Annotated in this window: 46 protein-coding genes; 18 read left to right on the forward strand and 28 right to left on the reverse strand. The window is 72.2% G+C overall.

Features of this window, described 5'->3' with window-relative positions:
- Positions 1–190: 190 nt before the first annotated feature.
- Entirely contained in the window at positions 191–1,249 is a 1,059-nt protein-coding gene (locus ACFWM2_RS28025; protein ID WP_383285639.1) for a DUF4349 domain-containing protein, read from the reverse strand.
- Between the two features lie 158 nt (positions 1,250–1,407).
- Here ACFWM2_RS28025 and hemG point away from each other — a divergent pair, with 158 nt between their 5' ends.
- A complete protein-coding gene (gene hemG, locus ACFWM2_RS28030) occupies positions 1,408–3,063 on the forward strand; it encodes a protoporphyrinogen oxidase (RefSeq protein ID WP_383285642.1) in 1,656 nt (551 codons plus the stop codon).
- Between the two features lie 4 nt (positions 3,064–3,067).
- A complete protein-coding gene (gene hemQ / locus ACFWM2_RS28035; RefSeq protein WP_383285645.1) occupies positions 3,068–3,787 on the forward strand; it encodes a hydrogen peroxide-dependent heme synthase in 720 nt (239 codons plus the stop codon).
- Here hemQ and ACFWM2_RS28040 read toward each other — a convergent pair whose 3' ends face one another.
- From ACFWM2_RS28040 to zapE, 16 genes are all read right to left on the reverse strand, one after another.
- A complete protein-coding gene (locus ACFWM2_RS28040; protein WP_383285648.1) occupies positions 3,788–5,434 on the reverse strand; it encodes an alpha/beta hydrolase in 1,647 nt (548 codons plus the stop codon).
- 174 nt (positions 5,435–5,608) lie between these two features.
- Entirely contained in the window at positions 5,609–6,373 is a 765-nt protein-coding gene (locus ACFWM2_RS28045; RefSeq protein ID WP_383285651.1) for a TIGR04222 domain-containing membrane protein, read from the reverse strand.
- 121 nt (positions 6,374–6,494) lie between these two features.
- The gene (locus tag ACFWM2_RS28050; protein ID WP_383285654.1) at positions 6,495–7,271 is read right to left on the reverse strand and encodes a DUF4142 domain-containing protein; all 777 of its coding nucleotides are present in this window, start codon (positions 7,269–7,271) and stop codon (positions 6,495–6,497) included.
- Between the two features lie 339 nt (positions 7,272–7,610).
- On the reverse strand, positions 7,611–8,945 hold the full coding sequence (locus ACFWM2_RS28055) for a DUF692 domain-containing protein (RefSeq protein WP_383285657.1): 1,335 nt from the start codon (positions 8,943–8,945) through the stop codon (positions 7,611–7,613).
- A gap of 256 nt (positions 8,946–9,201) precedes the next feature.
- Positions 9,202–9,993, reverse strand: coding sequence for a DUF4142 domain-containing protein (locus ACFWM2_RS28060; protein WP_383285660.1), 792 nt, complete (start codon positions 9,991–9,993; stop codon positions 9,202–9,204).
- Positions 9,994–10,299: 306 nt separating this feature from the next.
- Positions 10,300–11,028: a peptidyl-tRNA hydrolase gene (locus ACFWM2_RS28065; RefSeq protein ID WP_383285664.1), complete on the reverse strand. Its 729-nt coding sequence runs from the start codon at positions 11,026–11,028 to the stop codon at positions 10,300–10,302.
- Between the two features lie 69 nt (positions 11,029–11,097).
- Positions 11,098–11,283, reverse strand: coding sequence for a hypothetical protein (locus ACFWM2_RS28070; protein ID WP_383285667.1), 186 nt, complete (start codon positions 11,281–11,283; stop codon positions 11,098–11,100).
- A gap of 84 nt (positions 11,284–11,367) precedes the next feature.
- Positions 11,368–12,228: a polysaccharide deacetylase family protein gene (locus tag ACFWM2_RS28075; RefSeq protein ID WP_383285670.1), complete on the reverse strand. Its 861-nt coding sequence runs from the start codon at positions 12,226–12,228 to the stop codon at positions 11,368–11,370.
- Between the two features lie 91 nt (positions 12,229–12,319).
- Positions 12,320–13,147, reverse strand: coding sequence for a PPK2 family polyphosphate kinase (locus ACFWM2_RS28080; RefSeq protein ID WP_383285990.1), 828 nt, complete (start codon positions 13,145–13,147; stop codon positions 12,320–12,322).
- Positions 13,148–13,279: 132 nt separating this feature from the next.
- Positions 13,280–14,554, reverse strand: a complete 1,275-nt coding sequence (gene thrS / locus ACFWM2_RS28085) for a threonine--tRNA ligase (protein WP_383285673.1) — start codon at positions 14,552–14,554, stop codon at positions 13,280–13,282.
- A gap of 194 nt (positions 14,555–14,748) precedes the next feature.
- Positions 14,749–16,116 (reverse strand): PhoX family protein, encoded by a 1,368-nt coding sequence (locus tag ACFWM2_RS28090; protein ID WP_383285676.1) that lies wholly within the window; start codon positions 16,114–16,116, stop codon positions 14,749–14,751.
- Between the two features lie 104 nt (positions 16,117–16,220).
- Positions 16,221–17,258 carry an SPFH domain-containing protein gene (locus ACFWM2_RS28095; RefSeq protein WP_383285679.1) on the reverse strand — a complete coding sequence of 346 codons (1,038 nt, stop codon included), beginning with the start codon at positions 17,256–17,258 and terminating at the stop codon, positions 16,221–16,223.
- Positions 17,259–17,430: 172 nt separating this feature from the next.
- The gene (locus tag ACFWM2_RS28100) at positions 17,431–18,903 is read right to left on the reverse strand and encodes a SulP family inorganic anion transporter (RefSeq protein ID WP_383285682.1); all 1,473 of its coding nucleotides are present in this window, start codon (positions 18,901–18,903) and stop codon (positions 17,431–17,433) included.
- 8 nt (positions 18,904–18,911) lie between these two features.
- Positions 18,912–19,490 carry a carbonic anhydrase gene (locus tag ACFWM2_RS28105; protein WP_383285685.1) on the reverse strand — a complete coding sequence of 193 codons (579 nt, stop codon included), beginning with the start codon at positions 19,488–19,490 and terminating at the stop codon, positions 18,912–18,914.
- A gap of 70 nt (positions 19,491–19,560) precedes the next feature.
- Positions 19,561–19,899, reverse strand: coding sequence for a hypothetical protein (locus ACFWM2_RS28110; protein ID WP_383285688.1), 339 nt, complete (start codon positions 19,897–19,899; stop codon positions 19,561–19,563).
- A 189-nt stretch (positions 19,900–20,088) separates the two neighbouring features.
- On the reverse strand, positions 20,089–21,231 hold the full coding sequence (gene zapE, locus ACFWM2_RS28115; RefSeq protein WP_383285691.1) for a cell division protein ZapE: 1,143 nt from the start codon (positions 21,229–21,231) through the stop codon (positions 20,089–20,091).
- Here zapE and ACFWM2_RS28120 point away from each other — a divergent pair.
- The 4 genes from ACFWM2_RS28120 (at position 21,230) to msrB (ending at position 24,628) form a co-directional block, all read left to right on the forward strand.
- Entirely contained in the window at positions 21,230–22,024 is a 795-nt protein-coding gene (locus ACFWM2_RS28120) for a pyrimidine reductase family protein (protein WP_383285695.1), read from the forward strand. The two genes, zapE and ACFWM2_RS28120, sit on opposite strands and share 2 nt — an antisense overlap.
- Positions 22,025–22,283: 259 nt before the next feature.
- On the forward strand, positions 22,284–22,757 hold the full coding sequence (locus ACFWM2_RS28125; protein WP_383285698.1) for an indole-3-glycerol phosphate synthase: 474 nt from the start codon (positions 22,284–22,286) through the stop codon (positions 22,755–22,757).
- A gap of 46 nt (positions 22,758–22,803) precedes the next feature.
- Entirely contained in the window at positions 22,804–24,192 is a 1,389-nt protein-coding gene (gene murC / locus ACFWM2_RS28130; protein WP_383285701.1) for a UDP-N-acetylmuramate--L-alanine ligase, read from the forward strand.
- 28 nt (positions 24,193–24,220) lie between these two features.
- Positions 24,221–24,628, forward strand: a complete 408-nt coding sequence (gene msrB, locus ACFWM2_RS28135; protein ID WP_383285704.1) for a peptide-methionine (R)-S-oxide reductase MsrB — start codon at positions 24,221–24,223, stop codon at positions 24,626–24,628.
- 96 nt (positions 24,629–24,724) lie between these two features.
- Here msrB and ACFWM2_RS28140 read toward each other — a convergent pair whose 3' ends face one another.
- Complete coding sequence (locus ACFWM2_RS28140; protein ID WP_383285708.1) at positions 24,725–28,060, reverse strand: S8 family serine peptidase; 3,336 nt, start codon at positions 28,058–28,060, stop codon at positions 24,725–24,727.
- A 515-nt stretch (positions 28,061–28,575) separates the two neighbouring features.
- Positions 28,576–29,238 carry a TetR/AcrR family transcriptional regulator gene (locus ACFWM2_RS28145; protein ID WP_383285711.1) on the reverse strand — a complete coding sequence of 221 codons (663 nt, stop codon included), beginning with the start codon at positions 29,236–29,238 and terminating at the stop codon, positions 28,576–28,578.
- A 228-nt stretch (positions 29,239–29,466) separates the two neighbouring features.
- On the opposite strand from ACFWM2_RS28145, the gene ACFWM2_RS28150 reads away from it, so the two are divergent.
- From ACFWM2_RS28150 to ACFWM2_RS28170, 5 genes are all read left to right on the forward strand, one after another.
- Positions 29,467–30,414: a fumarylacetoacetate hydrolase family protein gene (locus ACFWM2_RS28150; protein WP_383285716.1), complete on the forward strand. Its 948-nt coding sequence runs from the start codon at positions 29,467–29,469 to the stop codon at positions 30,412–30,414.
- Positions 30,415–30,488: 74 nt separating this feature from the next.
- A complete protein-coding gene (locus ACFWM2_RS28155) occupies positions 30,489–32,420 on the forward strand; it encodes an acyl-CoA synthetase (protein ID WP_383285719.1) in 1,932 nt (643 codons plus the stop codon).
- A gap of 497 nt (positions 32,421–32,917) precedes the next feature.
- Positions 32,918–33,847, forward strand: a complete 930-nt coding sequence (locus ACFWM2_RS28160; RefSeq protein WP_383285722.1) for an amidohydrolase family protein — start codon at positions 32,918–32,920, stop codon at positions 33,845–33,847.
- 39 nt (positions 33,848–33,886) lie between these two features.
- Complete coding sequence (locus ACFWM2_RS28165) at positions 33,887–35,656, forward strand: FAD-dependent monooxygenase (protein ID WP_383285724.1); 1,770 nt, start codon at positions 33,887–33,889, stop codon at positions 35,654–35,656.
- Positions 35,657–35,733: 77 nt separating this feature from the next.
- On the forward strand, positions 35,734–36,882 hold the full coding sequence (locus ACFWM2_RS28170; RefSeq protein ID WP_383285727.1) for a 2,3-dihydroxybiphenyl 1,2-dioxygenase: 1,149 nt from the start codon (positions 35,734–35,736) through the stop codon (positions 36,880–36,882).
- An 87-nt stretch (positions 36,883–36,969) separates the two neighbouring features.
- On the opposite strand, the gene ACFWM2_RS28175 is transcribed toward ACFWM2_RS28170, so the two are convergent.
- The 7 genes from ACFWM2_RS28175 to ACFWM2_RS28205 all read right to left on the reverse strand — a co-directional run bounded on the left by ACFWM2_RS28175 (position 36,970) and on the right by ACFWM2_RS28205 (position 46,118).
- Complete coding sequence (locus tag ACFWM2_RS28175) at positions 36,970–37,566, reverse strand: ATP/GTP-binding protein (RefSeq protein ID WP_383285730.1); 597 nt, start codon at positions 37,564–37,566, stop codon at positions 36,970–36,972.
- Positions 37,547–37,927 (reverse strand): DUF742 domain-containing protein, encoded by a 381-nt coding sequence (locus ACFWM2_RS28180; RefSeq protein WP_383285733.1) that lies wholly within the window; start codon positions 37,925–37,927, stop codon positions 37,547–37,549. Before ACFWM2_RS28180 ends, ACFWM2_RS28175 begins: the two co-directional genes overlap by 20 nt.
- Positions 37,920–38,351 carry a roadblock/LC7 domain-containing protein gene (locus ACFWM2_RS28185; RefSeq protein WP_383285736.1) on the reverse strand — a complete coding sequence of 144 codons (432 nt, stop codon included), beginning with the start codon at positions 38,349–38,351 and terminating at the stop codon, positions 37,920–37,922. The genes ACFWM2_RS28180 and ACFWM2_RS28185 overlap by 8 nt, the downstream gene beginning before the upstream one ends.
- 19 nt (positions 38,352–38,370) lie before the next feature.
- The gene (locus ACFWM2_RS28190; protein WP_383285739.1) at positions 38,371–41,151 is read right to left on the reverse strand and encodes a nitrate- and nitrite sensing domain-containing protein; all 2,781 of its coding nucleotides are present in this window, start codon (positions 41,149–41,151) and stop codon (positions 38,371–38,373) included.
- 192 nt (positions 41,152–41,343) lie between these two features.
- Entirely contained in the window at positions 41,344–42,531 is a 1,188-nt protein-coding gene (locus tag ACFWM2_RS28195) for an NAD(P)/FAD-dependent oxidoreductase (protein WP_383285742.1), read from the reverse strand.
- A 75-nt stretch (positions 42,532–42,606) separates the two neighbouring features.
- Positions 42,607–44,154: an amino acid adenylation domain-containing protein gene (locus ACFWM2_RS28200; protein ID WP_383285745.1), complete on the reverse strand. Its 1,548-nt coding sequence runs from the start codon at positions 44,152–44,154 to the stop codon at positions 42,607–42,609.
- A complete protein-coding gene (locus ACFWM2_RS28205) occupies positions 44,151–46,118 on the reverse strand; it encodes a beta-ketoacyl synthase N-terminal-like domain-containing protein (RefSeq protein WP_383285748.1) in 1,968 nt (655 codons plus the stop codon). Before ACFWM2_RS28205 ends, ACFWM2_RS28200 begins: the two co-directional genes overlap by 4 nt.
- Positions 46,119–46,904: 786 nt before the next feature.
- Between ACFWM2_RS28205 and ACFWM2_RS28210 the strand changes: the two genes are divergently transcribed.
- From ACFWM2_RS28210 to ACFWM2_RS28225, 4 genes are all read left to right on the forward strand, one after another.
- The gene (locus tag ACFWM2_RS28210) at positions 46,905–47,942 is read left to right on the forward strand and encodes a GAF domain-containing protein (protein ID WP_383285751.1); all 1,038 of its coding nucleotides are present in this window, start codon (positions 46,905–46,907) and stop codon (positions 47,940–47,942) included.
- 255 nt (positions 47,943–48,197) lie between these two features.
- Positions 48,198–48,998 (forward strand): VOC family protein, encoded by an 801-nt coding sequence (locus ACFWM2_RS28215; RefSeq protein ID WP_383285754.1) that lies wholly within the window; start codon positions 48,198–48,200, stop codon positions 48,996–48,998.
- 120 nt (positions 48,999–49,118) lie between these two features.
- Positions 49,119–50,906: an ATP-binding protein gene (locus ACFWM2_RS28220; protein WP_383285757.1), complete on the forward strand. Its 1,788-nt coding sequence runs from the start codon at positions 49,119–49,121 to the stop codon at positions 50,904–50,906.
- Positions 50,907–50,935: 29 nt separating this feature from the next.
- The gene (locus ACFWM2_RS28225; RefSeq protein ID WP_383285760.1) at positions 50,936–51,262 is read left to right on the forward strand and encodes a DUF742 domain-containing protein; all 327 of its coding nucleotides are present in this window, start codon (positions 50,936–50,938) and stop codon (positions 51,260–51,262) included.
- Between the two features lie 135 nt (positions 51,263–51,397).
- Here the strand turns inward: ACFWM2_RS28225 and ACFWM2_RS28230 are convergent, their stop codons facing one another.
- A complete protein-coding gene (locus tag ACFWM2_RS28230; RefSeq protein ID WP_383285763.1) occupies positions 51,398–52,348 on the reverse strand; it encodes a lytic polysaccharide monooxygenase in 951 nt (316 codons plus the stop codon).
- A 518-nt stretch (positions 52,349–52,866) separates the two neighbouring features.
- Between ACFWM2_RS28230 and ACFWM2_RS28235 the strand changes: the two genes are divergently transcribed.
- From ACFWM2_RS28235 to ACFWM2_RS28245, 3 genes are all read left to right on the forward strand, one after another.
- The gene (locus ACFWM2_RS28235) at positions 52,867–54,693 is read left to right on the forward strand and encodes a S8 family serine peptidase (protein WP_383285766.1); all 1,827 of its coding nucleotides are present in this window, start codon (positions 52,867–52,869) and stop codon (positions 54,691–54,693) included.
- Positions 54,694–54,849: 156 nt separating this feature from the next.
- Entirely contained in the window at positions 54,850–56,016 is a 1,167-nt protein-coding gene (locus ACFWM2_RS28240) for a damage-control phosphatase ARMT1 family protein (protein ID WP_383285769.1), read from the forward strand.
- Between the two features lie 117 nt (positions 56,017–56,133).
- On the forward strand, positions 56,134–56,856 hold the full coding sequence (locus ACFWM2_RS28245; RefSeq protein ID WP_383285772.1) for a class I SAM-dependent methyltransferase: 723 nt from the start codon (positions 56,134–56,136) through the stop codon (positions 56,854–56,856).
- Here ACFWM2_RS28245 and ACFWM2_RS28250 read toward each other — a convergent pair.
- On the reverse strand, positions 56,799–57,464 hold a 666-nt coding region (locus ACFWM2_RS28250), incomplete at its 5' end, for a tetratricopeptide repeat protein (RefSeq protein ID WP_383285775.1). The two genes, ACFWM2_RS28245 and ACFWM2_RS28250, sit on opposite strands and share 58 nt — an antisense overlap.

A 57,464-nucleotide genomic window follows, 5' to 3' on the forward strand; every position in this document is an offset into this window, starting at 1 on the left:
AAGGGACCCGAGGGGGAGAGGAGGAGGAGGAGGGGCTCTGCGAGAAAGGGAGGGTATAAATTTCTCCGGGCCCCCGGGTCGGGGGGGCCTGCGACGCGGCGGACATGCCCGCCGCGTCGCCGCCGATCACGACCAGTCGCTCTTTCGTACGGCTCATGCTCATGCGAACACGCTACGGGGACGCGGCATTTCAGTCCTGCTCGCCCCGCGCCTCCTGCTCGCCCCGCACCTCCTGTTCGCCCCGCGCCTCCCGCTTCCGGGCAGGTGGGGCGACCGGCAGCGCGCCGGCCCCCGGGTCCGTTCCCGTGGTCCGCGGGCCCGTCCCGGCGGCCGTCGCGGGTGCCGGACGGCGTGCCGCCGTACGGGGGCGGACGAAACGCAGCCACAGCACGGCGAGCAGCGCCGCGCCCGCCGCGAACGGGAGCACCGCGCCGAGCGCCATCGCGATCCAGCGCAGCATCGTGACGAACGCGTGCCAGCCACCGGAGAGCGCGTCCACGAATCCCGGGTCCTCGTCCTTCGCCGCCTTCTTCACCGCGGTCTCGGACAGGGACAGGGTGATCGTCGCCAGGCTGGTGCGGTCCTTCAGGGAGGCCTGCTGGGTGAGCAGGGACTCCAGGTCGGCCTGACGGCTGCTCAGCTCGCCCTCCAGGGTGACCACATCGGCGAGCTTGGTGGCCTGGTCCATCAGCTCGCGGATCCGGGCCACGCTGGCGCGCTGCGTCTTGATACGGCTGTCCACGTCGACGACCTGATCGGTGACGTCCTGCGCCTTGGCCGTACGTTCGAGGAGCTTGCCCGAGCCCTCCAGTTCGGTGAGCACCTCCTCGTACCGGTCGGTGGGCACGCGAAGGATCATCCGGGTGCGCTCGCGGCCCTGGCCGTCCCGGGTGGTCGTCTCGTCGCCGACGAAGCCGCCCGCGTTCTCGGCCGTGGTGCGGGCGTCGTCCAGCGCGTCGGGAACGTCCTTGACCCGCACGGTCAGCGAGGCGGTACGGATGATGTGGCTCGCGGTGACCTTGGGCGGGGCGGTCGCCTTTGCGCCGCCGCTCCGGCTGCTGTCCGCGGCGCCCGCTCCGTCCTCCTGGGACCCAGGGGCGGCCCCCTTGGCGTCGGCGTCGCTCCGGCTCACCGAGTCGGCGCTGCTCCCACCCGAGTCGTCGGCGCTGCACCCCGTCAGCGCGAGAGCCGCGGCGAGCAGCACCCCTGCCAGGGCCTGAACGGGTCGTACCGAACGTCGAGTCTGCATCTGGGCATCCCCCCGGGTGTTGTGATGACTGACGCTCCTTCGACGCCCGGCCGCCCCGAGACGTTGGCCGGGTCCGGTCCCGATGCGGTCACGGTCAGGACTCGTGGAGGACACCGGGCCCCCGGGGGACTGTCGGTGGGGTCTGCGAAAGTGGAGCCATGCGCGCACAGGAGACTCGTACGGGTACGGGGCAGGTCGTCGTCATCGGCGGCGGGATCGCCGGGCTGGCCGCCGCCCACCGGCTGCTGGACGCGGGTGTGCACGTGACCGTCCTGGAGGCCTCGGACCGTGTGGGCGGCAAGCTGCTGCCCGGCGAGATCGCGGGTGCCCGGGTCGACCTGGGCGCCGAGTCGATGCTCGCGCGGCGGCCCGAAGCGGTTGCCCTCGCCCGCGAGGCGGGCCTCGGCGACCACCTCCGGCCACCGGCCACGTCCACGGCGTCGATCTGGACCCGCGGCGCCCTGCGCCCCATGCCCAAGGGGCACGTCATGGGTGTCCCGGGCACCGCCTCCGCCCTCTCCGGGCTGCTCTCCGAGGAGGGTCTGCGGCGCATCGAGCGGGACGCCGATCTGCCGCGCACGGAGGTCGGTGACGACGTGGCGGTGGGGGAGTTCGTCGCCGCGCGACTCGGCCGTGAGGTCGTGGACCGCCTGGTCGAACCGCTGCTGGGCGGTGTCTACGCGGGCGACGCGTATCGCCTCTCGATGCGCTCGGCGGTCCCGCAGCTCTTCCAGGCCGCCTGCACGCACGACTCGCTGACGGAGGCGGTCCGCGAGATCCAGGCCCGGGCCGCCGCCGCCCAGCAGTCGGGGCCGGTGTTCATGGGCATCGAGGGCGGTGTGGGCCAACTGCCGCTCGCGGTCGCCGAGTCGGTGCGCGCGCGGGGCGCCGAGATCGTCACCGGCGCGCCGGTGACGGAGCTGCGCAGAGTCGCGGCTCCCACGGGCGGGGGCGGTCCGCAGAGCACCGGCCAAGGGCCGCACAGCACCGGTCGCGAAACGCGGAACGGGCAGAGCGCCGGCCACGAGGCGGACGGCCCGCGGGCAGCCGTGCGCGGCGGCTCCCGCGAGCTCGGCTCAGGTCGCCCCGGGTCCGCGCTCACGCCCGCCGGTGCGGACGGGACGGAGGCGCACGCGCGCTGGCGGGTCGTCGCCGGCGGCCGCGTCCTGCACGCCGATGCCGTCGTGCTCGCGCTGCCCGCCCCGGCCGCCGCCACGCTGCTGCGCGCCGAGGCGCCCGCCGCCGCGGCCGAGCTGGCCGCCGTCGAGTACGCGTCGATGGCACTGATCACCCTCGCCTACCGCCGCGGTGACCTCTCCCTCCCCGAAGGGAGCGGTTTCCTGGTGCCGCCCGTCGACGGGCGCACGATCAAGGCGTCCACCTTCGCCTCCCAGAAGTGGGGCTGGCTCGCCGAGGAGAACCCGGACCTGCTGGTCCTGCGGACCTCGGTCGGCCGCTATCAGGAGACCGAAGTGCTCGGGCGGGACGACGAGGGCCTGGTGGACGTCTCCCGGCACGACCTGCGGGAGGCCACCGGCCTGGACGCGGCGCCCGTCGCGACCCGCGTCACGCGCTGGTCCGACGGCCTCCCGCAGTACCCCGTCGGGCACCACGCGCGCGTGGCCCGCGTCCGCGACCACCTCGGCAAGCTCCCGGGCCTCGCGGTCTGCGGAGCGGCGTACGACGGCGTCGGGATCCCGGCCTGTATCGCGAGCGCGTACGCGGCCGTGGACCAGCTGCGCGGCGAACGCGGCGGACTGGACGAGCTGACCGCCAACCCGGTGCAGAGTCTGCACGGCGGCGCGGGAGAATAGCCCCATGAGTGACGACGCCCCCGCCAAGATCCCGAACAAGGGCAAGCTGGCCAAGGACCTCAACGAGGTCATCCGCTACACGCTGTGGTCCGTCTTCAAGCTGCGCGACGTCCTCCCCGAGGACCGCGCGGGCTACGCCGACGAGGTCCAGGAGCTCTTCGACCAGCTCGCCGCCAAGGACGTGACCATCCGCGGCACGTACGACGTCTCGGGGCTGCGCGCCGACGCGGACCTGATGATCTGGTGGCACGCCGAGACCAGCGACCAGCTCCAGGAGGCGTACAACCTCTTCCGGCGCACCAAGCTGGGCCGCGCCCTGGAGCCGGTGTGGTCGAACATGGCGCTGCACCGCCCCGCCGAGTTCAACCGCTCGCACATCCCGGCGTTCCTCGCCGACGAGACGCCCCGCAACTACGTGAGCGTCTACCCCTTCGTGCGCTCGTACGACTGGTATCTGCTGGCCGACGAGGACCGCCGGCGCATGCTCGCCGACCACGGCAAGATGGCTCGCGGCTACCCGGACGTGCGGGCCAACACCGTCGCCTCGTTCTCGCTCGGCGACTACGAGTGGATCCTCGCCTTCGAGGCCGACGAGCTGTACCGCATCGTCGACCTCATGCGTCACCTGCGTGCCTCCGAGGCCCGGATGCACGTCCGCGAAGAGGTCCCGTTCTACACCGGCCGCCGCAAGGAACTCACCGAGCTGGTCGCCGGCCTCGCCTGATCAGCGCACCGCCGGATGCCGGGAGGCCTTCTTCTTACGGTCTCCCGGCGCCAGTGGCTTCGGCTCCGCGTGCGGCGCGCACACCGCGCCCTGCTCGGGCAGCCGGCCGTCCAGGAGATACGCGTCCAGGTGGCCGTTGACGCACCGGTTGGCGCCGCCCCCGATGCCGTGCGTGCCCGCGTCCCGCTCGGTCACCAGCACCGAGTCGGACAGCCGCCGGTGCAGCTCCAGAGCACCGTCGTACGGCGTGGCCGCGTCCCGCTCGGCCGCCAGGATCAGCGTGGGCGGCAGCTCACCGGGAGCGGTCCGCACATCGAGCGGCCGCTGCCGCGGCCCGGGCCAGTAGGCGCACGGGAGATTCGTCCACACGTTGTCCCAGGTCTCGAAGGGGGCCACGCGCGCGAGGGCCGTGTTGTCGCGGTCCCAGACGCTCCAGTCCGTCGGCCACGAGGCGTCGTTGCACTCGACGGCCGTGTAGACCGCGTTGCCGTTCTCCGAGTCGGCCGCCGCCTCCGGGTGCGGCCCCGCCTGCTGGATCAGCGGCTTCGGGTCGCCCTTCAGATACGCGGACAGGGCCTGGGCACGCGAGGGCCAGTAGTCGTCGTAGTACCCGGTCTGCAAGAACGCCCCTTGCAGCTGCGCGGGACCCACCTTGCCGCCCGCGGGTTCGGCGGCGAGCTGCGCCCGCGCCTTCTCGTAGCTGCGCAGGACGTCGGCGGAAGTCCTGCCGAGGCCGTACACCTTGTCGTGCCGGGCGACCCACGCGCGGAAGTCCGTCCAGCGCCGCTCGAAGGCGACGGACTGGTCGAGGTTGTTCTGGTACCAGATCCCGTCCGGCTCGGGGTTCACCGCCGAGTCGAAGACCATGCGCCCCACGTGCGAGGGGAACAGCGTCGCGTAGAGCGCCCCGAAGTAGGTCCCGTACGAGGCCCCCATGAAGGTCAGCTTCCGCTCACCGAGCGCGGCGCGCAGCACATCGAGGTCGCGGGCGTTGTTCAACGACGTGTAGTGCCGCAGCGCGCTGCCCCCGTGCCGGACACAGCCGCGCACATAGGCCTTGGCCTCGGCGATGCGTTCCTTCTTGTACGACTCCGAGGGCGACGCCGGCGACTGCGAGGGGCCCTTCAGGAGGCGCTTGGGGTCCTGACAGGAGAGCGGGGCCGAGCGGCCGACGCCGCGCGGGGCGTAGCCGACGAGGTCGTAGGCCGCGCCGATGCGCTTCCACTCGGGGAGCAGGGACGCCAGCGGGAAGTACATGCCGGAGGCGCCGGGGCCGCCGGGGTTGTAGACGAGGGAGCCCTTGCGGGGCACCCTCCGCTTGGAGTTGTGCGGGTCCTTGCCGGACGCCTTCACCCGGCTGACGGTCAGCTTGATCTGCTTGCCGCCGGGGTGCGCGTAGTCGAGCGGCACCGTGACCGTGCCGCATCGCAGACTGCCCGGCACGTCCTCTTCCTTGGTACAGGCACCGAACCGGATGCCGGCGGCCGCGGCGCGCCGGGCGGCCTCGGCGGTACCGCGTGTCTCGGCCGAGTCGGTGAAGAGCGGCCTGGCGGGGGCGGCGCCCGCGGGCTGTCCGCCCGCAGGCGCGGCGACGAGGGCGCTCAGGAGCACGGACCCGGCGGTTGAACAGAGGGCGATTGCTCTCATCGCGTATCCCTTCGGTGCGCGGCATCGACAAAAGGGATGTTTCGTTCGGCGGTTGGCGAAGTAAAGCACCGGGCCGCCGGTGTCGGCCCCAATGCCCCGATGCGCCCCCTTCGGCCCCCGCGAGCGGCCTCGCCCGGGAGGGCGGTGCGGTTGGCGGTGCGGACACCGCTGCGGTCAGCGGTGCCGCTCGCGGTGGGCGAAGGCGGCGCGCAGATCCGGTTCGCCGACCGCGCGGACACCGCGTACGGCGACGGAGGTGAGGTACGCCCGGTCGTCGCCGGTGGCATGCCGGGGCAGGGTGCCGAGCAGGCGCTGCCCGGCCGGGGACGCCCAGCGCGTGTACGGGTGCACCTCGACCCGCGCGATCGCGAGGCAGCTCAGCGTGAGGACCAGGGGGAGCAGGAACCAGGCGGCGACCGGGCCCTGGCCCTCGGTGGCCTGACCGGGGAGCAGCAGCGCGACCGCGCCCAGGGCGGCGACGGCGGCCGCGGCGGCCTGAACCTGACGGACGGCGCCGGCCACGGAGGTGCGGGCGCCGTCGGGCACGGCGAGCCCCGCCGCGACGAGACGCTCGGCGAGATGGCGTACGGAGTCGGCCGCCGCGGTGGTCCGGCGGACCGGCGCTATCGGCGACTGTCCCGCCGGGCCTATCGCGCCCAGCACCGAGCGCTCCATGTCGTCCCGCCCGTCCGGGTCCACCACGGTCGCCCAGCCGGTGTGCGCGAGCAGCAACCGGTGCTGGCGGGCCATCGAGACCAGCGTCAGCTCGGCGACCCGGGCCGGCCCGCCGGACAGGAACGCGGCCTCGTACAGCGTCAGATCGTGCCCGCGGGCCGTACGCGCGTCGACGCTCGCGGCGTGCACGGCGGCCAGGCACAGCCGGGTGCACGCCGTACCGGCGGCGACCCAGGCCAACAGCAGAAGAAGGACCCAGAACATGGCGGATTTCTATGCGACCGGAGCGGGGAAGCGCCATGCCTTATTCACGATGTGGACGCCGCGTGGGGGGTATCGGACGTTCCGTTTGTGCCGCGCGTCGACCGGACCTGCCGGACAGGCCCTAGTTCTGCCCGTTTTCGTCCTCGGGCCTGGGGCTGGAGGCCGCCGGTGGCAGCGGATAGCCGTCGGAGGGAGTCACGGGGACGGGCGAGCTCGGGGAGGCCGTGGGGCCCGGCGGAGCGGGGGAGTTGGTGATCGGCGGTGCGCTCGCGGTGGCCGCGTCCCGGGCGAGGGCGTCGAAGTCGACGTATCCCGTGGCCTCCAGGACCTTGATGTGATCGAGCACGGTGGTGTTCGCGTCCTCGGCGAGGTCGCGCACCAGGGAGTTGCGGGTGGTGGCGCGGACCTGGGCGACGAGGGAGAAGACCTTGCCGTGGGCCATGCGGACGATGGTCGCGAACTCGCGGTCGTAGTCCTCGCCGTGCGCCGCGTTCAGAGTGGCCAGCCACTGGCGCTGCTGATCGCTCGGCTGGTTGGGCAGTTCGAGCCCGAGCCGTGCGGCGACGTTGCGGACGCGGGCGTCGAGGAACGTGTGGCCCTCGACGAGATGCTCGCCGGCGGTCTGTACGGCCTTCGTGGTGCCGCGTTCCTCGGCCTGCTGGCCCGCGGGCAGCTCCCAGAGCCCGGCCAGCCGGACCTTCGTGACGAACTCCCGGTCCAGCCCGGACAGCGGACCGAAGCTCGTCGACACGGTCTGCGTGTTCAGTGCGTCGAGACCGGTGCCGGCGCGGTCCGCGTACGACCAGATCGGAAAGAGCAGCGCGATGAGTGTCGCCGTAAGACCGGCGACGATGAGTCCTGTTCCACTGATCAGTCCGGTGCGGTTGATGGATCGCATGGTGTCTCCTGTTGCGGCACCGCACGCCAGTGCGCTTCGGGTGCGGATTCGCATGCTACTGCGGCCGCAACGCCAACTGCCGTACGAGGAGACGGGGTTCAGGGGTCGGGAACGGGTGGCGATTCGGGCGGTTTTGTCGGGTGATGTACCGCCCGAAACCAGCACGATTCGTCCCCCTGATACGCGTACCGGGGCGATGGTGTTAGCCCGGGCACACTCGGCGGCGGCGACGGCCGCCGAGCGCCGTCCTGTGGCGCCTCGGCCGGGGCGCCGGCGGCCGCTCCCGCCGGTCGTCCCGTCCGCCTGCGTCGCCGGCCACCCGCAGGGTTCCGTGTCGAATCAGCTGCGCAGCAGGACCCTGCGGGTGGCGCGGGCCAGCCGGGCCGCAGGGCGCTGGGAGCGGGGCGCCGGGCCGGACCGGTCCAGCCACCAGTCACGCAGCCGGCGGCGGGTCTCCGCGTCCTCGGGGCGCCCGGCGAACAGCAGGTGCTCGGCGAAATCCAGTGCGTCGCGCCGGTAGCCGCCGGCCATGGGGTGCCGCTGCGCGTACCCGAGGAAGGCCGTCCGGTATGCCCCTTCGAGGATCTCCGGCAGCTCCGGGGCGACCTTCGCGACGACGTCCGCGCGCTTCGCGGCGAGCGCCCGCGCCTGCACCCCCAGCCGCGCCCGGTCGAACCCCTCCGGTACGGGGGTCCCCGCGACGAGCGCGGACAGCAGCGCGGTCTGCGCGAGCCCGAGCCGCTGGCGGGCGGCATCCGTGACGGGGTGCTCCGCAGCGGCGCCCGGGGCCGCGCCCGCCGCGTCCGCCGTCGCCCGGGCCGCGACGGTCTGCGCCGCCTTCCGCGCGGTCGTCGCGATCTTCACCGTGTCCCTTATCGCCGTCAGTTCGTGCTCCAGCTCCGCCGGGTCCGGGAAGTTCTCGTCCCGTTCCAGCAGGACCCCCGGCGGGGTCACCCGGGCGGCGAGCTCCGCGAGGATGTCGAGAACGGGGCGGGGGACCGGGTGGGCGTGGCTGTCGTGCCAGACCCCGTCCCGCTCGAAGCCGCCGGCGACATGGACGTAGGCGATGGCCTCGACGGGCAGCTCGTCGAGGGCCTTGGCCGGGTCCTCGCCGCGGTTGACGTGGTTGGTGTGGAGATTGGCGACATCGATCAGCAGGCGTACGCCGGTACGGTCGGCGAGGTCGTACAGGAACTGCCCCTCGGTCATCTCCTCGCCCGGCCAGGAGATCAGTGCCGCGATGTTCTCGACGGCGAGCGGCACCGGCAGCGCCGCCTGCGCGATGCGGATGTTCTCGCACAGGACGTTCAGCGCGTCCCGGGTGCGCGGGACCGGCAGCAGATGTCCCGCCTCCAGCGGGGCGGAGGCGGTCAGGGGGCCGCCGGCGCGGACGAACGCGATGTGTTCGGTGACGAGCGGCGAGCCCAGTGCCTCGGCCCGCTGGGCGAGCGCGGTGAGCCGGGACCCGTCGGGGCGGTCCGCGCCGCCGAGGCCGAGGGAGACGCCGTGCGGCACCACCGTGACGCCGCGCTCGCGCAGCCGCAGCAGCGACTCGGGGAGGTGCCCGGGACAGACGTTCTCCGCCACGGCCTCGACCCAGTCGATGCCGGGCATGCGCTCCACGGCGTCCGCGATCTCCGGACGCCACCCGATTCCCGTCCCCAGTTGCTGCATGTCCCTGTCCCCTCCCGCGTCCCGTCCCGGTCAGACCCTGCGTGCCGTCTCCTCACGACGGATCCATACGAGGCACCGGTGTACCGGCGTGACGGTGTCATGGCCCCGGCAGCCGCAGCCGAACCCGTCGGAGGGGACGTTCAGAGCAACATTTGAGGTTCCGCCGGCCCTTTCGGGCCGGCGGAACCTCGGTGGGCCGTCGGGATCACCTCACCCGTCCGTCCGGCCGGCTCATCTCACTCGGCGGTCTCCCCGCTCACCCCACCTGGCCGTTCGGATCACCGGTCGGCTCCGGACGGTTCGTGTTGACCTCACCGGGCGGCGGCGGTGACGGGCTCGACGACACGTCGGGGTCGCCGCTCGCCTCCGCGGGCGGGGCCGAGGGGGGCGACGCCCCGACGGACGGCGGCGGGGGGCCGGTCGGGCTGGCCGTCGACAGGGCCGCCGTGTCGTTGGCGATGGCGTCGAAGTCGACGTTGCCGGTCTTCTCCAGCACCGTGATGTGGTCGAGCACGGTCTGGTTGGCGTCCGTGGCCAGCTGCCTCACCAGCGTGTTGCGGGTGCTGTTGCGCACCGCGCCGATGGCCGGAAAGATCTTGCCGTGCGCGGACCGCAGCAGGTTCGCGAACTTGCGCTCGTACTCCTGGCCCTGAGCCGCCGTCAGCTCGCGCAGCCAGCCCTGCTGCTGTTCGTTCGGCTGGTTCGGCAGCTCGACGCCGAGGTCGGCGGCGACGATCCGCACCCGCTTGTCAAGGTCGGTGTGGCCGACGATCAGGTGGTCGCCCGCCTCTTTGATCGCTTTGCTGGGGGCCCGTTGGATCGCCTGCTGGCCGGCCGGCAGCTCCCAGAGGCCGGCGAGCCGTACGCGCACGATCAGGTCGCGGTCGGAGGCGGTGAGCGGTCCCCAGCGAGTGTTCACCGTCCCGGCCGCCAGATTCGCCGGGCCCGTGCCCGCGCGGTCGGCGTACGACCACACGGGGAACGCGAGCGCGCCGACGGTGGCGACGAGGGCCGCGATGACGAGGGCCGTACCGTTGATACGCCGCAAATGTGCCTCCCGGGGCAGACCAACTGGTCGTTGGGAACCTGTACATGGCCAGTGCCAGGAGATACGCGGGGGACGGCTGCGATGTTCAAACCCGCCCGCACCAAAAATCTTGGACAGGATCGTACGGCCGCTCAGTGTGGCGACGGCCACTTCTCCGGGTCCCGTCCCAGCAGCCGCAGCGCCCGCTCCAGCGGGTCCGCCCCGGGGAAACCGGCGCCGCCCCGCGCCCGCGCGGATCACGCCCGGCGCGGCCGGGGCGCACTCCTCACGCGGGCCGACGATCGGTGCCCGTGGCGCCTCGGTGGATCAGTTGCGCAGGGCCGGGTGGTCCGCCACCACCGTGCAGGAACCCGGCGCGATCTCGGTGAAGCCCGCGTCGCGGACCAACGGGAGCCCGGAGGCGAGGAGTTCGCTCCAGTGGGCCGCCGCGGCCGTGCGGACCGCGAGCGGGAAACCGGCGTCACGCCAGGCGGCCCGCTCCTCGTCCGACAGCTCCCACCAGGCGAGTTGGGCGCCGTGGCCCGCCTGGGCCATCGCCTTGCCGGCCGACATGTCCAGGTCGGGGCTCAGCCACAGCACGGGCGCCGTCGCGTCGGCCTCGACCGGCGGCTCCGGGTCGTCGAGGTCCGTGCCGGAGACCTGGAGCCGGGCCAGCTCCTTGGGCCAGCCGTCCAGCGGGACCGGCGGGAAGACGCGGACCTCGGCCGTCTTGCCGGTCACCGTGATGCCGGGCAGCGCCTCGGCCCGCCGCCACTCGGCGCCGCGCGCCCGCCGGACCACCTTGCGGATCCGGGCGTCCTGCCAGTCCCGCATGAGCTGCGCCCACTCGCCGTCGTCGAGCGACCGCTCGTCGCCGAGGATGGTCAGCACCGCGCGCGCGGCGGTCTCCAGCGCGTCCGTGCGCGGCGGGGGATCGGCCTTCTCGATGCGGACGACCAGGGGCAGCACGAACTGCGGCCCCTCGTCGCGTGCGGTGCGCTCGGAGCGGAAGGGGCTGTCGCCGGGGGTGGGAACGGCGCTCGGGTCACTGGTCACGCCGTCCAGTCTGCCAGGCGGAAGATCGGTTCCGGCGCGAGCTGTCGTACGTATGAGCGAGTGGGTAGGTCAGCCCGAGCAGGCGGTGCGCTGCGCCTCCTGCCACTCGCAGACGGGGCACAGGGTGATCCCCTTGTGCGACTCCGGGTACTCGGTCGGCTTCCGGCACAGCACGCATGCGGCGAACGGCGGTCCGTCCGCCGCGGGGGCCGGGTCCAGGGCCGGTTCGGGACCGGTGCCGCAGTGGTCGCTCATGACACCCAGCGTAAGGCGGCCGCCGGAGTGGCCGGCCGCCGCGGGACCGCCGCCCGAGGCGGCCCCCGCCACCGGCACGGCCACCTACGGCCGGCGGTTCGTCGTCGTCCCGATCAGCTCCGACACCCGGACGAACCGGAAACCCCGCTTCCGGAGTTCGGGCACGATCGTCCGTACGGCCTCCTCGGTCGCCGGAGCGGCGCTGCGCGTGCAGTGCATGACGACGACGGAACCGGGCCGCACCCCGTCGAGCACCTGCCGCGCCACGGCATCCGCGTCCGTCGCGAACGCGTCCCCGCTCACCACGTCCCACTGCACGGCCGTCACGCCGACCGCGCTCAGCGTGCGCAGCGCCCGCTGGTCGTAGCACCCGCCGGGGAACCGGAAGTACGGCATCGGATCCGGCACGCCCGCCTTGCGGATGGCGGCGTACGCGCGCTCCACGTCGGACCGCATCCGGTCCTCGGGCACGGTCGGCAGCCCGTAGCAGTCACCGGTGAAGGCGTAGTGGCTGTACGAGTGGTTGGCGACCTCGAAGAGCGGGTCCCGTCCGATGTCCCGGGCCTCCCGCGGGTACTCGTCGGCCCACCGCCCCGTCATGAACACCGTGGCCGGGACCTTCAGGCCGCGCAGGGTGGCGATCAGCTGCGGATTGTCGAAGTGCTCGCCCGCCGCGGCCCGCGGGCCCTGATCCGCGGTCATGTCCGCGTCGAAGGTGAGCGCGACGGTCTTGTCCCGCGTCCGGGGACCGTTCTTGAAGACCGGGGTCAGACCGGCGGGACCGGGAGCGAGGGTCGGATGGGCCGAGGGAGCGGTCGCCGACGGGCGCGCGGAGTGGGGCTGCGCCGACGGCCGGCCGGTGTGCGGGGAGCCGGGGGCTCCGCAGGCGGCCAGGGCGGTGCCCAGGACACAGACGGCGGCAATACGTCGTACAAGAATGATCACCGGATGAAGATATCCGGGTAAATAAGACTAATCGCCCATCAGGCGTGCGCGCCGAGCCGGTTCGAAGGCGAAGTCACCCGCCCAGCCGGGTTCAGTGGTCCTTCGACAGTCGGTTGCGGCACTCCGTCACGTCGAAGTCCGCCTTGGGGTACTGCGGGTCCAGCTCCTCCAGGTGTTCCAGGAGGAGCTTGCTGATCGCCCAGTTGCGGAACCACTTGCGGTCGGCGGGGACGACGTACCAGGGGATCGCCGAGCAGCGTTCGAGGGCGAGCTCGTAGGCCTCCTGGTAGGCGGGCCACAGGGCGCGCTCGTCGATGTCCCCGGGGTTGAACTTCCAGTGCTTGTCGGGGTTGTCCAGGCGTTCCAGGAGGCGGCGGCGCTGCTGCTCGTACGAGATGTGCAGGAAGCACTTGATCACGGTCACGCCGTCGTCCGCGAGGGCCTTCTCGAAGTCGTTGATCTGGCCGTAGCGGGCCTCGATCTCGGTGGGCGGCGCCAGTTCGCGGACGCGCCCGATCAGGACGTCCTCGTAGTGCGACCGGTCGAAGATGCCGATCTCGCCCGGCTGCGGGAGCGCCCTTCTGATCCGCCAGAGGAAGGAGTGCTTGCGCTCCTGCTGGGTCGGTGCCTTGAACGACCTGACGCGGCAGCCGGACGGGTTGAGCGGCCCGATGACGTGCTTGACCGTGCCGCCCTTGCCGCTGGTGTCCATGCCTTGTAGGACGAGCAGGATCCGGCGCCGGTCGCCCGCGGTGGCGCCGGCCCACAGGCGTTCCTGCAGGCCGGCGAGGCGTTCGCCCAGCCGGGCGGTGGCTTCGAGCCCGGCGGCCTTGTCCGCGGGGCCGCCGGGTGTGCCCTCGGCGTCGTACGAGGAGAGGTCGACGCGGGCCCCCTCGGGGACGCGCAGCAGCCGCCCCACCCGGTCGGGGGCCTTTCGCGCCGAATCCGGCTTGGCCTTGTCCTTCTCCTTCTTGGCCTTCTTCTTGGTCTTGGCCACCACGCACCCCTTCCGGCTGTGTCCCTCGATCCTGCGCCGCGGGCCGGGCGCCCGCTACTCGCCGGAGTCCCAGAGATCGGTGCGGTACGCGCCGACGAGAGCCCGGATGCGGGCCAGTGCCTCGGCGGCCGGCTGCGGGGCCGGCCGGCGTCCGTCGCGCAGCCGCAGGGCGACCTGGCCGGCGGCGGCCTCCCGGGCACCGATCACCGCTTGGTACGGCACCAGCCGGGCGGCGCGGACGCGCGCGCCGAGGGTGCCCTGTTCCGGGCCGGCGAGCCGGGCGCGCAGCCCCTGGTCGAGACTCCGCCGTACCAGTCCTGCGGCCTGGTCGGTCTCGGCCTCGGAGACCGGGAGGACCACCAGCTGGGTGGGGGCGAGCCAGGCCGGAAAGGCGCCGCCGTGCACCTCGATGAGATGGGCCATGGCCCGCTCCAGGCTGCCGATGACGCTGCGGTGGACCATGACCGGGCGGTGCTTCGCGCCGTCGGGGCCGATGTAGTGCAGGTCGAACCGCTCCGGCTGGTGGAAGTCGACCTGCACGGTGGACAGGGTCGACTCTCGGCCGGCCGCATCGGCGATCTGGACGTCGATCTTGGGGCCGTAGAACGCGGCCTCGCCCACGACCGCCTCGTACGGCTCGCCGGAGCGGTCCAGCACGTCACGCAGCAGCGCGGCGGACTTCCGCCACAGCCCGGGGTCGGCGACGTACTTGCCGCCGGGTCCCGGGAGCGAGAGACGGTAGCGGGCCGGGCGGATGCCGAGCGCGGCATAGGCCCCGCGGATCAACTCCAGGGCCGCGGCGGCCTCTTCGCCGGCCTGGCCGGGGGTGCAGAAGACGTGTGCGTCGTTGAGCTGGATGGCGCGTACGCGGGTGAGTCCGCCCAGTACGCCGGACAGCTCCGAGCGGAACATTCCGCCCAACTCGGCCATTCTGAAGGGGAGTTCGCGGTAGCTGTGGGAGCGGGAGCGGTAGATGACCGCGTGATGCGGACACAGGCTGGGCCGCAGTACGACCTGCTCGCCGCCCTGTTCCCCGCCGAGGTCCATGGGCGGGAACATGTCCTCGCGGTAGTGCGACCAGTGCCCGGAGATCTCGTACAGCTCCCGTTTGCCGAGGACCGGCGAGTACACGTGCTGATAACCGGCCCGGCGTTCGGCCTCGCGCACGTACTCCTCCAGCGCGTGCCGGACGGCCGCGCCGTCCGGCAGCCAGTACGGCAGCCCGGCGCCCAGCAGGGGGTCGGTGTCGAACAGGTCCAGCTCACGGCCGAGTCTGCGGTGGTCGTTCATCGTGGTCTCCTCGCGGGTGGAGCGGGCGAGTGACCGCACGGCGAAGCCCCGGGGCACTCGCCCCGGGGCTTCGGACTCAGTCAGCAGTCAGCGCGCCGGGACACTCTCCGGCGTCGTCGTCTGTGCTGCGGCGCGCTTCATGGTCGGGACCGTAACAGGACGCGAGGACCCGGGGCACGGGATTATTCGGCCGCGCCCCGCCCACGCCCCGACCCTCGGCCCCCGCCCGCGGCCTAGCGGCGCCAGGGGCCCGTCACCGCGAAGGTCGTCCCCGGGGTGTAGCAGTTGACGTACATCGTGCGGCCGTCCGGCGAGAAGGTGACGCCGGCGAACTCACCCCATTCCGGGGCCTCGGGCGTGCCGATGTTCTGTGCGCCGCGGGCCATCGCGTACACCTCACCGCTCCGCGTCACGCCGAACACGTGCTGGGTGCCGTTGCCGTCCTCGCAGACCATGAGGCCGCCGCTCGGGGCGAGGCAGATGTTGTCCGGTGACTCGCCCGGGAGCTGTACGTCGGTGTCCGGGCCGAAGACGATCACCAGGGTGAGACGGCGCGCCGACGGGTCGTAGCGCCAGATCTGCCCGTAGTGGTCCGCGGCCGAACCCTCCGCGCTGTGTGCGAAGGAGGAGACGAAGTAGACGGACTTCCCGCCCCAGTAGCAGCCCTCCAGCTTCTGCGCGTGCGTGATGCCCTTCGGCCCGAAGTCCTGCAGCCGGACGGGGGTCTGGGCGGCGAGCGGGTCCGGTACGTCCACCCACTCGATGCCGTCGAAGGTGGCGCCCGTCTCCTGGACGGAGGACAGGTCGGGCACGCCGGGCACCCGCATCGCCTGGAGTCTGCCGCCCGCGCGCAGGGAACCGGTCCCGCCCTCGGGCTTGTTGGGCAGGAAGCGGTAGAAGAGGCCGAAGGGCTTGAGGAACGCGTCCTCGGTCTCGTAGACGATCCCGCGCTTCGGGTCGATCGCGATCGCCTCGTGCTGGAAGCGGCCCATCGCCGTGAGCGGTACGGCTCCGGTGCGGCGCGGGTTGACCGGGTCGACCTCGAAGATGAAGCCGTGGTCCTTGGTGTAGCCGTTGGTGCCGGCCCTGTCCTCGGTCTCCTCGCAGGTCAGCCAGGTGCCCCAAGGCGTGTGGCCCCCGGCGCAGTTGACGGCCGTACCGGCGATGGCGACGCGCTCGGAGAGCACATCCCCGTGCTTGTCCAGCGTCAGGGCCGTACAACCGCCCTTGCCCATCGGGTCGTACGTGATCCCCTCGATCGTCGGGACCGCGTACTTCGCGGTGACCCGGTTCTCGTGGTTGCGGACGAGGTGGACTCCGCCGTGGGGACCCGCGAAGGCGGCCATGCCGTCGTGGTTGCTGGGTACCGTGCCCTCGCCGGACCGGAGTTGGTCGCCCTCGCGGGACAGCACCCGGTAGCGGAAACCTTCCGGCAGATCGAGCAGGCCGTTCGGGTCGGGGACCAGCGGGCCGTAGCCGTGGTGACCGAGGTCCTGCGCGGCGGCGGTGCCCGCGAAGAGTTCGGAGAGGTTTCCGGCGAAGGCGATCGAAGCGCCCAGCACACCGGTGCGCGTGAGCATCTGACGTCGTGTTGCGGACATGGGGCAACCTTCCTGCTGGCGGACAGGATTGTGACCCGCATGTGTGTATCACGGGGGCGAGATTGCTGTAACCCGTAACACGTGTCACGCACGAGGTCGGCCGCTCAGAGCGGCCGCGGAGGATCCGGGTCGACGGGCTCGCGGAGCGGGTGCGGGGGCTCCGGGTCGGCGGAGTCGCGCGGGATCGGCGGGGGCTCCGGCCCGCTGGGCTCGCCGTGCACCGGCGGAGGTTCCGGGCCGGTGGGCTCGTCCGGTACCTGCTGGGGGTCCGCCCCGGCCGGCTCCGGCCGGTCCGGTGTCCGCTCCACCGGCGCGGGCGCCTGCCGCGCCGACGGGTCCTGCGGTACCGGCGCCGACGGACCCTGCGGTGCGGGTCCCTGGGTGGTCTGGGCCCGCTCCAGGAAGCGCAGCAGCTCCACCGGGAAGGGCAGGACGAGGGTGGAGTTCTTCTCGGCGGCGACCGCGACCACGGTCTGCAGCAGCCGCAGTTGCAGTGCCGCGGGCTGCTCGGACATCACCCCGGCGGCCTCCGCGAGCTTCTTGGACGCCTGGAGTTCGGCATCGGCGTTGATGATCCGGGCCCGCCGCTCCCGGTCCGCCTCCGCCTGACGGGCCATCGACCGCTTCATCGTCTCGGGCAGCGACACGTCCTTGATCTCGACCCGGTCGATCTGCACACCCCACCCGATGGCCGGGCTGTCGATCATCAACTCCAGCCCCTGGTTGAGCTTCTCCCGGTTGGAGAGGAGGTCGTCGAGGTCGCTCTTGCCGATGATCGAGCGCAGCGACGTCTGGGCCATCTGGGAGACCGCGAAACGGTAGTCCTCCACCTGGATGACCGCGTCCGTCGCGTCGATCACCTTGAAGTAGATGACCGCGTCCACCCGGACCGTCACGTTGTCCCGGGTGATGCCGTCCTGCGCCGGCACCGGCATCGTCACGATCTGCATGTTGACCTTGCGCAGCTTGTCCACGAAGGGGACCACCAGCGTGAATCCGGGCCCGCGTGCCTGGCCCACCAGCCGCCCGAGCCGCAGCACCACACCGCGCTCGTACTGCTTCACGACCCGCGCCGCCGCCGCGACGTACACGAGACCGGCGGAGCCGGCTGCCGCGCCCGCGACCAGGAGTTCCTGGAGCATGACGACCCCCTTCTGAGCCGCCCAAATGCCTGATTCATCCACTTTACGCCGTGCAATGGCGCTTTCCGGAGGCCGGGACCGGGCGGCATGGCAGGGGCGCCGGGAAAGGGCACGGCCGGGCCCGCCGTGCGGCGGGCCCGGCCGAGGGGCCGTGAAAGGGGGCGGGTACGGGTCAGGCCACCGGCGTGACCTTCACCGGCTCGGTCCCGGCGGTGCTGTGCCGGGCCGCCCAGTTCTCCAGGGCGACGCGACAGGCGTGATCCAGGTGGTGCAGCCCCGACAGGTTCAGCTCGATCGGCCGGTCCTGCGGCAGCGCCTCCAGGCTGTCGAGGATCTTCGGCAGCCGCAGGAAGGTCGCGTTGCCCGACAGATGCGCCTGGACGGGTCCTGCCCCCTTGTCTATGACTTCGAGCCGGACGTGCGAGGCCTCCCAGGCGGTCTTGATGATGGCCAGCGCGAGCCCGACCAGGACGCCCTCGAACATGCTGACGGCGACGATGGACACGGCGGTGACGATCAGGATCAGGGCCTCGCCCCGGTGCTCGCGCCACAGTTTCGCTATCTCGCGCAGCGGAATGAGCTTCCAGCCCGCGTACACGAGGATGCCCGCGAGGGCGGGCAGCGGTATGAGGCCGAGGGCGGCCGGCAGCAGCGCGGCGAAGAGCAGCAGCCAGACGCCGTGCAGGACCCGGGACGCCTTCGTGCGCGCGCCGGCCTGGACGTTCGCCGCGCTGCGCACGATCACGGCGGTCATCGGCAGTGCGCCGAGCAGCCCGCAGATCGTGTTGCCCGCGCCCTGCGCCAGCAGCTCCTTGTCGTACTGGGTACGCGGTCCGTCGTGCAGCCGGTCGACGGCGGCGGCGCTGAACAGGCTCTCCGCCGAGGCGATCAGCGTGAAGGCCAGGATCGTGCCGAGGACGCCGAGGCCCGCCAGTTCCCCGAAGGCGTCGAGGGGCGGCGGCTGGAGCGAACCGAGCAGTCCCCGCACTTCGACCGTGGCGACCGGCAGGGAGAACACCATGGTGGTCAGCACGGCCAGGACGACCGCGGCGAGCGGCGCCGGCACCACCCGTACCCGCTCCGGCAGCCGCCGCCACAGCACGAGGACGACGACGGTGCCCGCGCCGAGGGCGAGCGAGGCGAGCGACTCGGCGCTCCCGGCGGCCTTGACGACGGCCTGCGGCAGTCCGACGAGCTTGTCCGGGCCGGAGGCGGGCGCGGTCAGGCCCGCCATCGAGTAGAGCTGGCCCGCGATCAGCACGAGCCCGATCCCGGCCAGCATGCCCTCGACGACGGCCACCGAGATCGCCCGGAAGTAGCGCCCCAGCTTCAGGGCGCCCATGGCGACTTGGAGCAGACCGGTGGCGAGCACGATCACCCCGAGCACGGGGAGCCCGAACTCGCGTACCGCCTCGAAGACCAGCACGGTCAGCCCCGCGGCCGGCCCCGACACCTGCAGACTGCTGCCGCGCATCAGTCCGGTGACGAGACCGCCCACGATGCCGGTGACCAGCCCGAGTTCGGCCGGCACGCCGGATGCGACGGCGACGCCCACGCACAGCGGCAGGGCGACCAGGAACACGACGATCGAAGCGGCGAAGTCCTGCCGCACGTAAGGGAATTTCTTGATATAGGGGATATTCATGGCGGCACTCACAGCGCTTCGAAGGTGCCGGTGTCCGGACGGTGTTCCCGGACGGCGCCCGTGTGCACCTCGTAGTACCAGGCGTGCAGGCGCAGTTGACCACTCGTCAGTTTGTCGGCGACGCAGGGGTAGGCGCGCAGCCTGAGCAGCTGGGTCAGGATGTGGCTCTGCACCGCGTCCGTCACGGCCGGGTCCTCGGCCGCTCCTTCCGGGCGTGGGGTGGCGTGGGCCAGCCAGTCGCGCACGGCGGGCACGGCGGTCAGGTCGTCGCCGCGCACCAGGGCGCCGACGGCGCCGCAGTGCGAGTGGCCGCAGACGACCACGTCGGTGACGCCGAGCACCTCCACCGCGTACTCGATGGTGGCCGCTTCACTGGTGGGTCGGGCAGAGGTGTGCGCGGGCACGATGTTCCCGGCGGTGCGCAGCTCGAAGAGCTCGCCCGGCCGGGCACCGGTGATCAGCGCGGGGACGACGCGGGAGTCCGAGCAGGTGATGAACAAGGCCTGCGGCGACTGTCCGTGGGCCAGTGGGGCGAACTCCTCGGGGCGCTGTCCGTGTGCGCGGGCATGATCAATGAGGGGTTGCATGACAGGTCCTCCTGGCGCGCCTCGATGGCGCGTCGGCTAACAGATCGGAGTGTGGGGGGTCACGCTCCGGTCAGCAGCGGAAGACCTGAAGTGCCGCTGGGGAATGGGCGGTCGAGGATCTCGACGCGCGCCGGTGCACGTCCGCGAGCGGGATCAGCGGGTAGGTGGAGGCCGGGTCGTGCTCCAGCAGAGAGCCCTTGGGCGGCTGCGGGACCCGGTCCTCGTTGCGGGACCGGTCACGGGCGGCGAGGGGCGGCGCGATTTTCTGCGGATGCTCGGCCTCGCCGCAGGAGATGACCTCGCTCGTATGTACGGACGCGAATGCCTCTTCGGGTCCGAAGAGTTGCAGCGCGAGGAGGACGACGGCGAGGATCGAGAACAGAGCGCGGCTCGTTGCACCTCGCATCATGCGCCCTCCTCCCGCTGTCTCTCCCGACACGTCAACAACCACGCTAGCGTGGCAAGTTGTTTGCAGGGTTAACTTAACGTTTCACCCTGAAGAGAGCCTGAAACGGCCGGGAAGGCGAGTGGCGGGATTTCGTCCACCGGAAGTCTTTTTCCGGACAGAGATAATCCCGTGAGGGTTACGCGGGTCCGTTCAGACGCCTTCTACGAGTCCCTTGGCATCCCGCGCCAGCGCGGTGAGGCGCGATATCGCACGAAAGTACTTCTTCCGGTAGCCGCCGTTCAGCATTTCCTCGCTGAAGAGGCTGTCGAAGGGCATTCCGGAGGCGAGAACCGGCACCTCGCGGTCGTAGAGCCGGTCGGCGAGCACCACGAGCCGCAGCGCGGTCGACTGGTCGGGGACCGGCTGCACATCGGTGAGGCAGACGGCCCTGAGGCCGTCGGTCAGCGCGCCGTACCGGCTGGGGTGCACGCGCGCGAGGTGGTCGAGCAGATGCGGGAAGTCGTCGAGCGAGGCCCCCGGGGTGGCGTAGGCGGCCTTCGTGACCTGCTCGTCGGAGAACGGCGCCGGGGCTTCGGGCAGCCCGCGGTGGCGGTAGTCCTCACCGTCGATGCGCAGCGGGCGGAAGCGGGCGGACAGACCCTGGATCTCGCGCAGGAAGTCGGCGGCCGCGAACCGGCCCTCCCCGAGCTTGCCCGGCAGGGTGTTCGACGTGGCCGCGAGCGCGACGCCCGCGTCGACCAGCTTGCCGAGCAGCGTCGAGACGAGGACGGTGTCGCCCGGGTCGTCCAGTTCGAACTCGTCGATGCACAGGAGCCGGTGTCCGGAGAGCGTCTGCACGGTCTTCTGGAAGCCGAGCGCGCCGACCAGGTTCGTCAGCTCCACGAACGTGCCGAAGGCCTTCAGCTCGGGCTCGGCCGGGGTCGCGTGCCACAGGGAGGCCAGCAGGTGGGTCTTGCCGACGCCGTAGCCGCCGTCGAGGTAGACACCGCGGGGGCCGGCGGGGGCCTTTTTCGGTGCCTTCCCGAAACCGAACAGCTTCCGCTTGCCGGCGCCGGTGGCCTGCGCCCCGCCGAGACCGGCCGCGAAGGCGCCGAGGACGTGCACGGCCTCGGTCTGGCTGGGCTGGTTCGGGTCCGGGAGGTACGTGGCGAAGCGGACCGAGTCGAAGCGCGGCGGCGGCACCATCTCGGCGACGAGCCGGTCCGCGGGGACGTGCGGCTCGCGGGCGCACAGGGACAGTGGGGCCGCTTCGGCTATCGGGCTGAGGCCGGTTGCGGCGGAGGAGGACGACACGGTTCCCCACTCTAGAGCCCGTGCCACACTGCACGACATGCGACGCCTGTTCCCTGTGACCGACGAAACAGCAGCCCAGGCCTCGAGCGGGGCCTCCGAGACGGATGCGACGGACCGCGAATGGGGGCTCCAGGAGCTGGCGGAGGCCTACGCCTATCCGGACGCCCGGGAGCCGTGGCTGCGCGCCAACATGGTGTCCACGCTGGACGGCGCGGCCCAGCACGACGGCCGCTCCCAGCCCATCTCCTCCGCCACCGACATGCGGATCTTCGGCACCCTGCGCGGTCTCGCGGACGTGGTGCTGGTGGGTGCGGAAACGGTACGCCAGGAGGGTTACCGCCCGGCACGCGCGCGTGAGGCCTTCGCGGCGCTCCGGGAGGCCGCCGGACAGGGCCCCGCGCCCGCCATCGCCGTGGTGACCGCCGGCATGGACCTGGACTACTCGCTTCCGCTCTTCACCTCGCCCCTGGTGCCCACGCTCGTGCTGACCGGAGCCGCGGCGGACCCCGGCAGGGTCGCCGCGGCCGAGAAGGCGGGCGCCGAGGTGATCTTCGCCGGAGACGGCATGGGAGTCGACCCGGCCCGGGCCGTGCAGGCCCTCGGCGACCGCGGCATGACCCGGCTGCTGACCGAGGGCGGCCCGCGTCTGCTGGGCCAGCTGATTGCCGCCGGAGTGCTCGACGAGCTGTGCCTCACGCTCTCGCCGCTGCTCACGGTGGGCAGCGCCCAGCGGATCGCGGGCGGCCCGGCGCTCGCCGTGCCGACCCACTTCGAACTGGCGTCCCTCCTGGAGGAGGCCGGGTTCCTGTTCGGCCGATACCGCCGGACCTGACACGCTGGCGGAATAGATCGTTCCGTTTAGTCTCCGCTGGGCACACTAAATCTCGCGGTACCCGTGCGATTACGGGGCAGGATGGTTTCCGCAGGGCTGCGACACGCCCCCGGTACCCGCGAGGCCGTGGACGGTCCCCGGAATCCGCCGGGGGCGGGGCACGGCTCGCACGGGACGAAGAGACACAGGGACGAGGGGCCACGCGGCCCCCGGAGGAGACAGGGCCCGAAACGGCCCTCGGAGGAGAAGGGCGCCTGTCGTGTTCACAAGCGTATTGATGATCGAGAAGGCCCTGACGTCCGCCGACGTGGAGTTCGTCACGACCTTGCACGGCGACGAGGCGGTTTCCTTCCACGTACTGCTCCAGCCCCGCGGCGACCAGGCGGACCGCCTGCTGCGGGCCATCGACGACGTCGCCCTCGGTGAGCTGGACGAGGCGGCCCGCGAGAACGAGACGCCGGAGGGCGACGAGGCGGCGGGACAGGGGCAGAAGGCGCTGGAGATCTCCCTGGTCGCCCTGCGCGCGGCCGGCAGCGCGGCCGAGGGACGGCTGATCGAGGAGCACCCGCTGGACGCGCTCAAGAGCCTGGTCGGCGAGGTCGACGCCGACGAGGTCATCGTGCTGACCGACCCGCACTACGTGGAAGAGTTCTTCCACCGCGACTGGGCCTCCCGGGCCCGCCACAAGGTGGGCGTACCGGTGCTGAAACTGTTCTCGCACAGCAAGGCATAGGCTGACCCCCGCGTATCCGTCGTCGTACCGCTTGGGGAGAACACGCATGGCACCCGGCCTTCCTACCGCCATGGACCGACCGCACTTCATCGGGATCGGCGGAGCCGGGATGTCGGGCATCGCGAAGATCCTCGCCCAGCGCGGGGCCGAGGTGGCCGGCAGCGACGCCAAGGAGTCCGCGACCGCCGGGGCGCTGCGCGCGCTGGGCGCGACGGTGCACATCGGGCACGCGGCCGGCCATCTGGCGTCCGACGCCACCTGCGTCGTGGTCTCCTCGGCGATCCGCCCGGACAACCCGGAGCTGGCCCGCGCCGCGGAGCTGGGCATTCCCGTGGTCCACCGGTCGGACGCCCTTGCCCGGCTGATGGACGGCCTGCGCCCGATCGCGGTCGCGGGCACCCACGGCAAGACGACGACGACCTCCATGCTGGCGGTGTCCCTGTCCACCCTGGGTCTCTCGCCCTCCTACGCCATCGGCGGCGACCTGGACGCCCCCGGCTCCAACGCCCTGCACGGCGATGGCGAGATCTTCGTGGCCGAGGCCGATGAATCGGACCGCAGCTTCCACAAGTACGCGCCCGAGGTGGCGATCGTGCTGAACGTGGAGCTGGACCACCACGCCAACTACGCGTCGATCGACGAGATCTACGAGTCCTTCGAGACGTTCGCGGAGAAGATCGTCCCCGGCGGCACCCTGGTGATCAACGCGGACCACGAGGGCGCCCGCGAGCTCACCCGCCGGCTGCCGGACTCCGTGCGGACGGTGACGTACGGCGATGCGGCCGACGCGGACGTGCGGGTGCTGTCCGTCACCGCCCAGGGGCTGAAGAGCGAGGTCACGGTCGCGTTCGACGGTGTACCGCTCACCTTCACGGTCTCCGTGCCCGGCCGGCACTACGCGCACAACGCGGTGGCGGCGCTGGCGGCGGGTGTCGCGCTCGGCATCCCGGCCGCGGAGCTGGCCCCGGCGCTGGCTTCCTACACCGGTGTGAAGCGCCGCCTCCAGCTCAAGGGCGAGGAGGCGGGCGTCCAGGTCATCGACTCCTACGCGCACCACCCGACCGAGATGACGGCGGACCTGGAGGCGATGCGCGCGGCGGCGGGCGACTCCCGCATCCTGGTCGTCTTCCAGCCCCACCTCTTCTCCCGCACCCAGGAGCTGGGCAAGGAGATGGGCGCGGCCCTGACCCTGGCGGACGCCTCCCTGGTCCTGGACATCTACCCGGCCCGCGAGGACCCGATCCCGGGCATCACGAGCGCGCTCATCATCGAGGCGGCACGGGCGGCCGGCGCGGACGTGACGCCGGTCCACGACAAGGCGGAGGTCGCTTCGGTCGTCGCGGGAATGGCGAAGCCCGGTGATCTCGTTCTCACCATGGGCGCGGGTGACGTCACGGACCTCGGCCCCGAGATCCTGACCTGCCTGTCGAGGTAGCCACCGAGTTTGTGAGGGGTTGAGCTTCATGTCGTACGACATCGAAAAGCCGGACGAGCAGTGGCGCGCGGAGCTGACCCCGGCCGAGTACACGGTGCTCCGCACGGGCGGCACGGAACCGGCGTTCACCGGTGAGTACACCGACGCCAAGACGAAGGGCGTCTACTCCTGTCGCGCCTGTGGCGCCGAACTCTTCACCTCGACGGAGAAGTTCGAGTCGCACTGCGGCTGGCCGTCCTTCTTCGACCCGAAGGACACCGACGCCGTCGAGCTGATCGCCGACCGGTCGCACGGGATGGTGCGGACCGAGGTGCGGTGCGCCCGGTGCGGTTCGCATCTCGGTCATGTGTTCGAAGGTGAGGGGTACCCCACCCCGACGGATCAGCGGTACTGCATCAACTCCATCTCGTTGCGGCTGACGCCCGACGAAGACTGATCGTCACGGGGAGCGGAAAGCCGCTCCCGCCCGGTGCGAGCGAGTCGCGGTGCGACTCGTGGACCTGAGCGGGAGCGGCTTTTCCGTGGGCGCGGGCTACTTCGCGACGTAGGCGCGCAGGATCGTCTGGTCGAGCGTGTCGCCGTTCGTGTCGACGGCCTTGGCGCGCAGGGAGACCGCGGTGCCCGCCGCGGGCGTCTGCACGCTCACCTTGCCGCCGATGACGGGCAGCCAGGTCCAGTGCGCGCCCTCGTCGGTCGAGGCGTACACGAGCAGCGCGGCGAGACCATGGCCGGCGGCCGTGCCCTGCACCGTGACCGGGACCTTCAGCGTGCTGCCCGCCGCGGCCGTGCTGTCCCCGGCCAGCGGCGGGGCGAAGCGGACGACGGACGTGGGCAGCGCGCTGCGCTCGTCGACGTGCCCGGAACGGAACGTCCAGGTCGCGGTGACCTTGCTGGAGACCGGCGTGCCGGCGGCCCGGGTGGCCGTGGCGGTCAGCCGGTAGGAGGCCTTGCCGGCCGGGACCGTGAAGGACGCCGACCCGGTCAGCGGGTCGTCGTCCGTGCCCACCTCCTTGCCGTTCCTGGTCAGGGAGGTCCCCGCCGAGGCGTAGGTCAGCGGCACCGAGTTGCCGTCGCTGTCCGCGAACAGCGGGACCGTGCCGGTGATCTCGTCGCCGGTGCGGGACAGACCCTGTCCCGTGCCGAGGTTCGGCCCGAACACGCCGATGGCGAAGGCGCGTTGATAACTCCTGCCCGCCTCGTACGCCGTGTACGGGGACAGGTACTGGGCCTCGAAGAGGTTGGTCGCGATGTCGTACCGCCGGAAGTCCAGCTGCCATTTGGTGGCGTTGTCGCTGTTCACGTACACCGTGGGCTCGTACGGCAGGTTGCGGCTGACGATGTACTCGGCGCCGGTCGGTCCATTGCCGGTGTCGGCCTGGAGCAACAGGTAGGCGCGCTTGTTCGGGGCGGGCGAGCCGAGCCGGGTGGAGATCTTCGCCAGTTCCTCGGACTTCGGGCTGCGGACGAAGCCGTCGGTGTACCGGGTACCCGCGGCCTGGTACGCCAGGTGGTACTCGGATGCGATCGCGTCGTCCAGGAAGGTGGCCTGGATGCGCTGCTGGAGCTCACCGGGGGCCGCCTCGGGCCCGAGGTGCGCGGTGCCGAACGTGAACGTCTTGAAGCTGCCGAGCAGCCACGCGGCACTGGTCCAGTACTCGGGCGTCTTGATCTCCGCGCCCACATAACCCGAGAGAGCTGTCGCCTTCGGATCGGGCGGGGTGATGTCGACGGGTTTCGCGGTGCGCTCGTCGACGGTCACCTTCGTGTCGTGGTCGAGCTGCAGGTTGGACTCGTTGATCACGTCCGCGCCGGTCCAGGTGGAGCCGGTGAGGACGTAGAAGGAGGTGCTGACGAAGTAGCGCCCCTTGGGCAGCCGGACGGTGTCGGTGCCGGTCCCGTTGCCCAGATCGGACCAGCGGCCCTTGCCGAGCCCGCCGACGCCCACGAAGTGGGTCTTGTACTGGGTGGCCGGCTTGCCGTCCTTGCCGATGTGCTCGAAGGTCAGGTCGTACGACTCGATCTCGCGCTCCACGACGGCCGCCGTGCGCACGGTCTGACCGCCGCCGCTCGCCGTGACGTACGCGCTGTAGGTGCCGTCGAGCGAGCCCGCGCGGGTGTCCGCGCCGACGGTGGTGGAAGCCTCACCGCCGGCGGGCACGGTCAGCCGCGACTGCTCCAGGGTGAAGACGCCCGCGGGCGCGCTCTTGCCGTCGGGGCCGGTGGCCGACAAGGACAGGTCGAGGGTGACGGGCTCGGTGCCCACGTTGCGGTAGGTGACGTCCTTGGTCAGCAGTTCGTCGTCGGTGTGCGGAAATTCCTGGCGGCCGAACGAGAGCGAGGCCGGCTGGGCGGTGACGGTCTGGTCGATGGCCCGGGCCACGTCGATACGGCCGGAGCCCTGCTGGAACGGTGTGTAGCCGCCGGAGACCGCCGAGCCCGTGAGGGTGGACTTGATCTGCTCGCCGGTCCAGTCGGGGTGTTCCCCGGCGAGGATCGCGGCGGCACCCGTGACGTGCGGCGTCGCCATGGACGTACCCGAGATGGCCACATAGCCGTCCGCGACCGGTGTGCCGGTCTTCGCGACGGTACTGTCGGCCGCCGCGGCGGCACCGATGTTCACGCCGGGCGCGGTCACGTCGGGCTTGATCGCGCCGTCACCGGCGCGCGGGCCACGGCTGGAGAAGGAGGCGAGCTGGTCGCTCTTGTCGACGGCGCCCACGGTCAGGGCGGCGTCGGCGCTGCCGGGCGAGCCGATCGTGCCGCCGCCGGAGCCGACACCGGAGTTGCCGGCGGCGACGACGAACAGCGTGCGGGTCTCGGCCGAGAGCCGGTTGACCGCCTCCTCCAGCGGGTCCACTCCCGGCGAGTCGGTGGAGCCCAGGCTCAGGTTGACAACGTTGGCACCCTGCGCGACGGCCCACTCCATACCGGCGATGATCCCGGAAGTGGCCCCCGATCCCAGGTCGTTGAGCACCTTGCCGTCGAGGATCTTCGCGCCCGGCGCGACGCCGGTGTACTTGCCGTTCGACTTGGCTCCCGTGCCGGCGGCCGTGGACGCGACGTGTGTGCCGTGCCCCTGCCGGTCCCTGGAGTCCGGGGAGGTGGAGAAGTTCTTCTCGGCGATCTCCTGGCCCGCCAGGTCCGGGTGGGTCTGGTCCACTCCGGTGTCGAGAATGGCGATCTTCGTGCCACTGCCGTCGAAACCGGCCGCCCAGGCCGTCGGCGCGCCGATCTGCGGCACGCTCTTGTCCAGGTCGGCCTGGCGGATGTCGTCCAGCCAGACGCTGTCGATGCCGGACGCGGCCGTACGGAACGGGGCGTTGCTCTTCGGCTCGCCGGTCAGCGCGTCCCATGCGGCGCCGATGTCGGCACGCGGGGTGGTCACGGCGTCGGCGTCGAGCGAGGAGAAGGAGTGCCGCAGCTCGGTGTCCCCGGCGCTGCGCAGCTCACTCCTGGCGGCCGGGCGCGCACCCTTGTAGGTGACGATCAGCTGGATGCCGTCCCGCTGCTGCGCCAGGTACTCCGGCCTGCTGAGCGTGGTGAGGTCGAACAGGCGCCGGTCGACGCGCCCGGTGCGGACCAGCTCCTCCGCGTCGACGGGCACGGCGTAGGTGTGGCCTTCCACGCGCTCGACCTGGAGGGGTATGTCCTTCCGGCCCGCGGGCCGTTCCACCGTGACGGGTTCGCCCTTGTCGTCGACCGCGATCCGGTCGCCGGTGATCAGGGTGATCCAGTGCCGCGCGCCGGTGGTGTCCGTGGCGGTTCCCGAAGGCGTTCCCCCGGAATTCCCCGCGACGGCCGGTGCCACCGCGGTCATTCCCGCGGTGAGCGCCACGGCCACCGCGGCGGCCACCGAAGAGGCCCGCATTCTTCTCAGTCGGATGCTCAACTGCCTGTGCAATTCATGCCCCTGATGACGGCGAAGTGGAAGGAAACCTTCCTGGGTCCTTGATTCGCCAAGTATGGGCAGGGCGACGGCATTCACTCAACAGCGCTCGGGGCGAGGACAGTTGAGGAGGAAAGCGGTGAACTCGCCTTGCTGTGAACGGTAATTGGACAGGGGCGGGCTGCGGCCGTGTACCGCGAAAGTCGCTGCTATCGGCGTATTTCCGGCCGTACCGCAGCGGTGTTGGCGTCCCCGGGAAGCAATTCAGGCCGTCGGCGCCGGCATGTTTCCATTGCGTGTCTTCTTCGAGAAGCATTGCGGCGAGCCGCATTGGGGTCGGCGCATTCCCGCCCGGCACGGGCCGTCGGCGCCCATCCGGGGTTGCTCTCGCTCCTTTGTGGCGACGGCATCGCCGGACGGTCATTTGGGTGACCGGAAATACCGCGGGGAATGCGATCTCGCGGGATGGGCTGCGCCCAATTTCCGGGGCGGTCCGCTCAGGCCGGCGGCAGTGGCGGGAGTGGCCGGCGCGCGACCTCCCGTGCCTCCTCCGGGGGCAGGCCGAGCATGCGCAGGACCAGGGCGGCCAGCTGCTCGCCCGCCGCCGGGCCGACGACCTCGGGGCGCAGCGTCTCCAGTTGCAGCAGGCCGAGCAGCGAACCGCCGATCGCGGACAGGGCGATGAGCGGGTCCTCCACCTGGAAGCGGCCGCGTGCGATGCCCGTCTCGATGTCGCGCAGGGCGCGCGGGGCCAGGCCGGTCTCCGCGTGCAGCTGGGCGAGGCCGCTGCCGCGCAGGATCTGGGCGAGCTCCGGGTGCGTCTCGACCATCCGGATCGTCATCCGCACACTGGCGGCGAAGACCTCGGCGGGGTCGTCGAGGGTCCCCGCCACCTTGTCGAGCAGCTGCCCGTACTCCTCCAGGGCGTTCGAGACCGCCGCGTCGAAGAGCGCGGCCTTGGTCTCGAAGTGGTTGTAGAAGGAGCCGAACCCGACGTCCGCGCGCTCCGCGATCTGCTGGATGCTCGCGTCTCCCGGTGCCCCCTGCTCCGCCAGGATCGCGCGCGCGGCCCCGATGAGCGCACTCCGGGTGAGGGCGCGCCGGCGCTCGAAGCGGTTGCCCTGGGCGGTGTCCCGGACTCCGGATTGCTGTTCAGCCATGGGTGCAGGATAGGCCGCCCCCGGCAGTCTTGATGATTTCGTCAGTAGTGATTGACACCGTTGACATACTTCTCATCAAGAGTGATGCTTTCATCAGTTACGACGGAGTGGGGCCCGAGCGGTGAGCCGCCCCCGGCTGTCCCCTCCTGTTCCTGCCTGTTCCTGCCGTCCCGCACTGAGGACCGGTCCCGGCAGGTCACCGCCGCTCCGGCTCCGAGGAGGATTCCGATGAGTACCGCCGTCGTACGCACCGCCGAGGGCTGGTGGGTGGAGGACGCAGGGCGCCTGCACCGCATCGACACCACGGCCGCCACCACCGCCGGCCTGCTGGCCGACCGGGCGGCCGTCGCCGAAGCCGCCGGCCGGGCCGCCGCCGGCGACCCGGGCCGTCCGCTCGACGAGGGCGAGCTGCTCCCGCCGGTGACCACTCCCTGCCGGGTGGTCGCCCAGATGGTCAACTACCGCTCGCACGCGAAGGATTCGGGGTTCGACCCCGACCGCGTCCCGCCCGCCTTCTTCCGCAAGGCGTCCGGCTCGGTCAGCGGTCCGTACGACGACATCGTGCGGCCCTCGCACGTCCGGTTCCTGGACTACGAGGCCGAGATCGGGCTCGTCTTCGGCGCCCGGCTGCCGGTCGGCGCCGAGGTCGGCGAGCGCGACCTGGCGCGGTACGTCGCCGGACTGGTCGTCGCCCAGGACATCAGCGCGCGCGACGTCCAGCTGACCAGGACGCAGTTCTACGAGTCCAAGTCCTATCCGACCTTCACCCCGCTCGGCCCCCGCCTCCTGCTCGTGGACGCGGACGAACTCGCCGGTTTCGACAGGCTGCGGCTGACCTGCCGGGTCAACGACGTCGTACGGCAGGACCGCACCGCCGTGGACATGATCACGTACCCGGCGAAGGCGCTGAGTCTGCTCGCCCGCTTCCAGACGATGGAGCCGGGTGACGTCCTGCTCACCGGCACTCCGGGCGGTACCGCGCTGAAGGCTCCGCACAAGGCGCTGGCCGTGCTCGGGGCCCTGCTGCCGCCCGAGCGCCGGTGGAAGGCGTTCTTCGCCCGGCAGGCGCACAACCCCCATTACCTCCAGGACGGCGACCTGGTCACCACCCGGATCGCCACCGACGACGGGCGGCTGGACCTGGGCGTCCAGCGCGCCACTGTCCGGTTCAAGTAGCCACGTTCCGGTTCAAGTAGCCACCGTCCGGTTCAGGCAGCACCCCTTCGGTTCAAGCAGCAGGAGACACCGCCGTGACCGCGATCAATGACGATCCGCTCTGGCCGGCCTACGACCGGCCCACCGACCTCGAAGCCGTCGAAGCGGTGCCGCTCGCCGCACGCGGGCTACCGGGTTCGACGTACGACGTGCTCCGCCGTGCGGCCGACCGGTGGCCGGCGCGCCCCGCCCTCACCACGCTGCCCGGCGCCGAGCACTGGCTGCGCGCCACCACCGTCACCTTCGCCGGCCTGCGCGACCAGGTGCACCGCATCGCCAACCTGCTGTACGCCCATGGCGTGCGCCGAGGTACCTCCGTCGGGTTGTTCAGCCCCAACACGGAGTGGCTGCCCGCGGCCCTCCTGGCCGCTCAGACCGCCGGGACCGCCGCCCCGGTGAACCCGGCGCTGACCGCCGAGCACGTGGAGCGGCTGCTCGCGCTCGGCGGAGCGCGGGTGCTGATCGCAGCGGGTCCCGAACTGGACGAGACCGCCTGGCGCACGGCTCGTGCGGTGGCCGCGTCGCTCGGCCTGACGGCCCTGTTCGCGCTGCGGCCGACCGCCGCCGCCGGCCCGGGCCCCCGCCTGGAGCCCCTGCACGGGGTCCACGTGGCATATCTGGAGCAAGCCGCCGCAGAGCACCCGGCCGACCGGCTCGTCGGCGCCACCGCTCCCGGCCCCGCCGACCTGGCCGCCTACTTCCACACCGGCGGCACCACCGGCGCCCCGAAACTCGCGGCGCACACCCACGCCAACGAAGTCGCGGACGCCTGGATGGTCGCCGCCAACTCGCTGCTCGACGACGACTCGACGATCTTCGGCGCCCTGCCGCTGTTCCACGTCAACGCGCTGGTGGTCACCCTGCTCGGCCCCATGCTGCGCGGCCAGCACGTGGTCTGGGCCGGCCCCCTCGGCTATCGCGAACCGGCTCTGTACGGTGTCATCTGGAAGCTCTTCGAGCACTTCCGGATCGCGACCCTGTCCGCCGTGCCCACGGTGTACGCGGTGCTGGCCCAAGTCCCGGTCGAGGACGCGGACTTGTCGGCGCTGCGGTTCGCCGTCGTCGGGGCGTCGGCGCTGCCTCTCGCCGTACGGGAGGCGTTCGAGGACCACACCGGCGTGCCGCTGTGCGAGGGCTACGGTCTGACCGAGGCCACCTGTGCCAGCGCGCGCGGCTTCCTCGGCGAGGACCGGCGTCCCGGCTCGGTCGGGCAGCGGCTGCCGTACCAGCGGCTGCGCACCGTGCGGGTCGATGCCGACGGGACCTGGCACGACCTGCCGGCCGGTGCGGCAGGCACTCTGCTGATCAGCGGACCGGCCGTCTTCGCCGGTTACGTCACCGGGCAGGGGCCCGACGGGCCGGTCCTGGACAGCCTCGGCACCGTGCGCGACGGATGGCTCGACACCGGGGACCTGGCCCGGATCGATCCCGACGGATTCGTCCATCTCCTGGGCCGCGCAAAGGACTTGATCATCCGGGGCGGCCACAACATCGATCCCGCGGTCGTCGAGGACGTCCTGCTGTCCCACCCGGCGGTCACCGGGGCGAGCGCCGTGGGCCGGCCCGATCCCTACGCGGGCGAGGTCCCCGTCGCGTACGTGACGCTCGCCGCGGGTGCCCCGACGGTCACGCCGGACGAGCTCCAGGCGTTCGCCGCCGCGCGGGTGCCGGAGCGGGCCGCCGCGCCCAAGGAGGTCATCGTCCTCGACGGCGGCCTGCCGGTGACCGACGTCGGCAAACCGACCAAGGTCCCGCTGCGCCTCGACGCCACCCGCCGCGCCGTGGTGGCCGAACTCCTGGCGGCGGGGGCGGAGGCGGCCGCGGACTCCGTCGCCTGCGAACTCTCCGAGGGCCGGCCCCTGGTGACCCTGCCCGACGTCGCCGGTCAGGAGCTGCGGCTGCGGGTCGCTGCCGCGCTCGACCGGTACGGGCTGCGTTGGCAGTTCGACGGGGCGGCTGTCGCCTGAGAGTCGGGGCGGGCGCTTTCGGAAGGCTCGGCACGGGACTGGCGTTGCGCCCAGTCCGCAGCGGCTCCGTGGGCAGGGCCGCACCTCCCGCTCCTGCCAGTTGCCGTCCAGCTGAGGTCCGTTCACTCCGGCCAGCCAGCCGGTTGCAGTGTGGGCAACCGTCCGACCCGCCGGTTGGTGTGCCGGCGCCCTCTCCGACCCGCCGGTCCCCGTGCCGGCGCCCGCTCAGCCCGCCGGTTTCGTGCCGCTGCCCCCGCCGCCCGGCTGGTCCCCGTGCCGGCCCCCGTCCGACCCGCCGGTCTCCGTGGCGGCACTCGCTCAGCCCGCCGGTTTCGTGCCGGCGCCCGCTCCGCCCGGCCGCTCCCCGCGCCGGCGCCCGCTCCGCCCGGCCGCTCCCCGTGCCGGCGCCCGCTCCGCCCGGCCGCTCCCCGTGCCGGCACCCGCTCCGCCCGGCCGCTCCCCGTGCCGGCGCCCGTCCGATCCGAGGAAGTACCGCGATGAGCCGCATCGACGTACATCACCATCTGCTCCCGCCCGTCTACACGGCCTGGCTGCGCGGCCGGGGGATCGACCGACCCGGCGGCCGGGAGCTGCCTGAGTGGAGTCCCGGGCGGTCCCTGGAGCTGATGGACGCGCACCGGATCCGGGCCGCGGTCCTGTCGCTGTCCACGCCAGGGGCCCACCTCGGTGACGACAAGGAAGGCCGGGCCATGGCCCGGCAGGTCAACGACCACGCCGCCGCCTGCGTCGCCGGGCACCCGGACCGCTTCGGGTTCTTCGCCGCCCTGCCGCTGCCCGACGTCGACGGCGCCCTCTCCGAGGCCGCGCACGCGCTGGACGAACTGGGCGCCGACGGCGTCTCGTTGCTGGCCAACACCAGCGGTACGTATCTCGGCGACCCGGCACACGAGCCGCTGTTCGCGTTCCTCGACGAGCGGTCCGCCGTGGTGCACATCCACCCCTCGGACCTGCCGGGGCCCCCGGCGCCCGGACTGCCGCCGTTCGCCGCCGACTTCCTGCTCGACACCACGCGCGCCGCGATGAACCTCGTCCTGCACGACATCCCGCGCCGCTTCCCGAATCTCCGGCTCATCCTCTCCCACGGCGGCGGGTTCCTGCCGTACGCCGCCCACCGCATCGCGGCCGCGCTGTTCGCCGAAACGGGGCGCGAGCCGGGGGAGTTGCTGGAAAGCCTCGCCTCCTTCCACTTCGACACCGCGCTGTCCTCCAGCCCCACCGCCCTGCCCAGCCTGCTCGCCTTCGCCCGCCCCGGACACGTCCTGTACGGCAGCGACTGGCCCTTCGCGCCCGACCTCGCCGTCGGCTACTTCACCGGCCTGCTCGACACCGACGAGCAGCTCGCACCGGCGGACCACCGGGCGATCGACTCGGACAGCGCCCTCGCCCTCTTCCCCCGTCTCGCCTGACGCGTGCGGCACATCCGCACGGACCCTCGAGGAGTACTCATGGACGACATCGACCTCCCCGTTCTGATCGTCGGCGGGGGCGGCGCCGGACTCACCGCGTCGATGCTGCTGAGCCGGCTGGAGGTGGACAGCCTGCTGGTGAGCGCCTGGCCGGGGACCTCGGTCCTCCCGAAGGCGCATCTGCTCAACCAGCGCACCATGGAGATCTTCCGTGACCTGGGCCTCGACGAGCAGGTCTACGCGGCAGGCACGCCCCAGGCGCAGATGACGCACTCGGGCTGGTACGCCGGGTTCGCCGGTGACGACCGGGACGCGGGCCGCCGTATCGCGACGATCGAGCAGTGGGGCGCGGCGGGCTCGACGCCGGAGTGGACCGCGGCCAGCCCGCAGCGCCCCACCAACCTCCCGCAGCTCCGCCTCGAACCCCATCTGCGGCGCCGGGCCGAGGAGTTGGCGCAGCCGGGACGCGTCCGTTTCCACCACGAGCTGACCGGCGTCACCCAGGACGCCGACGGGGTCACCGCCACCGTCCTGGACAAGGACGGCGGGGAGACCTACCGGGTGCGCTCCCGCTATCTGCTCGCCTGCGACGGCGGCCGCACCGTCGGCCCGGCGCTCGGCATCGAGGCCGAGGGCATGCGGAACGTCGCCCGGATGGTCACCTTCCACCTCACCGCCGACCTGTCGCGGTGGGCCAGGGACCCGCACGTCCTCATCCGCTGGATGTATCTGCCCGAGACCGGCACGGCCGGCGTTCTGGTCCCGATGGGTCCCGACCACTGGGGACCGGAGTCGGAGGAATGGGTCGTCCACCTCAACTACCCCTACGAGGACGATCGTTCACTGGACGACGAGGCGGTCGTCGGTGACCTGCGCACCGCCCTCGAGATCGGCGACCACCCGCTCGACATCCACCTCATCAGCCGCTGGAACCTGGAAGGCAGCGTCGCCGAGCGCTTCCGGGAGGGCCGGGTCCTCCTGCTCGGCGACGCCGCTCACCGGCACCCGCCCACCGGCGGTCTCGGCCTCAACTCCGCCGTGCAGGACGCCCACAACCTCGCCTGGAAGCTCGCCGCAGTCCTCCAGGGGCACGCGGGCGACCCGCTCCTCGACACCTACGAGCCCGAGCGCAAGCCCGTCACCTCCACCAATGTGCAGCGCTCGCTGGAGAACGCGCTCAACCACCTGGTCACCACCGACCTGCTCGGGGGCAGTCCCGGGGCCGGCGCCGCCGTGAACTGGGAGAACCTGCGCCGCGCCTGGAGCGGCCGGCCGCAGGACGAGGAGCACGCCCGCTCCGTCGTACGGGCCATCGCGTCCCAGTCCATGGAGTTCAACGAGCACAACGTCGAGTACGGGTACACGTACGACTCCGCCGCCGTCCTGCCCGACGGCACCGACGCCCCCGCCAACCCGGATCCCGTCCGCATCTATCAGCCCGCGGCCCGCCCGGGCCATCCCCTCCCGCACGCCTGGCTCGACACCCTGGACGGCACCCGGCTGGCGCTGATGGACCTGGTCGCGCCGGGGCGGATGCTGCTCATCGCGGGGGAGAACGGCGGGGACTGGATCGAGGCCGCCGCCAAGGCCGCGGCGGCGACCGGCATCCCGCTCGACGCGGTGCGCATCGGCCACCTCGACGGCGACTACCGCGACCCGCGCTCGACCTGGACCCGGCTGCGCGGACACGCCGACTCCGGCGCCGTCCTCGTACGCCCCGACCGGTTCGTCGCGTGGCGCGCCTTCGGGGCGGCCCAGGACCCCGTGGCCGAACTGACGACGGCGCTGCACCGCCTGTTCGCCCATTAAGGCCTCTCCGGTGCCGGCGCGGGGTTCGCCCGTCCGCCCGCCTCGGCACCGGGGCACCCTCTGCGAGGAGCACTGCAATGGCGTACGACGACTTGGCACAGCACGTCCGGGACCACGACCCGCACCGCGGACTGCACAGCGAACAGGGCGCCCGGCGCGGCGAGCACTCCGGCCGGGCCCGCAATCCCGTCGTCAAGGTCAGAGACCTGGCGTGGCTGGAGTTCGCGAAACCCGACCTGGACCGGGCGGAGGTCTTCGCGCGCGACTTCGGCTTCCTCGTCGCCCACCGCGAGCCCGACGCCCTTTACCTGCGCGGCAGTTGGAGGGGAACCCACTGCCTGGTCATCCGCCGCGGGCCTGGCTCCCGGTTCCTCGGCCCGGTCTTCCAGGCCGCCGACGCCGCCGACCTGGACCGGCTCGCGGCCCGCACCGGACGGACCGTACGGAAGATCACCGGATACGGGGGCGGCCTCGCCGTCGACCTCACCGATCCCTCCGGACTTCCGGTGCGGGTGGTCCACTCGGTGGACGAGTTCACCGAACTGCCTTGTCAGCAGCGGCTGTTGGTGAACTCCGGTCGCTCCGTGCCGCGCATCAACACCACCCAGCGTGCGCCGCGGGAGCCCGCTCGTGTGCAGCGCCTGGGCCATGTGGTCCTGTCCAGCCCCGTCTTCGGCAGCGCCCTGAACTGGTATCTGGAGCATCTCGGCCTGATCGTCAGCGACTTCCTCTTCCTGGACGGCCGGCGCGGGTGCGGCCCGACCATGGTCTTCATGCGCTGCGACCGTGGCGGTGAACCGGCCGACCACCACACGGTCGCCCTGCACCTGGGCCCCCACCGGGGCTACGTCCACTCCGCCTACCAGGTCGCCGACCTCGACGCACTCGCCGCCGGAGGCGAGTACCTCGCCGAGCGCGGCTACCGGCGCTCGTGGGGCGTGGGCCGCCATGTGCAGGGCAGCCAGATCTTCGACTACTGGCGCGACCCCGACCGCTTCCTGCTGGAGCACTTCACCGACGGCGACCTGTTCGACTGCTCCGTGCCCCCCGGCTGGGCCGCCATGTCCGCCTCCGGCCTGGTCCAGTGGGGCCCGCCCCCCAGCCGCGACTTCCTCGGCACCAACCCCTCACCCGACCTGATCCGCCAGGCCCTGACCGCGCTGCGCGAGGACAACGAACTCGACGGGGCGCGGCTCAGGGGGCTGATGAGGGCGATGTCTCGGTGAGGGGGTGCGGGGGGCCGGCAGCGGACCGCCGTCAACCTTCCGTAGGCCAGGAGGCGGCGGAGCGGTCCACCGTGCCGGCCGGTCCGTTCAGTGTCCGCCCGTCATGGCCGGCCGCGCCGCCGCCTGCGTCCTCGCCGCTTCCAGCACGGCGAGAAGCACCTCCTTGCTGGAGCGGCGTTCGCGGACGTCGCACAGGACGACCGGCGTGGTGGGGTCGAGGGCCAGGGCTGTGCGGACCTGGTCGGCCGTGCAGTCGCGGCGGCCGTCGAAACAGTTGACGCCCACCGCGAAGGGGATGCCGCGCGCCTCGAAGAAGTCGACCGAGGCGAAGGAGGCGTCGAGGCGGCGGGTGTCCGCGAGGACGACCGCGCCCAGCGAGCCGAGGGCCAGGTCGTCCCACATGAACCAGAAGCGGTCCTGGCCGGGCGTGCCGAAGAGATAGAGCACCAGCTCGGGAGCGATCGTGATGCGCCCGAAGTCCATGGCGACCGTCGTCGAGCGCTTCGTCTCCACCCCGGACAGATCGTCGATCCCCAGGCTCGCCTCGGTGAGGCGCTCCTCGGTCTCCAGCGGCGGCACTTCGCTCACCGAGCCCACCATGGTGGTCTTGCCCACGCCGAATCCGCCCGCGATGAGGATCTTCAACGCGGTCGGCATGACCGGCTCAGAGCTGACGGATAGCATCCATCACCCTTTCGATGGTTTCCACACTCGCCTGCTCCTCCTGTCCGGGCGGCGCCTGGACGAGGATCAACGAGGCGTTGAGCAGGTCCCCGCAGAGGATCTTCACGACGCTCACCGGCAGATCGAGACGGCCGGCGATCTCGGCGATCGCCAAGGCCCGGTCCCGGCACAGGGCCAGGATGTGGGCCTCCTCGGGCTCCAGCGGTTCGTGGTCGGTCTCGTCGGGGTCGGGGGAGAGCGCGACGACCAGCGTGATCAGCGAGAAGTTGTGCTGACTGTGGCGGGTTCGTCCGCCGGTGATGGCGTACGGCCGGACATGACGTCCGGCCTGCTCACCGTCGAGCCAGTCCGGCTCAGGCATCCTGAACGGGGGTGCCGGGCGAGCCCTGTACGCGAGGAGCGGCACTGAGGTACTTGCCGACCTGCTTCACGAGCGTGCCCATCTCGAACGCCATCATTCCGACGTCCACCTCCTCGGAGGCGATCGCCGCCAGCCGTGCACCGCTGCCCGCGGCGGTGACGAAGAGAAACGCCTTGTCCATCTGGATGACCGTCTGCTGGACCTCTCCTCCGTTGAAGTGCCGGGCGACGCCCCTGGCGAGGCTGTGCATGCCCGAGCCGACCGCGGACAGGTGCTCGGCGTCGTCCCGGCGGAGGTCCTTCGACTTGCCGATGAGGAGGCCGTCCCCGGACAGCACGATGGCACAGCGGATCTCAGGGATCTGGTCCACGAGTCCGTCCAGGAGCCAGTCCAGCTGGGGGCCGGGTTGTACCTGCTCAGTCATTACTGAATGTTCCTCACAGTTAGTTGGCGCCGGGGCCGCGCGACTGCGCCTGCTGTCCGTCCGTACCGGCCGATTCTTCGGCGTCGGCGATCCGGGCCCGCTTCAGCCCCTGCTGAATGGCGATCATGGCGCGGGCCGACTGGTCGGGGGAGATGGCGCCGCTCTCGCCCCGGTCGTCCTGCTGTTTCGATGTCTGTGCCGCTGCGGCCTCCTTGCGCAGCTGCTGCGCGAGGCTCGCTCCCCGGGTCCGCTGCGGAAGGACCCGGGGGGTCGTCAGTGGGCCCGACGCGTCGTGCGCGTTCCGGTCCGTGACGGGGGCGGGACGCGTGGTGCCGCTTCCCTGGCCCGAGGATCCGCTTCCCGGGCGCGAGCGCCCGGCTGCCGGATCGGGTGATCCGGTCGCGGTGCCGGTGTATCCGGCCCGTGGACCCGGCTGATCGGTCGTGGGACCCGCGTATCCGGCTCGTGCACCCGGCTGATCGGCCGCGGGACCGGTGTATCCGGCTCCCGGCCCCTCGGCGCGCGGGTCCGACGGGGGCCGCCCCGGGTCGGCCGCCGTGTGCGACGCGGGACGCTCCTGGGCGGGCGTCCACCCCGTGGTGGCCGGCGAGTGCGCGGACGACCGCGGCGCCGGATGCCCCGCCGCCGCGGGCAGCAGGCCCGCGCCGCCGTACTCCGGGAATCCGCTGTGGTCCCCGAGTTGGGTGCGCCCGAAGATGTCCGCCCCGGCGTTCGACGCGCTCAGCCCGGCGCCTGCCGAGGCTCCCACCCCCGCACCGACCAGCACACCCGCGACGGTTTCGGAGCTGTCCGCCCCGCTGACCGCCGCCCGACCGCTCGCCGCGGCCGCGGACTTGAGCTGTTCGAGGACCGGCGACTCGTGCTCTTCGAGCAGGGCGGCCGGCAGCAGTACGACGACGAGCGTCCCGCCGTAGACGGACTCGCGCAGCTCCACCCTGATGCCGTGGCGCTCGGCGAGCCGGGCCACCACGAAGTGACCGAGGCGCGGGTCCTCACCGAGGGCCGTCATGTCGAGCTTGGGCGGATGGGCGAGCAGCTGGTTCGCGCGGTCGCGATGGTCCTCGGGCATGCCGAGACCGTGGTCCTCGACATGGACCGCGAGCCCCTTGGCGACCTTCGTCGCGCTGACGAACACCTGCGTGTCCGGCGGGGAGAAGCTGGTGCCGTTCTCGACGAGTTCCGCGATCAGGTGGGTGACGTCCGCGACGGCCCGGCCGCTGAGCGCGAGACGCCGGTCCGCGGGCAGGTTCTTCACCTTGACCCGGGTGTACTGCTCCGTCTCCGCGACGGCGCTGCGCATCACGTCGGTGACCGAGACGGGAGCCGTCATCCGGCGGCTGGGCGGGGAACCGCTGAGGATCACCAGGTTCTCGGCGTGCCGCCGCACACGGGTGGCGAGGTGGTCGACCTTGAAGATGTCCTTCAGCAGGTCCGAGTCCTCGTGCTTGCGCTCCAGGTCGTCCAGGAGCGAGATGAGGCGGTGGACCAGGACCTGCGTACGGCGGATGAGCTGGGCGAAGACCTTCTCGGTGCCCTCGCGGCCGAGCGACTGCCGTACGGCGGTGTCGGCGGCGACCCGGGCCAGGTGGTCGATGGCCGAGCCGAGCCTCTCCACCTCGTCGGTGGCGTGGTGGCGGTGCGGTGCGAGCGCCTCGGGGTCGATCCGCTCGCCGCGGCCTATTCGGTCCAGCAGCTGCGGCAGCCAGGCGCCGGCCAGATCCTCGGTCTTGCGCTGCAGGTCGTTGAGACGGCCGGCCGTGGACCGCCGGCCGCGCCGGGCCAGCACCGCGCCGGCCGCCAGGGCGGCCGCTGTCGCGGCCGTGCCCAGGAGCAGCTCCAGCAGCAGTTCGCCGGCCCGGTCGTCGGCGGTGCCGGCCAGAGTGCCCAGGGCGTCCGAGCCCAGCCCCTGGAGGTCGCCCACGACGGTGCCGGCGGCGTCCGGCCAGGCCGAGGCCTGCTTGGGCACGGAGGTGTCCCGGGCCGCCGCCACCGCGTCCTCGATCGACCCCACCGAAGTCCACTGCGCGCTGTCGGTGATCTGTGCGTAGGAGGTGGCTTCGGTGCCGGCGAGGTCACGGGTGTCGAGACCGGCGCGGATCTGCCGCTGGATCGCCAGATACTGGGCGAACTGGGTCCGGGTGGCGGCGCTCATCCGGTGCGACTGCAGGGCGCCGGAGAGCAGGGCGTCCTGGCGCGAGAGCATCTCGGTCAGCTGGATCACGGAGGTGGCGGCGGCGCCGGAGCGCGCGAGGCTCCCGTCGTCGCTGCGCAGGGCCGACGTGAGCAGATCAGTGCTGTCCGTGATGGTGTTGGTGAAGTACTGGAAGGTGTCGTCGGCGCCGAGGGTACGACCGTCGATCGCCTCACGACGGGACGGCAGGGCACGCAGCGCCTCGTGGAGCTTCTCGGCCCGGGGGGTCGAAGTGGCAGGCCTGGCGGAGGAGTTGCCGCGAAGCGTCTTGACCGCGGCGTCCGTCTCCTTGCGGGCGTCGTCCAGCGCGGTGCGGGCGGGGCCGGTGCGGGTGGCCTGCCAGACGGCGGTGAGACGGCGCTCGTCCTGCAGCCGGGACATGACGCCCTGCGCGGGCCGGGCGACAGACGCGGCCCGGTCCGCGTCCTCGTGCAACTGGAGCTGTTCGTCGACCAGTTCGGCGGCCGTGTAGCCCCACAGTCCGGTGAGGAACACCGCGGGGACGACATACGGCAGCAGGAACGAGAACCGGAGAGATCTGCGCGGGGCGGACCGATGACGTGTCCGCCGGTCGCGGGTGCCTGGCATCTGATTCCTCGTACGGCAGCGGAACACTGACAGCGGTAACGGACGGTACGAAATGCCTGACTTCCCCCCGGCGCGGCGCCTTGACTCACCGTGATCAAAAGTCGGCGATCGGTTGAACCGTATCAGGATCATCGCGCACCGTCAGCACCTGACTGCGCAACTGCCGCAGGGGTCACAGGAGTTGACGGGTCCTTACAGGAGAGCCAGGAGTTTCGGGGTGTACAGGGCGCCCGCGGAGCCGATTCCGGCGACCATGTCGAAGTAGATCGAGGTGAGCTCCGGGTCGGTCCCGACGGCGCGCAGCAGGGACAGCCGCTGTTCGTGCGGCGCCAGTTGGGCAACTCCCAGCGTGGCCTCGTAGCCGGGGGTGAGTACGCGGTCCCGTTCCAGGGCGTACTCCCGCAGCGCCTCGTCGAGCCGGGCCGGATCGCCGTCCAGGCCCTGCGCGACCCGTTGTACGAGCATCTCCGCCTGGAGGAAGGCGTCGCTGATTCCGCGGGCGGTGATGGAGTCCTTGTGGTGTCCGGCGTCGCCCACCAGGGCCCAGCCGGGGCCGGTCGCCTGCCGGAAGAAGTTCCGCTGGTCGCCCGTGCCGCGCAGGCGTTCGCTGCGCCGGTCGCCCTGGAGCCGCTCGTACAGGGTCGGGGCGGTCGTGCGGATCTGCTCCAGGTAGGCGTGCCGCGCGTCGACGCGGACCTCCTCGAAGCGGGACTGCGGGAAGTAGGCGAGGACGAGCGTCGCGTCGTCGTGGGTGGCGACGGCCGCCACCCAGCTGCCCGCCCTCTCGTACAGCTCCAGTGTGGCCGGCACGTCCTGCCAGTAGGTGTAGTAGGCGCAGGTCAGCCTGGAGTCCTGGACCGTGTACGGCGCCTCGGCGAGCCGGGCCACCGTGGAGCGCATGCCGTCCGCGCCGATCACCAGGCGGGCGCGTTCGGTGAACGTACGGCCCTCGTGTCGGCCCTCGACGCCGACGACACGTCCGGCGCCGTCCCGCAGCAGGCCGGTCACCAGGCAGTGGTCGCGGAACTCGACGTCCGGCGCGGCCGCGGCCGACTCCACCAGGATGGCGTCCAGGACATGGCGGCGGGGGGCGTACCCGGCGCGTTGTCCCTCCACGCCCCGGGCGCAGCCTTCGAGCCGGATGTCCGCCACCTCGTAGACCGCGTGGTCCAGCGGCGGGCAGCCCGACGCCCGTACGGTCTCCAGCAGGCCCCAGCGGGCGAGCGCGGCCACACCCGGCTGGTGGATCAGGTGGGTGGAGAGGGTGTCGGAGGGGAACGCGCCCCGGTCGAGCAGGAGCACCCGGTATCCCGAGCGGGCGAGCAGCATGGCGGTGGGCGCACCGGCGCAGCGTGATCCGACCACGATGGCGTCGAACATGGGGTGCCTCACAACAGACGTCGGGGAGTGGGGTGTTGGGCCCGCAAGGAGCCGGCGGTGAGCGGGGCCGTCGGCTCAGCGGGAGCGGTCCAGCTCGGTGAGCAGGGCCCGCCGGTCGATCTTTCCGTTGGGGTTGAGCGGCAGCTGGTCGAGTACGGAGATGCGGCGCGGCAGCATGTACGGCGGAAGGCGGTCGCCCAGGGCGGAGTACAGCCGCTCGGAGACGCATCCGGTGCCACTGACCGCCGCCCGCAGCTCGGGCTCGCCGTCGGCCGCCGGCATCGCGAGGACGATCGCGTCACGAACGCCCGCCTGCTCTCTCAACATGGCTTCGATCTCCCCGAGTTCGATGCGGTGACCGCGGATCTTCACCTGCTGGTCGGTCCGGCCGAGGTGGATCAGCCGGCCGTCCCGCAGAGCCACCCGGTCCCCGGTGCGGTACCAGTGCTGGTCGGTCAACTCGCCTCCTCCGTACGTCGCTTGAGTGGCGAGCGGGTCGGGGCGCAGAAAGCGGCCGGCGTTGTTCGCCGCGTCCACATAGCCGGGGAAGCGCTGCGGGCCACGCACGCACAGCTCGCCGCTGTCGGCCTGGCGGCCGTCCTCGTCGAGCAGCAGGAAGTCCAGCGTGGGGTAGCAACTGCCGATGGGAGCCGTGCCGTTGGGGGTGTCCGGCCACTGCGCGGGATCCGGCGGCAGCCGGTACGCCGTGCAGGAGATGGTGAGTTCGGTCGGGCCGTACAGGACCTCCAGCACGCTGCCGGGAGCGGCCGCCTGCCACTCCCGGGCCGCCGCCAGGGTCAGCGGTTCGCCGCCGAACACACTCCACCGCAGTGTGGGCATGCTGCCGGGTGCCAGCGTGCCGAGCCGGGAGGCGAAGGAGATCAGGGACGGCACCGAGAACCAGTGAGTGAGCCGCAGGCTGTTGATGGTCTTCACCGGCGAGAGGAGCTGACTGCGCATCGGCACCACGAGGGTGCCCCCGGCCGCCCAGGTGACGAAGAGGTCGTGCACCGAGCCGTCGAAGGTGAGGTCGAAGGTTCCCGACAGCCGGCTCCCCGGGCCTATCTCGTAGCGGGACGCCACGTGGCCGAGGTAGGCGGAGAGATTGCGGTGCAGGATCGGTACGCCCTTGGGGGCGCCGGTCGAGCCGGACGTGAAGATGATGTACGCGATGTCGTCCGGGGCGGCCTCCGGCTGTGGCAGTTCGGGTGCCGGGCCGTCCGTCGGCTCCACCGACTCCAATGGCTGCCAGGCGAGTTCGGGCAGGCCCAGGCCGTCGCCCGCGCCCGGTGTGTCGGTGAGGATCAGGTCGAGCCCGGCGGCCTCGGCGATCCCGGCCGTGCGGGAGTGCGGGTGCTCCGGGTTGAGGGGGACGACGGTCGCGCCGGCCCGCAGGACGGCGAGATAGCCGGCGTACGCGGTCACGGAGCGGCCTGTCAGGAGGCCGACGCGTCTGGGCGGGGTGCCGGCGCAGGCCGTGGCGAGCCGAGCGGCGAGCCGCTCGGCCAGGTCGCGCAGCTCGCCGTAGGTCAGCCGCTCGTCGCCCACTTCCAGCGCCGCGTGGTCGGTGAACTCGGCGGCGGAGCGGGCGAACCACGCGTACACGCTCTGCGGATCGCTCATCGGGCCGCGCCCTCCAGCGTGCGGGTCCACTGGCGCAGCTCGCCCACCGTGCGCAGCCGGCCGAACTCCTCGGGGTCGATGTCACCGCCCGACCGCTTGTTCAGCTCCACCACGATCCGCAGCTTCGCCAGCGAGTCGATGCCGATCTCGGTGAGGGTGGAACCGTCGTCGAAGTGGGTGCGGGCGTGCTCGCGCAGTACCCAGGCGGCCAGATCACCGCCGCTGTCGCCCTGTTCCTCGCCGGGCCAGTAGCGTCTGGTCTGCCAGGGGTAGCGGGGCAGCGGAACGAAGCGGCCGGGCATCCCGAACACCTCTTCCCAGTCGACCGGTTGGCCCGCGCGGTAGCGGTCGGCGGCTGCGGCGAGCAGGAGCCCGCGTTCCTTCCACTGCCGCTTCAGCTTCGGTGAGCTCGCCCCGCCGAGCGCCGCGGCCAGCTCCTCGTGGGACGCGCCGATGACGGCCCGGCGGTGCGCGTGCTGCTGACGGCGGACCGCCGCGCTGAAGCAGATGTCCCGCAGCGGGTGCGCGGCGCCGGGACCATCGGGGCCGAGATACTCGGCGTACGAGTTCGCCAGGGCGTCCAGAGCGGCCGGGGAGTGGGCGGAGAGCACCAGTAGGTACGGTGTTCCGCTCGGTGCCGGTTCGGGGGCCGCGTCGGTGGGGTCGGCCTGGCGGATCACCACATGTGCGTTCAGGGCGGAGGATCCCTGGCCGGAGACTCCCGCGAGGCTGGGGCGGCCGAGGTCGGGCAGGTCGTGCATTTTCGCCGGGATCGTCAACGGCAGCTCGTCCCAGGCCACTTGGGGGGTCGGAGTGTCGAAGTGGAGGCTGGCCGGGACTTGGCCGTGCTCCAGGCACAGCACCGTCTTGATCAGTCCGGCGAGACCGCCGGCGGCTTCGGCGTGTCCGATGTTGGTCTTGACCGAACCGACGAACAGCGGCCGGTCCGCGGGCCGTCCCTCGCCCAGGACCTGGCCCAGCGCGCGGAGCTCCAGTGGGTCGAGTGCGGGGGAGCCGGCCCCGTGCGCCTCGACGTAGTCCACGTCGGACGGCCGGACCCCGGCGTCCTCGTACGCCCAGCGCAGCACCTCGATCTGGCCCGTCAGGGAGGGGTTGAGCACCGAGTCGCTGGTGCGGCCGTCGTTGCCGACCGCGCTGCCCTGGATCACCGCGCGGACGCGGTCCCCGTCGGCGAGGGCGTCGGCCAGCGGTTTGAGGACGACGACGGCCACCGCGTCACTCGGTGCGTGGCCGTCGGCGCTCGCGTCGCCGAACCTGCTGCGGCCGTCCGCGGCCAGGGTGCCCGCCTGCGTCATCATGACCCCCTCGTCCGGGCGGAGCTTGATGTTCACTCCGGCGGCCAGTGTCAGGCGGCTCTCTCGCGCACGCAGGCTCTGGACCGCACGGTGCACGGCCACCAACGAGGAGGAGCAGGCCGTGTCCACCAGTTCGCAGGGGCCGCGGAAGTCCAGGACGTGGGAGAGGCGAGCGGGTATCAGGGAACGGAAGTTGTTGAACTGGGAGGCGGTCACGGCTTCGAGACCCTGACGGAACGTCAACTCCAGATAGTCCGAGCGGGCGTTGCCGACGAAGACCCCGGTGCGACTGCCGGCCAGGAAGTCGGGGCGTTGCCCGGCGTCCTCCAGTGCGTCCCAGGCCGTCATCAGCAACAGCCTCTGCTGCGGGTCGAGTTCCACTGCCTCGGTGGCCGACATCCCGAAGAACTCGGCGTCGAACTCGGCGACTTGGTCCACATAGCCCGCCCGGCGACTGCCGATGCGGCCCGGTTGCGGCTCGGGGGAGTACAGGGCGTCCACGTCGTAACGTTCAGGTGGGGTCACGCTCGTGGCGTCGACGCCGTCTCTGAGCAGCTCCCACAGCTCATCGGCCCCCGACGCGCCGGGGAGCCGGCAGGCCATGCCGATCACTGCCACCGCCCGTGCGTCCACGTCCGACCTGGTCATGAGAACTCTCCTTCTGATGCTTCCCGATGGCCGTACGTCAACGGCGAGTTGACCTTGTTCCCTGGCGCATGCCCGGTCTCACCCGGGTGTGCCGCACTCCTTGGGGGATGACCCCGGACGCCGGTGGGCCGTCCGTTCTGCCGCAGGCGCACGGAGGGCCTCCGGTCCGGCCGGATGAGGACGGGTTACGAGGTGAGCGGAGCCCTGGACGTCGTCGTACCGGGCTCGTCGTTCAAGCGGGCGGTGTGAGGCGCTGTCCCCGACCGGGTCGGCGGACGATCGCTGGGAAAATGGCACCAGGTCGCCGTGGGCGGCACCGATCGCGCGGTCGTCGATCGTGGCGTGAAATCGTGCACGAAGCGTCGGCCGACAACGGCCTGTCGCCCGCGCCCCTGACGGGATGCCCGCGGCTCGAACCCCACCTGACCCACGCCGCTGTGCCCTCTCTCGCAGCCCCGTACCGGTCCTTACGCACGGGCTTTCGGCCGACGGTCCGTCAATTCGCACGCACCATCGTCGTAAACGAGCCCACCGCACGATTGTCGTATGCGGAATCGTTTCTGCCCGTTCCTGATGGCAGGTTTGGCGGGAAGTGATCGGCCAAGGTTGAAACCTGAGATTATTTGGACAGATTCCCAGGTTGGGTACACGTGAGCACGAACAGGACAGGGTCGTCGCGGGACGCCTTGCGGGCGGCCGTGAGGGGGTGGCGAGTGTGGTGAGTGATGGCGAAATTACCCTGAGGGACGAGCCACGGAGGCTCGGATTCTGATTTCATCTGACTTCATGGATCCCCTGTCATCCGATCAGGCCCGACTCGCGGGCGAACAACGCAGGCTTCGTCTGCAGGTTCTCGGCCTCAACAGCGTTGACGCGGAGGAGACTTTTGACCGCGTCGCCCGCCTTGCCGCCAGCTTCACCCAATCACCTTTGGCCATGGTCAACTTCATCAACGACGAGCGGCAGATGTTCCGCGGCATGTACGTGCCGCCGTCCTCGCCCGACGACCGGTCGAACGCCACGGGGGGTGGCATCGTCTTCGACCTGAGCAGCGTCGCCCGCGAGGCACCCGGCGACTACGGCTTCTGCCCCCACGTGGTGGCCCAGGGGTCCCAACTCGCCCTGGACGACGTCTTCGACTACCCCAGGTTCAAGGGCAACCCGCTGGTCAACGACATGGGCGTGCGCTCCTATCTCGGCACCCCGCTGCGCGACAACACGGGCATGATCCTCGGCACCGTGTGCGTGGCCGACATGGTGCCGCGCTCCTGGGACCGCAAACTCCGCGAGGGCATGCAGGAGTTGAGCGCGACGCTGCTGGCCGACTTCAAGCTGCGCGACAGCCTGCTCGCCCAACAGCAGGAGCTGTTCGCCGTGTTCGACGGTGCCCCCTTCCCCATCATGCTCACCGAGGGGGCGAACCACCTGCTGCGCTACGCCAACGGCAAGCAGGGGGCCGCCTTCGGAATGGCCGCGCAGTTCAGCCCCGGACGCATGGCACTGCCCGGTCTGGAGGCCGTCGGCGTCTTCAACGCGATGGACGACGCCTTCCACTCCGGCCAGGCCGCCACGCTGCCCCGGGCGACGCTCACCACGTACGACTTCCACGCGCCCCAGGACTTCAGCTTCCTGTGCACCCCCGTGCGCACCTCGCCCGGGGCGCCGATCAGCGGAGTCCTGACCGTGGCCATGAACATCACCGGCCAGGCGTACCCGGGAGCCGACCAGCAGCAGTTCGCCGCCAACGTCCAGGAGCGCTTCGAGCGTCTCGGCTCGACCGGGGTCCCCGGAGCGCGGCCGGACAGCGCCGCCTACCCGCGCTGAGCCCGCCGTGTCCCCCGCCCCCGTAACCGTCCAGCCGCAGGTCAGGGCCGTGGGACCGGGGGGTGGGGCCGGGGGGTGGGGACCCGTCTGGGCCGCCTACGGTGCGCGGGGTGGCGGGGCGGGAGATGCTGGGGCCGACGGGAGTGCGGTTCAGGCGCGGGCAGAGGTCGGCCGCCGCCGGGCGGCACCGTGTCCGGGACGGGTCCCGGTGCGGTCGCCGGCCCCGGTGCGCGGTGGGACCGGGACGGTACGGCGATGCAGAGCGACAGAACGCTTCACGGCGAGGTCATCACCAGTGACTCGGTGTTCGGCGCGCCGTGCTGGGTCAGCCTGACCGCGCGCGACCTGCGGGTCGCGGAGGCCTTCTACCGGGCCGTGCTGGGCTGGGAGTGGCGCAGGGGCGGGCTCGGCGACCAGTTCAGAATCGCCCACGCGGACGGCGTGCCCGTCGCCGGTGCCGCCGAGGTGGCCGCCACCTGGCAGATGGCCGTCGCCTGGACGTCGTACTTCGCGGTGTCCGACGCGGACGAGGCCGTCTCCCGCAGCCAGGAGCGCGGCGGGACGACCGCGGTGGGCCCGATCGCCTTCCCGCCCGGCCGGGCCGCCCTGATGGCCGACCGCGACGGAGCGGTCTTCGGCCTCTGGGAGGGCGAGCTGCCGGCCGGCTGGGAGCGCTGGCGCCAGGCGGCGCCGGCCTTCGTGCGGCTGCACACGCGCAACGCCTTCGACGCCGCGATCTTCTACGGCGAGGTCCTGCAGTGGGCGTCTCCCCGTGCCGGGTGCTGCGAGGTCCTCTACGACGGGGACGAAGTCGTGCTGCGCAGCCGGGGCGACGTGGTGGCCCGGATCCACTCCGGTGCGGTGGAGGCGGCGCCCGACCCGACGATCAGGCCGCACTGGCAGGTCCACTTCGCGGTCTCCGACGTGGACGCCTGCGTCCGGGCCGCGCTCGCCCACGGGGGCACTCTCCTCAAACGCGCCCCCGACCAGGCGGAGGCCGTCCTCAGTGACCCCGACGGTGCACGCTTCACCGTGACCTCCCGGTCGGCTCCCTGAGCGCGCGCTGCGAGGCGGGCGCGCACGAATGGTGAGCAACTGACGTCCCGCGTACGTAGTTGATGGCGTGTCACCGAGAACGGGGCCGAGCACGTCGCCGCGGAGGGATCCATGCCATCCATGCCCGAACGGATAGCGGACGCGGCGTGCTGGGGCCTGGCGGTCGGCCTGCTCGCCCTGGTCGTCCTGCTGGTCGGACAGCGCGGAGTCATCACCCTCCAGCGCGACCGCAACGCCCAACTCGCCGCGCGGCTGCGGGCGTGGGAGGAGGAGGTACGGCACCTCGTCTCGGTGCGGCTGCCGAGGCTGGAGGACGTGCGGCATCCGTCGGGACGTGACCGTGGCGGCCCCGTCGGCGGTGCCGGACCCCTCGTGCGTGCCGTTCCCTTCGACCGTGGCCTTCCCTTCCTCGACACCGGGCTGCTCGACGCGCGTCTGGCCGACTCCGGCTTCGCGAAGTGTCTCGACGGCGTGCTGGAGCGGTTCTCCGGCGTCATGGAGGATGCGCAGGACCGTGCCGGCCGCTCCGCGCGGGCCGCACTCGACGGGGCGTTGCGCCCGGTCCGGGAGCTCGCCGCCGAGCAGCAGGCAGCCATCGCCCGGATGCAGGAACGGCACGACGACCCGGACGTCCTGGGCGATCTGCTCGACATCGACCACACGAACGCCCTGCTCGCCCGGCGCGCCCAGGCCGTCGCCGTGCTGTGCGGCGCCTCGCCGGGGCGACGGCGCACCTCCGCCGCGCTGGTCGACGTCGTCCGCGGCGCCGCCTCCCGCATCCGCGACTACCGGCGGATCCGGGTCAACGGAGAAACGGACCTCACCGTGCTCGGCGGCGCGGTGGACCCGGTGGTCCTCGCGCTCGCCGAGCTGCTGGACAACGCGGTACGGCACACCTCGCCGGACGCGACGGTCGCGGTCGACGTCCGGCCGGTGCGCAACGGCGCCTGCGTGGTCGTCGACGACGCGGGGCCCGGCCTGGACGGTGACGCGTCCGCGTACGCCGCCGGGGTGCTGTCCGGCCGTCAGCCGGTGGACATCACCTGTCTCGGTGACCCGCCCCGCTTCGGCCTCGCCGTCATCGGCGCACTCGCCGCGCGCCACGGGTTCGCCGTCTCGGTGGACACCCGGTCTCCGTACGGGGGCGCCCGCGCCGTCGTCTTCCTGCCCACGGAGCTGCTCACCTCCGTGCCCTCCGGCACCGGGCAGGAGCGGGGTGACGGGGACGCCGGTTCCGGCGATGGCGATACGGCGGCGGCAGCCGGGAACGGTTCGGTGGACCAGGGGAGCGAGGCGGCAGTTGGCGGGAGTGGGAGAGACGGGGCCGACGCGTTGCCGCGTCGACGACGCCGTACGCCCCGGAGACCGTCGGCCGCGCGGGCCGAGGAAGCCGAGGAAGCCGAGCAAGCCGAGGCTGCCGAGGAGGCCGTGGAGGCCGTGGAGGCGGAGGACATCGAGGGTGCCGCGCAGGGCGGCCGGCCGGAGGCGCCCGGGCGGGCTGCCTCCGGTGCACCGGCCGAGTCGCAGGACGGTGCCGTGCCGCGGCCCGAGTCGCCCGGTCGGCTCGTGCCCCGGGTGCCGGGCGAGTTGACGGAGGGTGCCGTGAAGGTCGACGACGTCGGCGAGGTGGCCACCCGTGCCGCCCGCGGTGACGCGGGCACCCGCTCCCCGGCGGACGCCGAACCGCCGTGCCCCACCGGCACGGTCACCGGCCGCGGTACCCCGTCGTCCGGCACGGGTTCCGTCCCCGGGGCCGACGGCTCGATCGTCCGCTCGGCCGAGGAGAACGCGCGGCGCATGCGGGCGTTCGCACTCGGACTGCGTAGGGGGCGGGCCGATCAAGACACCGCCGACGGCTTCGCGCGCGACCGCGGACTCGTACGGCGGGACACCGGCGGCAAGCCGTGACGCCCCGGCGCCACCCCGAGGAGCGGCTGGTGCGGACGTACGTGGTCACGGACGGGCGTGCCCACCCCACCCGCAACACCCTGGAGCCCGACACGCTGCTGGTCGCCGTCGACGATCCGCCGGCGGCCTGCCCGAGGTCGGAGAAGCGTGGGCTGCTGGAGCTGTGCCGGGGCGGAGCGGTGTCGGTCGCCGAGGCCGCCGACCACCTGGAACTCCCGGTCAGCGTCACGAAGGTGCTCGTCGCCGACCTGGTCGACGACGGGCAACTCGTCACCCGCCCGCCCGTCCCGGCCGCCAGGCCGACCGACCCGCAGATCCTTCAGGAGGTGCTGGACGCGCTCCGGGGCCGACTGTGAAGCCCGGTTCACCTCACCGCGCCCTGCGGCGGCCCAGCGCCCAGCCCATCCCTCAGCCACCCGGATGGCGGCCCAGCTCGGCCCCCAGCCCCGGCGGGCGGCCCAGCTCAGCCCCCGGCCCAACCCCCGAGCCGACTACCTCCCCTGACCGCGGCGGAGCCGGACCGCGAGGCCCGCTGCGAGAGCGAGTGCCGCCGCTCCGCCCGCGATCAGCGGCAGCGCCGCGGAGTTGCTGGAGCTGCTGTCCGCGACGGGCTCGGAACGGTCGGCCGCTGCGCCCTGGTCGGCCGTCGACGTGGCCGCCGGACGAGAGGCCGGCGCGGACTCCGGTGCCGACTTCGACGGGGTGGGCGTCACCGAGGCGGCGGGAGTCTCCCGCCCCGCCGCGGCCCCCGCGCCCGCAGCGTCGTCCGAGCCGGCCCCCGCTCCGGTCGCGGAGCCGTTCCCGGCCTGCGGGAACACCACGTCCGAGCAGGAGTAATAGGTGTCAGCGGTACTGGAGTTCTGCCAGATCGTGTAGAGCACGTGATGCCCCGACCGGTTGGCCGGGAGCTTCGCCCTGATGCGGTAGGCGCCGTTCACCAAGGACGGGTCGGTGGCGGTCGCGAAGGGCGTCGTCGGCAGGTCGGACCACTTCAGGGGCCTCGTCGGGTCGTAACCCGGCTTCGTCAGATACAGCTTGAAGGTGCCCGTGTGCGGGATCGTCGAGCTGTAGGCGAGGGTCATCGGAGCGCCGGGGGAGAGGCGGGTGGAGGGCCAGTCCGTGCGGGCGAGGTCGAGGCCCTTGTAGGCGGGCAGGCCACCGCTGCACAGCCGCCCGTCGGGGATCAGTTGGCGGTCCCGGCCGTTCACCCCGGCGACCCGGAGGTTGTCCCAGGCGGTGAAGGGGGCGCCGTTCGCCGCGATCGCCGCCGTACAGGCCGCGGACCCGGTCCGGCTCCCGCCCTCCGGTGAACACGCCACGACCCGGCTGACCGGATCCGTCGGTGCGCCGTGGGCCTGGGCCGGACCCGCGGCCCAGGTCGTCAGCAGAAGCGGGGCCGCCACGGCGACAGCGGCCGCGGCGGCGGTGCGGTGTGCGGTCATCCGGTGGGGCTCCTTGGGCTGTTGCGGCGACGCGGGCGGAGAGACGGAGGGGCGGCCGGCGCGGAACGCCGACGCGCGGCTCGGCGGGTGCCCCCGTGGCACGGGGTCGTCGTCCACCGGCGTACGGAGACCGCTCCCTGTTCCCTGTGCAGTACGGGAAACCGGGGGCGCGTGTTCAACGGGCCGCCTGCCCGCCGCGACGTCCGGTGCGTGCGGCGCTCGCGCGGGGGCAACCCGCAAGCGGGGTCCGCCGGCCCCGCCGTGCGCGGACATTCCGCTCCCCCCGCCCCCACTCCAAGGGTGTTTTCCAGCCAGATCGAGGGTTTCCCCTGTATCCGGCCCGCTCACCCGCTCCCTATCGTTCGAGCACAGCCGACCCACAGGTAATCCCCGGAGGGGCCCGGCTCGCGTACGGCCGGCCGCCGCGCATCTGCTCGATTCACCCCCCGCCGCTTCGACGACGAAGCGAATCGACCGCTGCTCCGCGCTGCCCGGAGCCGGCCACGAAAGGCAAGCCCTTGCGTACGTCCTCCTCCCGCGCCGCCGGACGGAAGCTGATATCCGTCGCCGCGGTGTCCGCCGCGCTGGTGGCCGGAATGGCCACCTCGGTCGCCGTCGCCCAGACCCCCGCCGAGCAGTCCGGGACCCCGGCTCCCGCCGTGAAGACCCCGGCTCCCGCCGTGAAGACCGCGGCCGCCCCCGCCGAGCGCCTCATCGTCGGCTACCGGGCCACCGCCGCCGAGGCCAAGTCCAACAAGGCCGCCTCCGCCGACGCCGAGGCCAAGGGCAAGGAGGCCGGCGAGGACCTCGGCTTCCGGCGCCGGCTCGGCACCGGGGCTGCCCTGGTCGACCTCGGCGACCGGCTGAACAAGGCCGACGTCGCCGACGTGATGGCCGAGTACCGGGCGGACCCGCAGGTCGCCTACGTCGTGCCGGACCGGCTCAACACGCCGCAGGCGGACCCGAACGACACCGAGTACGGCAAGCAGTGGGACCTGTTCGAGACCACGGCGGGCATGAACGTCCCGGGCGCCTGGGCCACCTCCACCGGCAGCGGTGTCACCGTGGCGGTCATCGACACCGGCTACGTCACGCACTCCGACGTCGCGGCCAACATCGTCGGCGGCTACGACTTCATCTCCGACACCGCGGTCTCGGTGGACGGCGACGGACGCGACAGCAACCCGGCCGACCCCGGCGACTGGTACGCGACCGACGAGTGCGGCACCGGCACCGGCTCCAGCGGCTCCTCCTGGCACGGCACGCACGTGGCCGGCACCATCGCCGCGGTCACCAACAACGCCAAGGGCGTCGCGGGGATCGCCTACGGAGCGAAGGTCTCGCCGCTCCGCGTCCTCGGCAAGTGCGGCGGCTACGACTCCGACATCATCGACGCCATCACCTGGGCGTCGGGCGGCACGGTCTCGGGCGTCCCGGCCAACACCAACGTCGCCAAGGTCATCAACATGAGCCTCGGCGGCTCCGGCGCCTGCACCTCGGCCACCCAGACCGCCATCAACGGCGCCGTGAACCGCGGTACGACGGTCGTCGTCGCGGCCGGCAACGACAACGCGAACGCCTCCGGATTCTCCCCGGCGAGCTGCAGCAACGTGATCACGGTCGCCGCGACCAACCGCACCGGCTCCCGTGCCTCGTACTCCAACTACGGCTCGATCGTGGACATCTCGGCCCCCGGCGGCCAGACCAGCACCGGCACCGCCAACGGCATCCTGTCCACACTCAACTCGGGCACGAAGACGGCGTCCACGGAGTCGTACGCGTACTACCAGGGCACCAGCATGGCCACCCCGCACATCGTGGGCCTGGTCGCGCTGATGAAGTCGGCGAACCCCTCGCTGACCCCGGCCCAGATCGAGTCGGCGATCAAGGCCAACGCCCGTGCGCTGCCCGGCACCTGCTCGGGCGGCTGTGGAGCCGGTCTCGCCGACGCGACCAAGACCGTGCAGGCGGTGAGCGGCTCCGGCGGTTCGACCGGCGGCACCACCTTCACCAGCACCTCCGCCGTCGCCGTGCCGGACGCGGGCTCCGCCGTCGACTCGCCGATCACCGTCAGCGGCCGCAGCGGCAACGCGCCCTCCGCCCTCCAGGTGGGCGTCGACATCACCCACAGCTACCGCGGTGACCTGGTGATCGACCTGGTCGCCCCGGACGGTTCGACGTACCGCCTGAAGTCCTCCAGCACCTCGGACTCCGCGGCGAACGTCAAGACGACCTACACGGTCAACGCGTCGAGCGAGACCGCCAACGGCACCTGGAAGCTGCGCGTCCAGGACGTCGCGGCGCAGGACACGGGCACGCTCAACAGCTGGAAGCTGACCTTCTGACCGCCGCCCCGGGGGAAGCGGCCGGCCGACGCGAGCGGGCGTCTGCCGGCCGCTCTGCCGATGTCGGGATGCGCGGACCCGCTGCCCGTGGGTGCCCCGGCCAGGGGGCTACTGTGCCTTTCGAGGCCCCGCCCCGCCCCGGAGGAACGCACGCCCATGTCTGATGCCGCCGTGATCGTCAGCAGCGACCCGGAGTCGTTCCCGCACAGCGTGCTGGCCGAGCGGCATCCGGCGCTCATCCGCAAGGTACGGGACGCCTTCCCGTACGGACCCGAGCAGCACCAGGCGCTCGACGCGCTGCTGAAGAGCGCCACCGAGGGCGTCATCGAACCGCTCCCACCGGGCGCCGCCGACCGTGGGCAGTGGGAGGCGTGGGGCCTTCCGGAGTACGTCGGACACTCCTGGTTCGAGGCACCCTTCCTCTGGGCCGAGAGCTACTTCTACCGGCAACTCCTCGCTGCCGTCGGCTACTTCGGGTCCGGGTCCGGATCCGGGACCTGGAGCGGTATTGACCCCTTCCGCCCCTTCAAGCTCGCGGAGCTCGACACCCCGGAGACCGAGGAGGAACTGGCCGCACTCGACGAGCTGGCCTCCCGGCCCGTCGAGGACCAGGAGATGGCCCTGCTCCACGGCTCCCTGTGGGGCAACCGCGCGGATCTCGGCTTCCAGCTCTCGGCCGGGGATGGCGCGGCCGCCGACAGCCAACTCGTGGCGGACGAGAGCGCGTTGCTCTGGTCCCTGCTGTCGGGCGGCACGGTGTGCCTGGTCGCGGACAACGCGGGCCGGGAACTCATCCCCGACCTGCTCCTCCTCGACCATCTCCTGCGCCACGGCCGTGCGGACCGGGCCGTGCTGCACCTGAAGCCCCACCCGTACTACGTCTCCGACGCCATGACCGCCGACCTGGTCGACGCCCTGCGCCGGCTGAAGGAGGCGAAGGGGGCCGCCGCGGAAGCCGGTCACCGTCTCTGGTCCGCCCTCGCCGACGGCCGCCTCACGGTCCGCGCCCACCCGTTCTCCTGCGCCCCGCTGCCGTACGCGAACATGCCCGACGACCTCCGCCGGGAGTTCGCCGCGGCCACCGTGACGATCTTCAAGGGCGATCTGAACTACCGCCGCCTGGTCGGCGACCAACTGTGGCCCCCCACCACGCCGTTCGCGCAGCCCACGGCGTACTTCCCGGGCCCCGTGGCCGCTCTGCGCACCCTCAAGTCCGACGTGATCGTCGGCCTCGACGCGGCCACCGAGTCCGCGCTCGTGACCACCCAGGGACAGCGCTGGCGGACCGCCGGGACGCATGCGCTGATCCAGGCCCGGCCCTGAGAAGACGTTATGCTGCCGAGTTGTACCGGTGGGCTCCATACGTCCGCCGCCGGGCAGCGAAAGAGGACGTCATTGACCCCGCGGTACGTCAGCAATCCAGGGGAGCCCCTCTACGACGTGATCGAGCGCCGATACGTCGACGCCGCGGACGCCCGCGACGAGACCGACCTCCACGACGTCTTCACCGACATCTACCGCACCAACCGCTGGGGCTCCGACGAGACCCGCTCCGGCCCGGGCTCCGAGCTGCTGCGCATGAAGCGGGTCATCGCCCAACTCGGTGAGCTCGTACGCGAGTTGGACGTCAAGTCGGTGCTTGACGCGCCGTGCGGCGACTTCAACTGGATGCAGTACGTCGACCTCGGCGGGGCGGCCTACCTCGGCGGCGACGTCGTCGAGGAGCTGATCGAGGACAACCGGACGCACCACGAGCGGCCAGGGCGGTCCTTCACGCTGCTCGACTTCACCCTCGACCGGGTGCCGCGGGTCGACCTCATCCTCTGCCGGGACGCGCTGGTGCACTTCTCCTACCAGCACGTGGTCGAGGCGCTGACCCGGTTCCGGGGGAGCGGCTCGCGCTATCTGCTCACCACGACCTTCGCGGGGACGCACGCCAACACCGATATCGTCACCGGCTGGTGGCGCCCGATCAACCTCCGCCTCGCCCCGTTCGCGCTGCCCGAACCGCTGCGGGTGATCGGCGACGACGAGTCCGACGACTTCTACGACGACAAGGTCCTCGCGCTCTGGGACCTGCGGCAGATCCCGGCCCGTTTCCCCGGTTACGAGCCCGCGGGGGCCGAGTCGGGGTCCCCCGCGGTGGTCGGGTCGGGCGGCTGACCGTCCGGGTCGCCTCCCGGAGGCCTGGGCGGCGCGTCATCGGCGGCCCGCGTCCCGGCCCGTAGCCGTGCCACCTGGCGCAGCGCCTCCTCGGCCGCCCGCGTCCGCGGATGCCGCTCGCCCAGCACCTCCTCGCAGGCCGCCCGCACCTCGGTGAACTCGGCCTCGGACAAGGCGAGTTCGCCCCGCGCCCTGAGCAGGTCGGCGAGGTTGTGGCGGACAGCGAGGGTGCCGGGGTGGCGGGCGCCGAGGTTCTCGACACAGTCGGCGAGGACGGTGCGGTACTCGGTTTCGGCCTGGTCGGTGCGGCCGCGGAGGTGCAGGACGTGGGCGGCGCCGTGGCGTACGGAGAGGGTGAGCAGGTGCTGTTCGCCGAGCACGGTACGGCGGGCCTCGTACACCACCCTGAACTCCTGTTCGGCGGACTCCAGTTGGCCGCGGTCCATCAGCAGGTCGGCGAGGTTGTGGCGGACGGCGAGGGTGCCGGGGTGGCGGGCGCCGAGGGTGTCGATGCAGTCGGCGAGGACGGTGCGGTACTCGGTTTCGGCCTGGTCGGTGCGGCCGCGGAGGTGCAGGACGTGGGCGGCGCCGTGGCGTACGGAGAGGGT

This window comes from Streptomyces sp. NPDC058371 (assembly GCF_042723265.1).
GTDB lineage: Bacteria > Actinomycetota > Actinomycetes > Streptomycetales > Streptomycetaceae > Streptomyces.

Bases quoted from the DNA above. Each gene is read 5' to 3' on its own strand.
- ACFWM2_RS28025 (WP_383285639.1), bottom strand. From the start codon at position 1,249: ATGCAGACTCGACGTTCGGTACGACCCGTTCAGGCCCTGGCAGGGGTG.
- ACFWM2_RS28195 (WP_383285742.1), bottom strand. From the start codon at position 42,531: ATGTTCGACGCCATCGTGGTCGGATCACGCTGCGCCGGTGCGCCCACC.
- ACFWM2_RS28180 (WP_383285733.1), bottom strand. From the start codon at position 37,927: ATGCCTGAGCCGGACTGGCTCGACGGTGAGCAGGCCGGACGTCATGTC.
- ACFWM2_RS28055 (WP_383285657.1), bottom strand. From the start codon at position 8,945: ATGCAGCAACTGGGGACGGGAATCGGGTGGCGTCCGGAGATCGCGGAC.
- ACFWM2_RS28050 (WP_383285654.1), bottom strand. From the start codon at position 7,271: ATGCGATCCATCAACCGCACCGGACTGATCAGTGGAACAGGACTCATC.
- hemG (WP_383285642.1), top strand. From the start codon at position 1,408: ATGCGCGCACAGGAGACTCGTACGGGTACGGGGCAGGTCGTCGTCATC.
- ACFWM2_RS28095 (WP_383285679.1), bottom strand. From the start codon at position 17,258: ATGCTCCAGGAACTCCTGGTCGCGGGCGCGGCAGCCGGCTCCGCCGGT.
- ACFWM2_RS28210 (WP_383285751.1), top strand. From the start codon at position 46,905: ATGGATCCCCTGTCATCCGATCAGGCCCGACTCGCGGGCGAACAACGC.
- ACFWM2_RS28200 (WP_383285745.1), bottom strand. From the start codon at position 44,154: ATGAGCGATCCGCAGAGCGTGTACGCGTGGTTCGCCCGCTCCGCCGCC.
- ACFWM2_RS28230 (WP_383285763.1), bottom strand. From the start codon at position 52,348: ATGACCGCACACCGCACCGCCGCCGCGGCCGCTGTCGCCGTGGCGGCC.
- ACFWM2_RS28220 (WP_383285757.1), top strand. From the start codon at position 49,119: ATGCCCGAACGGATAGCGGACGCGGCGTGCTGGGGCCTGGCGGTCGGC.
- ACFWM2_RS28150 (WP_383285716.1), top strand. From the start codon at position 29,467: ATGAGTACCGCCGTCGTACGCACCGCCGAGGGCTGGTGGGTGGAGGAC.
- ACFWM2_RS28170 (WP_383285727.1), top strand. From the start codon at position 35,734: ATGGCGTACGACGACTTGGCACAGCACGTCCGGGACCACGACCCGCAC.
- ACFWM2_RS28240 (WP_383285769.1), top strand. From the start codon at position 54,850: ATGTCTGATGCCGCCGTGATCGTCAGCAGCGACCCGGAGTCGTTCCCG.
- ACFWM2_RS28120 (WP_383285695.1), top strand. From the start codon at position 21,230: ATGCGACGCCTGTTCCCTGTGACCGACGAAACAGCAGCCCAGGCCTCG.
- ACFWM2_RS28090 (WP_383285676.1), bottom strand. From the start codon at position 16,116: ATGTCCGCAACACGACGTCAGATGCTCACGCGCACCGGTGTGCTGGGC.
- ACFWM2_RS28215 (WP_383285754.1), top strand. From the start codon at position 48,198: ATGCAGAGCGACAGAACGCTTCACGGCGAGGTCATCACCAGTGACTCG.
- ACFWM2_RS28140 (WP_383285708.1), bottom strand. From the start codon at position 28,060: ATGCGGGCCTCTTCGGTGGCCGCCGCGGTGGCCGTGGCGCTCACCGCG.
- ACFWM2_RS28185 (WP_383285736.1), bottom strand. From the start codon at position 38,351: ATGACTGAGCAGGTACAACCCGGCCCCCAGCTGGACTGGCTCCTGGAC.
- ACFWM2_RS28165 (WP_383285724.1), top strand. From the start codon at position 33,887: ATGGACGACATCGACCTCCCCGTTCTGATCGTCGGCGGGGGCGGCGCC.
- msrB (WP_383285704.1), top strand. From the start codon at position 24,221: ATGTCGTACGACATCGAAAAGCCGGACGAGCAGTGGCGCGCGGAGCTG.
- zapE (WP_383285691.1), bottom strand. From the start codon at position 21,231: ATGTCGTGCAGTGTGGCACGGGCTCTAGAGTGGGGAACCGTGTCGTCC.
- ACFWM2_RS28175 (WP_383285730.1), bottom strand. From the start codon at position 37,566: ATGCTATCCGTCAGCTCTGAGCCGGTCATGCCGACCGCGTTGAAGATC.
- ACFWM2_RS28205 (WP_383285748.1), bottom strand. From the start codon at position 46,118: ATGACCAGGTCGGACGTGGACGCACGGGCGGTGGCAGTGATCGGCATG.
- ACFWM2_RS28045 (WP_383285651.1), bottom strand. From the start codon at position 6,373: ATGTTCTGGGTCCTTCTTCTGCTGTTGGCCTGGGTCGCCGCCGGTACG.
- ACFWM2_RS28070 (WP_383285667.1), bottom strand. From the start codon at position 11,283: ATGAGCGACCACTGCGGCACCGGTCCCGAACCGGCCCTGGACCCGGCC.
- ACFWM2_RS28190 (WP_383285739.1), bottom strand. From the start codon at position 41,151: ATGCCAGGCACCCGCGACCGGCGGACACGTCATCGGTCCGCCCCGCGC.
- ACFWM2_RS28100 (WP_383285682.1), bottom strand. From the start codon at position 18,903: ATGAATATCCCCTATATCAAGAAATTCCCTTACGTGCGGCAGGACTTC.
- hemQ (WP_383285645.1), top strand. From the start codon at position 3,068: ATGAGTGACGACGCCCCCGCCAAGATCCCGAACAAGGGCAAGCTGGCC.
- ACFWM2_RS28040 (WP_383285648.1), bottom strand. From the start codon at position 5,434: ATGAGAGCAATCGCCCTCTGTTCAACCGCCGGGTCCGTGCTCCTGAGC.
- murC (WP_383285701.1), top strand. From the start codon at position 22,804: ATGGCACCCGGCCTTCCTACCGCCATGGACCGACCGCACTTCATCGGG.
- ACFWM2_RS28110 (WP_383285688.1), bottom strand. From the start codon at position 19,899: ATGATGCGAGGTGCAACGAGCCGCGCTCTGTTCTCGATCCTCGCCGTC.
- ACFWM2_RS28145 (WP_383285711.1), bottom strand. From the start codon at position 29,238: ATGGCTGAACAGCAATCCGGAGTCCGGGACACCGCCCAGGGCAACCGC.
- ACFWM2_RS28160 (WP_383285722.1), top strand. From the start codon at position 32,918: ATGAGCCGCATCGACGTACATCACCATCTGCTCCCGCCCGTCTACACG.
- ACFWM2_RS28105 (WP_383285685.1), bottom strand. From the start codon at position 19,490: ATGCAACCCCTCATTGATCATGCCCGCGCACACGGACAGCGCCCCGAG.